This window comes from Rhizobium sp. RU36D (genome assembly GCF_900176345.1).
Lineage (GTDB): Bacteria > Pseudomonadota > Alphaproteobacteria > Rhizobiales > Rhizobiaceae > Allorhizobium.
Genome location: NZ_FWXU01000026.1, coordinates 1 through 56,282, shown reverse-complemented (window position 1 = coordinate 56,282; position 56,282 = coordinate 1). Strand labels below are relative to the sequence as shown.

54 protein-coding genes (1 of these 54 running past the window's edge) are annotated in these 56,282 nt (G+C 60.8%); 23 read left to right on the top strand and 31 right to left on the bottom strand.

Annotated features, from left to right (window positions below):
* The 3 genes from B9A97_RS24025 to B9A97_RS24015 form a co-directional block, all read right to left on the bottom strand.
* On the bottom strand, positions 1 to 435 hold the 5' portion of the coding sequence (locus B9A97_RS24025; RefSeq protein ID WP_084368357.1) for a histidine kinase. 60 nt of this gene lie to the left of the window's left edge; the window shows 435 of its 495 coding nt (coding positions 1-435); its start codon is at positions 433 to 435; its stop codon lies off the left edge, out of view.
* A gap of 112 nt (positions 436 to 547) precedes the next feature.
* Positions 548 to 979, bottom strand: a complete 432-nt coding sequence (locus B9A97_RS24020) for a hypothetical protein (RefSeq protein WP_143530687.1) — start codon at positions 977 to 979, stop codon at positions 548 to 550.
* A gap of 959 nt (positions 980 to 1,938) precedes the next feature.
* Positions 1,939 to 2,217 carry a hypothetical protein gene (locus tag B9A97_RS24015; RefSeq protein WP_244564345.1) on the bottom strand — a complete coding sequence of 93 codons (279 nt, stop codon included), beginning with the start codon at positions 2,215 to 2,217 and terminating at the stop codon, positions 1,939 to 1,941.
* Positions 2,218 to 2,748: 531 nt separating this feature from the next.
* Between B9A97_RS24015 and B9A97_RS24010 the strand changes: the two genes are divergently transcribed.
* A complete protein-coding gene (locus tag B9A97_RS24010) occupies positions 2,749 to 4,044 on the top strand; it encodes a helix-turn-helix domain-containing protein (protein ID WP_143530686.1) in 1,296 nt (431 codons plus the stop codon).
* 702 nt (positions 4,045 to 4,746) lie between these two features.
* On the opposite strand, the gene uvrB is transcribed toward B9A97_RS24010, so the two are convergent.
* Positions 4,747 to 8,013: an excinuclease ABC subunit UvrB gene (uvrB, locus tag B9A97_RS24005; protein ID WP_084368389.1), complete on the bottom strand. Its 3,267-nt coding sequence runs from the start codon at positions 8,011 to 8,013 to the stop codon at positions 4,747 to 4,749.
* Positions 8,014 to 8,192: 179 nt separating this feature from the next.
* On the opposite strand from uvrB, the gene B9A97_RS24000 reads away from it, so the two are divergent.
* Both B9A97_RS24000 and B9A97_RS23995 read left to right on the top strand, forming a co-directional pair.
* On the top strand, positions 8,193 to 9,110 hold the full coding sequence (locus B9A97_RS24000; protein WP_143530685.1) for a hypothetical protein: 918 nt from the start codon (positions 8,193 to 8,195) through the stop codon (positions 9,108 to 9,110).
* A 191-nt stretch (positions 9,111 to 9,301) separates the two neighbouring features.
* Complete coding sequence (locus B9A97_RS23995) at positions 9,302 to 10,345, top strand: hypothetical protein (protein ID WP_143530684.1); 1,044 nt, start codon at positions 9,302 to 9,304, stop codon at positions 10,343 to 10,345.
* 95 nt (positions 10,346 to 10,440) lie between these two features.
* On the opposite strand, the gene B9A97_RS23990 is transcribed toward B9A97_RS23995, so the two are convergent.
* Both B9A97_RS23990 and B9A97_RS23985 read right to left on the bottom strand, forming a co-directional pair.
* On the bottom strand, positions 10,441 to 11,370 hold the full coding sequence (locus tag B9A97_RS23990; protein WP_084368352.1) for a lysylphosphatidylglycerol synthase domain-containing protein: 930 nt from the start codon (positions 11,368 to 11,370) through the stop codon (positions 10,441 to 10,443).
* Between the two features lie 200 nt (positions 11,371 to 11,570).
* On the bottom strand, positions 11,571 to 13,526 hold the full coding sequence (locus tag B9A97_RS23985) for a putative bifunctional diguanylate cyclase/phosphodiesterase (protein ID WP_179145386.1): 1,956 nt from the start codon (positions 13,524 to 13,526) through the stop codon (positions 11,571 to 11,573).
* A 301-nt stretch (positions 13,527 to 13,827) separates the two neighbouring features.
* Between B9A97_RS23985 and B9A97_RS23980 the strand changes: the two genes are divergently transcribed.
* Positions 13,828 to 14,181, top strand: a complete 354-nt coding sequence (locus B9A97_RS23980; RefSeq protein ID WP_084368350.1) for a DMT family protein — start codon at positions 13,828 to 13,830, stop codon at positions 14,179 to 14,181.
* Positions 14,182 to 14,223: 42 nt separating this feature from the next.
* Here B9A97_RS23980 and B9A97_RS23975 read toward each other — a convergent pair whose 3' ends face one another.
* A complete protein-coding gene (locus tag B9A97_RS23975) occupies positions 14,224 to 14,661 on the bottom strand; it encodes a hypothetical protein (RefSeq protein ID WP_084368349.1) in 438 nt (145 codons plus the stop codon).
* Between the two features lie 122 nt (positions 14,662 to 14,783).
* On the opposite strand from B9A97_RS23975, the gene B9A97_RS23970 reads away from it, so the two are divergent.
* A complete protein-coding gene (locus B9A97_RS23970; protein ID WP_084368348.1) occupies positions 14,784 to 15,563 on the top strand; it encodes a helix-turn-helix transcriptional regulator in 780 nt (259 codons plus the stop codon).
* On the opposite strand, the gene B9A97_RS23965 is transcribed toward B9A97_RS23970, so the two are convergent.
* On the bottom strand, positions 15,558 to 15,944 hold the full coding sequence (locus tag B9A97_RS23965; protein WP_084368347.1) for an acyl-CoA thioesterase: 387 nt from the start codon (positions 15,942 to 15,944) through the stop codon (positions 15,558 to 15,560). The two genes, B9A97_RS23970 and B9A97_RS23965, sit on opposite strands and share 6 nt — an antisense overlap.
* 466 nt (positions 15,945 to 16,410) lie before the next feature.
* Here B9A97_RS23965 and B9A97_RS23960 point away from each other — a divergent pair, with 466 nt between their 5' ends.
* From B9A97_RS23960 to B9A97_RS23940, 5 genes are all read left to right on the top strand, one after another.
* Complete coding sequence (locus tag B9A97_RS23960; RefSeq protein ID WP_084368346.1) at positions 16,411 to 16,992, top strand: NAD(P)H-dependent oxidoreductase; 582 nt, start codon at positions 16,411 to 16,413, stop codon at positions 16,990 to 16,992.
* 119 nt (positions 16,993 to 17,111) lie between these two features.
* Positions 17,112 to 17,747, top strand: a complete 636-nt coding sequence (locus B9A97_RS23955) for a hypothetical protein (protein WP_084368345.1) — start codon at positions 17,112 to 17,114, stop codon at positions 17,745 to 17,747.
* Between the two features lie 265 nt (positions 17,748 to 18,012).
* Entirely contained in the window at positions 18,013 to 18,834 is an 822-nt protein-coding gene (locus B9A97_RS23950) for a sulfite exporter TauE/SafE family protein (RefSeq protein WP_084368344.1), read from the top strand.
* A 156-nt stretch (positions 18,835 to 18,990) separates the two neighbouring features.
* Entirely contained in the window at positions 18,991 to 19,647 is a 657-nt protein-coding gene (locus B9A97_RS23945; protein WP_084368343.1) for a hypothetical protein, read from the top strand.
* Between the two features lie 4 nt (positions 19,648 to 19,651).
* Positions 19,652 to 22,087, top strand: a complete 2,436-nt coding sequence (locus tag B9A97_RS23940; RefSeq protein WP_084368342.1) for a hypothetical protein — start codon at positions 19,652 to 19,654, stop codon at positions 22,085 to 22,087.
* Between the two features lie 82 nt (positions 22,088 to 22,169).
* Here the strand turns inward: B9A97_RS23940 and B9A97_RS23935 are convergent, their stop codons facing one another.
* The 3 genes from B9A97_RS23935 to B9A97_RS29925 form a co-directional block, all read right to left on the bottom strand.
* The gene (locus B9A97_RS23935) at positions 22,170 to 23,189 is read right to left on the bottom strand and encodes a GlxA family transcriptional regulator (protein ID WP_084368341.1); all 1,020 of its coding nucleotides are present in this window, start codon (positions 23,187 to 23,189) and stop codon (positions 22,170 to 22,172) included.
* 289 nt (positions 23,190 to 23,478) lie between these two features.
* Complete coding sequence (locus B9A97_RS23930) at positions 23,479 to 23,667, bottom strand: YjiS-like domain-containing protein (protein WP_084368340.1); 189 nt, start codon at positions 23,665 to 23,667, stop codon at positions 23,479 to 23,481.
* A 137-nt stretch (positions 23,668 to 23,804) separates the two neighbouring features.
* Positions 23,805 to 23,969, bottom strand: a complete 165-nt coding sequence (locus B9A97_RS29925) for a hypothetical protein (protein WP_179145385.1) — start codon at positions 23,967 to 23,969, stop codon at positions 23,805 to 23,807.
* Positions 23,970 to 24,077: 108 nt separating this feature from the next.
* On the opposite strand from B9A97_RS29925, the gene B9A97_RS23925 reads away from it, so the two are divergent.
* Positions 24,078 to 24,974, top strand: coding sequence for a LysR family transcriptional regulator (locus tag B9A97_RS23925; RefSeq protein ID WP_084368388.1), 897 nt, complete (start codon positions 24,078 to 24,080; stop codon positions 24,972 to 24,974).
* A gap of 70 nt (positions 24,975 to 25,044) precedes the next feature.
* Here the strand turns inward: B9A97_RS23925 and B9A97_RS23920 are convergent, their stop codons facing one another.
* The 10 genes from B9A97_RS23920 to B9A97_RS23875 all read right to left on the bottom strand — a co-directional run bounded on the left by B9A97_RS23920 (position 25,045) and on the right by B9A97_RS23875 (position 34,167).
* Positions 25,045 to 25,620 (bottom strand): YdeI/OmpD-associated family protein, encoded by a 576-nt coding sequence (locus B9A97_RS23920; protein ID WP_084368339.1) that lies wholly within the window; start codon positions 25,618 to 25,620, stop codon positions 25,045 to 25,047.
* A gap of 61 nt (positions 25,621 to 25,681) precedes the next feature.
* Positions 25,682 to 26,446, bottom strand: a complete 765-nt coding sequence (locus B9A97_RS23915; protein ID WP_244564344.1) for an IS5 family transposase — start codon at positions 26,444 to 26,446, stop codon at positions 25,682 to 25,684.
* A gap of 121 nt (positions 26,447 to 26,567) precedes the next feature.
* Complete coding sequence (locus B9A97_RS23910) at positions 26,568 to 28,598, bottom strand: ASKHA domain-containing protein (RefSeq protein ID WP_084368338.1); 2,031 nt, start codon at positions 28,596 to 28,598, stop codon at positions 26,568 to 26,570.
* 203 nt (positions 28,599 to 28,801) lie between these two features.
* Positions 28,802 to 29,761: a methyltetrahydrofolate cobalamin methyltransferase gene (locus tag B9A97_RS23905; RefSeq protein ID WP_084368337.1), complete on the bottom strand. Its 960-nt coding sequence runs from the start codon at positions 29,759 to 29,761 to the stop codon at positions 28,802 to 28,804.
* Positions 29,762 to 29,857: 96 nt separating this feature from the next.
* The gene (locus B9A97_RS23900; protein ID WP_084368336.1) at positions 29,858 to 30,952 is read right to left on the bottom strand and encodes a methylenetetrahydrofolate reductase; all 1,095 of its coding nucleotides are present in this window, start codon (positions 30,950 to 30,952) and stop codon (positions 29,858 to 29,860) included.
* Positions 30,953 to 30,954: 2 nt separating this feature from the next.
* Positions 30,955 to 31,551, bottom strand: coding sequence for a methylenetetrahydrofolate reductase C-terminal domain-containing protein (locus B9A97_RS23895; RefSeq protein WP_084368335.1), 597 nt, complete (start codon positions 31,549 to 31,551; stop codon positions 30,955 to 30,957).
* On the bottom strand, positions 31,544 to 31,846 hold the full coding sequence (locus B9A97_RS23890; protein WP_084368334.1) for a virulence factor: 303 nt from the start codon (positions 31,844 to 31,846) through the stop codon (positions 31,544 to 31,546). Before B9A97_RS23890 ends, B9A97_RS23895 begins: the two co-directional genes overlap by 8 nt.
* A 98-nt stretch (positions 31,847 to 31,944) precedes the next feature.
* Positions 31,945 to 32,733, bottom strand: a complete 789-nt coding sequence (locus B9A97_RS23885; protein ID WP_244564343.1) for a formyl transferase — start codon at positions 32,731 to 32,733, stop codon at positions 31,945 to 31,947.
* A 10-nt stretch (positions 32,734 to 32,743) separates the two neighbouring features.
* On the bottom strand, positions 32,744 to 33,391 hold the full coding sequence (locus tag B9A97_RS23880) for an exopolysaccharide biosynthesis protein (protein ID WP_244564342.1): 648 nt from the start codon (positions 33,389 to 33,391) through the stop codon (positions 32,744 to 32,746).
* Between the two features lie 152 nt (positions 33,392 to 33,543).
* Positions 33,544 to 34,167 carry a DUF1638 domain-containing protein gene (locus B9A97_RS23875; protein WP_084368332.1) on the bottom strand — a complete coding sequence of 208 codons (624 nt, stop codon included), beginning with the start codon at positions 34,165 to 34,167 and terminating at the stop codon, positions 33,544 to 33,546.
* Between the two features lie 17 nt (positions 34,168 to 34,184).
* Between B9A97_RS23875 and B9A97_RS23870 the strand changes: the two genes are divergently transcribed.
* Entirely contained in the window at positions 34,185 to 34,346 is a 162-nt protein-coding gene (locus B9A97_RS23870; RefSeq protein WP_084368386.1) for an entericidin domain-containing protein, read from the top strand.
* Between the two features lie 36 nt (positions 34,347 to 34,382).
* Positions 34,383 to 34,529 (top strand): hypothetical protein, encoded by a 147-nt coding sequence (locus B9A97_RS29920; protein ID WP_179145384.1) that lies wholly within the window; start codon positions 34,383 to 34,385, stop codon positions 34,527 to 34,529.
* Between the two features lie 54 nt (positions 34,530 to 34,583).
* Here the strand turns inward: B9A97_RS29920 and B9A97_RS23865 are convergent, their stop codons facing one another.
* Complete coding sequence (locus B9A97_RS23865) at positions 34,584 to 35,285, bottom strand: corrinoid protein (protein WP_084368331.1); 702 nt, start codon at positions 35,283 to 35,285, stop codon at positions 34,584 to 34,586.
* Positions 35,286 to 35,537: 252 nt separating this feature from the next.
* Between B9A97_RS23865 and B9A97_RS23860 the strand changes: the two genes are divergently transcribed.
* On the top strand, positions 35,538 to 37,100 hold the full coding sequence (locus B9A97_RS23860; protein ID WP_084368330.1) for a trimethylamine methyltransferase family protein: 1,563 nt from the start codon (positions 35,538 to 35,540) through the stop codon (positions 37,098 to 37,100).
* 101 nt (positions 37,101 to 37,201) lie between these two features.
* On the top strand, positions 37,202 to 37,903 hold the full coding sequence (locus B9A97_RS23855; RefSeq protein ID WP_084368329.1) for a ferredoxin: 702 nt from the start codon (positions 37,202 to 37,204) through the stop codon (positions 37,901 to 37,903).
* A 1-nt stretch (position 37,904) separates the two neighbouring features.
* On the opposite strand, the gene B9A97_RS23850 is transcribed toward B9A97_RS23855, so the two are convergent.
* Entirely contained in the window at positions 37,905 to 38,615 is a 711-nt protein-coding gene (locus B9A97_RS23850) for a ParA family protein (protein WP_084368328.1), read from the bottom strand.
* A 118-nt stretch (positions 38,616 to 38,733) separates the two neighbouring features.
* On the opposite strand from B9A97_RS23850, the gene B9A97_RS23845 reads away from it, so the two are divergent.
* Positions 38,734 to 39,579: a phosphodiester glycosidase family protein gene (locus B9A97_RS23845; protein ID WP_084368327.1), complete on the top strand. Its 846-nt coding sequence runs from the start codon at positions 38,734 to 38,736 to the stop codon at positions 39,577 to 39,579.
* Between the two features lie 7 nt (positions 39,580 to 39,586).
* Here B9A97_RS23845 and B9A97_RS23840 read toward each other — a convergent pair whose 3' ends face one another.
* Both B9A97_RS23840 and B9A97_RS23835 read right to left on the bottom strand, forming a co-directional pair.
* Positions 39,587 to 39,940, bottom strand: a complete 354-nt coding sequence (locus B9A97_RS23840) for a hypothetical protein (protein ID WP_084368326.1) — start codon at positions 39,938 to 39,940, stop codon at positions 39,587 to 39,589.
* A 54-nt stretch (positions 39,941 to 39,994) separates the two neighbouring features.
* The gene (locus B9A97_RS23835) at positions 39,995 to 41,707 is read right to left on the bottom strand and encodes an O-linked N-acetylglucosamine transferase, SPINDLY family protein (protein ID WP_084368325.1); all 1,713 of its coding nucleotides are present in this window, start codon (positions 41,705 to 41,707) and stop codon (positions 39,995 to 39,997) included.
* A gap of 246 nt (positions 41,708 to 41,953) precedes the next feature.
* On the opposite strand from B9A97_RS23835, the gene B9A97_RS23830 reads away from it, so the two are divergent.
* Positions 41,954 to 42,967, top strand: a complete 1,014-nt coding sequence (locus tag B9A97_RS23830) for a hypothetical protein (RefSeq protein WP_179145383.1) — start codon at positions 41,954 to 41,956, stop codon at positions 42,965 to 42,967.
* 73 nt (positions 42,968 to 43,040) lie between these two features.
* On the opposite strand, the gene bmt is transcribed toward B9A97_RS23830, so the two are convergent.
* The 5 genes from bmt to B9A97_RS29915 form a co-directional block, all read right to left on the bottom strand.
* The gene (bmt, locus tag B9A97_RS23825) at positions 43,041 to 44,057 is read right to left on the bottom strand and encodes a betaine--homocysteine S-methyltransferase (protein ID WP_084368323.1); all 1,017 of its coding nucleotides are present in this window, start codon (positions 44,055 to 44,057) and stop codon (positions 43,041 to 43,043) included.
* Positions 44,058 to 44,198: 141 nt separating this feature from the next.
* On the bottom strand, positions 44,199 to 45,251 hold the full coding sequence (locus tag B9A97_RS23820) for a quaternary amine ABC transporter ATP-binding protein (protein ID WP_084368322.1): 1,053 nt from the start codon (positions 45,249 to 45,251) through the stop codon (positions 44,199 to 44,201).
* Positions 45,244 to 46,155, bottom strand: a complete 912-nt coding sequence (locus B9A97_RS23815) for an ABC transporter permease (protein WP_084368321.1) — start codon at positions 46,153 to 46,155, stop codon at positions 45,244 to 45,246. Before B9A97_RS23815 ends, B9A97_RS23820 begins: the two co-directional genes overlap by 8 nt.
* A 241-nt stretch (positions 46,156 to 46,396) precedes the next feature.
* Entirely contained in the window at positions 46,397 to 47,395 is a 999-nt protein-coding gene (locus B9A97_RS23810; RefSeq protein WP_084368320.1) for an ABC transporter substrate-binding protein, read from the bottom strand.
* A 749-nt stretch (positions 47,396 to 48,144) separates the two neighbouring features.
* On the bottom strand, positions 48,145 to 48,288 hold the full coding sequence (locus B9A97_RS29915) for a hypothetical protein (protein ID WP_179145382.1): 144 nt from the start codon (positions 48,286 to 48,288) through the stop codon (positions 48,145 to 48,147).
* Positions 48,289 to 48,533: 245 nt separating this feature from the next.
* On the opposite strand from B9A97_RS29915, the gene B9A97_RS23800 reads away from it, so the two are divergent.
* The 6 genes from B9A97_RS23800 (at position 48,534) to B9A97_RS23775 (ending at position 55,830) form a co-directional block, all read left to right on the top strand.
* A complete protein-coding gene (locus B9A97_RS23800) occupies positions 48,534 to 49,988 on the top strand; it encodes a cobyric acid synthase (RefSeq protein ID WP_084368318.1) in 1,455 nt (484 codons plus the stop codon).
* A gap of 68 nt (positions 49,989 to 50,056) precedes the next feature.
* Entirely contained in the window at positions 50,057 to 51,439 is a 1,383-nt protein-coding gene (locus tag B9A97_RS23795) for a dihydroorotase (protein WP_084368317.1), read from the top strand.
* Positions 51,436 to 52,719, top strand: coding sequence for a Zn-dependent hydrolase (locus B9A97_RS23790; RefSeq protein WP_084368316.1), 1,284 nt, complete (start codon positions 51,436 to 51,438; stop codon positions 52,717 to 52,719). The genes B9A97_RS23795 and B9A97_RS23790 overlap by 4 nt, the downstream gene beginning before the upstream one ends.
* A complete protein-coding gene (locus B9A97_RS23785; protein ID WP_084368315.1) occupies positions 52,700 to 53,800 on the top strand; it encodes a DUF917 domain-containing protein in 1,101 nt (366 codons plus the stop codon). The genes B9A97_RS23790 and B9A97_RS23785 overlap by 20 nt, the downstream gene beginning before the upstream one ends.
* A gap of 12 nt (positions 53,801 to 53,812) precedes the next feature.
* Positions 53,813 to 54,142: a TfoX/Sxy family protein gene (locus tag B9A97_RS23780; protein ID WP_084368314.1), complete on the top strand. Its 330-nt coding sequence runs from the start codon at positions 53,813 to 53,815 to the stop codon at positions 54,140 to 54,142.
* 23 nt (positions 54,143 to 54,165) lie between these two features.
* Entirely contained in the window at positions 54,166 to 55,830 is a 1,665-nt protein-coding gene (locus B9A97_RS23775; RefSeq protein ID WP_084368313.1) for a urocanate hydratase, read from the top strand.
* A 31-nt stretch (positions 55,831 to 55,861) separates the two neighbouring features.
* Here the strand turns inward: B9A97_RS23775 and B9A97_RS23770 are convergent, their stop codons facing one another.
* Positions 55,862 to 56,203, bottom strand: a complete 342-nt coding sequence (locus B9A97_RS23770) for a hypothetical protein (protein WP_143530681.1) — start codon at positions 56,201 to 56,203, stop codon at positions 55,862 to 55,864.
* Positions 56,204 to 56,282 lie beyond the last annotated feature (79 nt).

Below are 56,282 nucleotides of genomic sequence, written 5' to 3'. Positions count from 1 at the left end.
GTCGCCCTTTGTGCCCCAATAGGTCAGGACCAGCAGGTTTTCGGCGCTAGCAGCGGCGATTGCCATGCCGATCGAGGCCGGACCGTCCTTGTCGGTGCCGTTCCATTCGAGGAAGGCGATGTCCATGCCGTTGAGCTTCTGGTCCTTGGATTCCTTGAGCGAGGCCGGATCGATGGTCACACCGTTATCGCTCAGGAACTTGATGGCATCGGTGATGACGGCGTCCGTGCTTTTCACGTCAGCGACGTCGATGAAGAAATAGATGGCGTCGTCCTCGGACGAAACCTCGATCCCGGTGTCGGTTTCCTTGCCGATCCAGCTTTCCGGCAGGGTGATCGAGGCGACGGGGGCGTCGCTCGGGAATTTCATCTCCCCGGCCTGAGCCGCGGTGAAAGACAGGATAGCGGCGGCGGCCGCGATGAGCAGGCGTTTCATTTGAACCTCCATGTGATGGTGTATTGCACCCGCGCAGACCATGGCAGAGTCCGTTAAATTTTGCTTGCTCATCGGCGATGCTACCAAAAATAATTCCATCTTCGACAAGGTGTTACGGGCGAGGGCGGAGGAGGGCGGGCGGCACGACCATGTCGCCCTCGAACTCAGGTGGCGGCGCCTTGGCGCGGGCGCGCAGGAAGGCATTGAAGGTCTTGCGACTCCAGTCCGGGCAGACGCAGCGCGCCACCTCCACGGCTGCATCCTCCAGGTCGCGCATGTCGGACCATTCGGAGGCATAGAGCTCGGTTTTCGCGCGGCCGAAATAGATGATCATGCTGGTCTTGTTGTGGATCGCCTCCACCAGGGCCCGCTGCTCGGCATTGAGGTTGCGCATGCAGCAGGGTTCGCCATTGCTTGGGAAATACCGCCGGCACCGTCCCATGCGGCGGCAGGACCGTCGGCGGCAGAGCATCTGCGGCACGGCGAGGAGCTCCAGAACCCGGGCGAGTGTCGTGGTGCAAAATTCATTTGTGTTTCTGGACATGATACCCCCTTGGCGATCTCTTGATGATTTCGAAGGTCGACCCAGGGTGATCCGGTGTCATCGACCTGACTTCGGACGGGGCGCTGAAAGCTGCCTCGTTTGATAGTAAAAAAGTGACACCTCTCAGCGCCCCGTTCGGCAGTTTCTGCCCGCGACTTCGGTCTCTCTGCGATGCGGTGGGAAAGGGTCGTGACCACCACCGGCATTGGCGCCGGCTTTGGTGTCACGCACGCCCTTGGATCTACGCTGCCGGCTTGCTTTCCGGTTCGGACGGTCAAGCCCTTACCGATCAGCGCGGCCATGACGGCCACCGGCAGCATCTTCCACCTGCGCCGCGCCTTTGGGTCATCAGACGCCTCGGTCGCGCGCGGCGCTTGCATCCTCCCATGCCGCACAGGCACACCCGGCGCGCTCTTGCGGGGTGGAGATGGCGGGCCGGTCCGATACCCCTCCATCACCCCCGCTGTCGCCGGAGGGAGACCATGTTCCGCGAACCCAGCCCGTGAGGTCTTGCGTCTTGCCCTCACGACCCGTGCCGGCCCCACCTCGCCGCAACGCCTTGCGGTGTATCCGAGAGCGGGACGGGAGAAGTGTGGCATGGGGGTTTGGGGGTGGGGATGATGGGGAGGGGGATTTTTGTCGCGATGGTGTTGAAGCTGAAGGGAAATCAGCGGCTTAGTGTGATTTAAGTTCGCGATATTTCCGGCGGCGGGACGACTTTGTGCCCGGCTTCCGACCCCCTCACCAACAAAATCTGAGGTTTAGCCTTTGGCTACGATAGTGCTTGCCTTCGCGCGACGACGCGCTCAGGCCTCCGTTCGCTGAAATCGATTCACTGGATCGATTTCTGGCCTTCGGCCACCGCTCCGAAGCCCCCATGTGGAAGAGGAAGAAAAATCAGCATTTAGCGCAAGCTAAGTGCTAGATTTTTCAGGTGAGGGGATCGACTCTGAATCAGCTCACGCCACCGCTTCGGCGGGCTGCGGCGCGGCAAGGGCCGTCAGGTGTTCGTCCCCCAGCGTGCGGGCGCGGTTGGGATAGGGCTGGCCGCTTTCGAGCCGCTGGCGGACGAATTCGAGATGGCCGCGGACATAGACGCAGTGCGGCTTGCCGCCGGCGCTGGTGATCGCCAGCGCGATGATCGACACCGCCTCCTCGAAGGCAACGATATAGAGCACCTGGGCCGGATTGATGAAAACATCCTGATTATGGGTGTTCTTGAAGCCGATCAGCGCCATCCATCCCTCTCGTCGTTCGGTCTCGTGCCGCGTGCTGGGACGCGGACAAGGCTTGGACGGATTTATGCACCGGAGATGGTGAAGGGAGGGTTACGGGGAGGAGGGGAATTTTTGGTGGGGGCTTAATGCGTCAACGCAACTGTTGTGGCGCCTGCTGATCCGTTTGTCGAGCCGGTGCACATCGTCCATAATGTGAGCCATAAGGATACGAAGACCCTACGTCCTTCTGAGTTTCCGCGGCGCGGCAGATGTCGCCATCACACTGTAACGAGATGTGAATACTGTGCCACTAACTCCCGGTACAATACACCCTAGAGTGGGGCGGCGCGCCCGTGTATGCGGATTGAAGCGGGCAGGATGTCACGTCCTCTTGCTTGCAGCCCACTTGTTCTCCAAGTCCCGCTACTGTCCAATTAGTCAGCGCCCCCTCAATTGTCCGAATATATTGTAACAATGGACGTCTAATTATGGTTGTGATCCGCAAAGTGTCACAATATTCTGGCCAAACGTTTTGCTGATGGGAGAGACTATATGCCTTATAGCGATTGGGGGTTTTCATCGTCCCCTTTCCAAACCAGTTCGCTGCCAGCATCGGAGCTCGGAGAAAAACTTCTTGTGGGAAGAGAGGGGGTACTCGCATCTTTAACCCGAAGAATAAAGGCGCCGAACAAAATGGCGACAGTGGAGGGGCTTAACGGAGTTGGCAAAACGAGCGTGGTCAACGTGGCCGCATACCAACTCTATCGGAAACATGCGGAAACTGGTGAAGGTCCTCTGTTCATACCGTGTAGAAAGATATTCCAACTGGATGCAAATAAGTCTGCTCAAGATTTTATTGACATGGTTCTTATGGAGGTTGCTCAGACGCTAATTGAGCGCCAAGAGGATGTCATGAGGCACGGTCAGTGGCTGAGAACAAATGAAATTGATCGTTGGCTGAATGCGCCTCAGCTAGTCTCAATGAGCGGTGGCATTTGGGTAATCAATGCGGGTTTGCAAAAGGAAACAAACACTGCTCTTGGCTTTGAAAAGAGCGGCTTTAGAAAGGCCGTCTCCACTTGGCTTGAAGCCGTATTTCCCGAGGAAGACGCTGGCGGCATTATCTGCGTTATCGATAATCTCGAACTTCTGCAATCTTCGGACGCGGCTAGGCAGGTTCTTGAGCAGCTACGAGACGAACTGTTTAACATACAGGGATTGCGGTGGGTTCTTTGCGGTGCGCTTGGAATCATATACGGCGTCGTTTCATCACCTCGTCTGGAGGGGTATCTCCAGCCACCGATTCAGATCGGCGAAATCGGCCCAGAGCATGCCCAAGAGCTTTTTGAAAGCCGCATATCAACCTATGCGAAGCCTGGACAAATTCCCTATGTTCCTATGGGTGAAACGGAATTTACAGAGCTTTATAGTGTACTAAAAGGCAACCTTCGAAGTATTCTGAATTACTGTGACAACTATTGCCAGTGGGTAGCTGACCGCGAAGCACCGATCACGCAAGATAAAAAGTCTGAACAATTTCGCATTTGGTTAAATGAGCAGGCGCTGGCTGCCTATGAGGCGGCTAAACAAGAACTTAGACCTCGCGCTATTGAAATATTCAAGCTCGGTTGTCAGAAAATCGTTTTTTCTCCGAGTGATCATCTAGAATTTGGTTGCAACAGTATTCCAGCGTTCCGTCCACATATCAAGGATCTTGAAAGTGTAGGTGTTTTGGTAAGCACACAAGATGACGGAGACAAAAGGCGAAAGACAATTCAAATCACTCCAAAAGGATGGCTAGTTAAGTATTATTTTGATAACGCCGCTTCTGAGTCCGCAGTCGTTTGAACCGAGCATTGCTGCCTTTCGGTCGCGGGGCAGTGCCTCGAGTAGTTGAAAGTGACTCTCGGGCACATCCCCGGTTGGCCAATCTTGCCTTTGGTGCGGCCTCTGCGCTTGGTGTCACCGATCGAACGGCGATCGATTAACTGGATTGATTGCTCCGGCTGACGCCGGACCTGTCTTCATCCTCGTAAGAAACGACGTCGGATTTGGCACGGACAATGAGTCTTGCGTCGTCGGCGAGTTTTGACCCTCTCACCAAGTTCGCCTCGCCAATCGGCTTCGCCTCTTGGGGCGCCATCACCCTCGCGCGGCGTCGCGCTCGGGCCTCCGTGGGCTGAAATCGACTTCTTCGATTTCTGGCCTTCGGCCAGCGCTTGGGAGCCCACAAGGGCAGAGGAGCTATAGCTGCAAGTGACCTGCCCCTCATCCCCGGCGCAACTTGTTGCGCCTGACATGCCGGCACCTTCTCCCCGCAGGCGGAGAGAAGGGACGCGTGGTTACCGCCCCGGTCTCCCCGTCTTGCCCTTTGTGCGGCCCTTGCGCTTGAGGTCGCTGGGGTCCTCGTAGGAGCCGGCGCCTGACTTGGCGCGGATGATGGGTCTGGGGTCGTCGGCGGGTTTTGACCCCCTCACCAAGTTCGCCTCGCCAATCGGCTTCGCCTCTTGGGGCGAACTATCCTCTCCCACAAGGGGAGAGGAGTGACCGTCACCGCCCCGGTCTGCCCGTCTTGCCCTTGGTGCGGCCCTTGCGCTTGACGTCGCTGGGGTCCTCGTAGGAGCCGGCGCCTGACTTGGCGCGGATGATGGGGCGGGGGTCGTCGGCGCCAGAGCGTGTGGTACCCCCCTCTGTCCTGCCGGCGTTCGTCGCTGCAATCGATTCACTGGATCGATTGCTCCGCTCTGCGGCACGCTCCTCACCCCCCTCAAGGGGGGAGATCGACTCGCGGTTGCCCGCATGCCGCGGCTTTTCCGGGAGTTTGCCGGGCACGGGTTTTTCCGTGCGGCCGACGGTCATTTCGTCCAGGTCGTTCTTGCGGAACAGGGATTTGCCTGACTTAGGCGACAGCGGGACTGCGCCTTCGGTGCCCGGGCCCATGTCGTCGAGGCTGGGTTTGGCGAAGAGGGAGGGAACACCCTCCCCTTGAGGGGGAGGGTCGGACCGAAGGGCCGGGGTGGGGTGAGCGGCGTCGGCAGTGTCACCCCCTCCCGCGCGTGCCGCGCGACCTCCCCCCTCAAGGGGGAGGTGGGTGGGTGCGGCGGCCTTGCCGGGTGGGTTACCCCCCTCTGGGCTGCCGCCGTTCGTCGCTGCAATCGATTCACTGGATCGATTGCTCCGCTCTGCGGAACGCTCCTCACCCCCCTCAAGGGGGGAGATCGACTCGCGGCCGCCGCTTCGTCTGCCATTGGCGCGGGTTGAGCCACCCTCGACATCCCGTGCTTCCTGCTTGGCGATCGGGTCGTCCATGGCGGCGAGTTCGACGGCCTTGAGGCGCTTGATTTCGTCGCGCAGGCGGGCGGCCTTTTCGAAATCGAGGTCGGCGGCGGCGTCGCGCATCGACTTTTCCAGCGCATTGAGATGGGCCTGGAGATTGTTGCCGACCAGGTGGCCGCCATCGGCAAAACCCTTGCCGCCGGCGCCCGAGATGTCGGCGCGGACATGGTCGCGCTCGTAGACGCTGTCGAGGATGTCGGAGATCCGGGCCTTGACCGATTCCGGCGTGATGCCGTGTTCGGTGTTGTAGGCCATCTGCTTTTCGCGGCGGCGCGAGGTCTCGTCCATGGCGCGCTGCATCGAGCCGGTGATCTGGTCGGCATAGAGGATGACCTTGCCGTCGACGTTTCGCGCGGCGCGGCCGATGGTCTGGATCAGGGACGTCTCCGAGCGCAAAAAACCTTCCTTGTCGGCATCGAGGATGGCGACGAAGCCGCATTCGGGAATGTCGAGGCCTTCGCGCAGAAGGTTGATGCCGACGAGCACGTCGAAGGCGCCGAGGCGCAGGTCGCGGATGATCTCGATGCGCTCCAGCGTGTCGATGTCACTGTGCATGTAGCGGACGCGCACGCCCTGTTCATGCAGGTATTCGGTGAGGTCCTCGGCCATGCGCTTGGTGAGCACGGTGACCAGCGTGCGGTAGCCCCGCTGCGCCGTATCGCGGATCTCGCCCAGCACGTCGTCCACCTGGGTTTTTGCCGAGCGCACTTCGACCGGCGGGTCGATGAGGCCGGTGGGACGGATGACCTGTTCGGCAAAGACGCCGCCGGCCTGCTCCATCTCCCAGTTGCCCGGGGTGGCCGAGACGGCGACGGTCTGGGGCCGCATGGCATCCCATTCCTCAAAACGCAGCGGCCGGTTGTCCATGCAGGACGGCAGGCGGAAGCCGTATTCGGCCAGCGTCGCCTTGCGGCGGAAGTCGCCGCGATACATGCCGCCGATCTGCGGGATCGTCACATGGCTTTCGTCGATGAAGATCAGGGCGTTGTCGGGGATGTATTCGAACAGCGTCGGCGGCGGCTCGCCGGGGCGGCGGCCGGTGAGATAGCGCGAATAGTTCTCGATGCCGGCGCAGGAACCGGTGGCCTCCAGCATTTCCACGTCGTAGCGGGTGCGCTGTTCCAGGCGCTGCGCCTCCAGCAGGCGGCCGGCGCGCTCCAGCTCGGCCAGGCGGCCCTTCAGCTCGTCCTTGATCGCCTTGATGGCGCCGTTCAGCGTCGGGCGTGGGGTGACATAGTGGCTGTTGGCATAGATCTTCACCGACTTCATGTCGCCGGTCTTCTTGCCGGTCAGCGGGTCGAACTCGGTGATGCTCTCGATCTCGTCGCCGAACATGGTGATGCGCCAGGCGGCATCCTCCAGGTGGGCGGGGAAGATCTCGATGGTATCGCCGCGCACGCGGAACGAGCCGCGGACGAAATTAATGTCCTGGCGCTTGTATTGCTGGGCCACGAGATCGGCCAGCAGCTGGCGCTGGTCGAGGCGGTCGCCGACTGTCATCTGGAAGGTCATGGCGGTATAGGTCTCGACCGAGCCGATACCGTAGATGCAGGAGACCGAGGCGACGATGATGCAGTCGTCGCGCTCCAGGATGGCGCGGGTGGCGGCATGGCGCATGCGGTCGATCTGCTCGTTGATCGACGATTCCTTCTCGATGAAGGTGTCGGACCGCGGCACATAGGCTTCCGGCTGGTAGTAGTCGTAGTAGGAGACGAAATATTCGACCGCGTTGTTCGGGAAGAAGTTCTTGAACTCGGAATAGAGCTGCGCCGCCAGCGTCTTGTTGGGCGCCAGGATCACGGCCGGGCGCTGGGTCGCCTCGATCACCTTGGCCATGGTGAAGGTCTTGCCCGAGCCGGTGACGCCGAGCAGGACCTGGCTGCGCTCGCCGGATTCCAGGCCCTCGACGAGGTCCTTGATCGCGGTGGGCTGATCGCCGGCGGGCTGGTAGTCGGAGACCATCTCGATCGCCACGCCGCCTTCGGATTTCTCCGGGCGGGCAGGACGGTGCGGCGTCCAGAGCTTGCCGTCCTTGAAAAGCGGATTGCCCGATTCGATCAGCGCCGAGAGCGCCTCGACCGTGGCCGTGACGCTGCCCGTCGCCATGGCCTGGGCTTCCTCCAGGCTGACATCCAGGCCAGCGACCGGGTTGAGACCGGCGGCGGCGCGGGTCTTGGGGTCGTTTGACGCACCGATCGACACGCCGCGCGAGGTTTTTTGGGAGGTGGTGTGTTTTGCGGTGGTTTTCTCCAGCGCCACCTTTTCGGCGTGGCGGCGGGCCTCGATCTCGATCTTCTTACGATGCTTGCCGGCCTTGGAGGCGATCTCGCGCTGGGTTTCGACCGTCGAGGCCTCCGCCTCGGCCTCCAACTGCTTCAGCCAGTCCGACACGGAGCCTTCATAGGGCGCCCCCTCCAGCGATGCCTGCGCGGCCTCTTCGAAACCTTGGGGAGCGGAGGATTTTTTCGGTGCTTTTGCCATGGCGGGAATATGGAGAAGGGTGCCGGGAAAGGGAAGGGGGTGGCCGGCAAAATCCGGAACAAAAACGCAACGACCTGGACTGAAGTCGCGATTTGCACCGCCCGTCCTACGGGCGGCCATTGCAAGCTTCGCGCGTGCTGCTACGCTTTACGCCGGCACGGGGCGTGCGGCAGGGGCGGATGGAAGCAAGTCTTGCGGGTATGGACGGAAGTACGGACGTCTCGGCCACCATGGCCGGCGTCCGCGCCGTTGAAGCGTATAACATCAGGCGCTTTGACCTGTTGCAACAGGCCAAACGATACCGATTGCCCATCCTCGCGATCTGGGGCGTTGCCGCGACGGCGGCCGTGGTCCTGATCTGGGACTATGACTGGCTTGTTTCTCTGGCGCTCGCTGTGGGCGGAACGCTTTTGGTGCGTCCCTTATTGGATTGGCCGCGACGGCAACTGCAGTGGCGTGTCCATTCGGCGCTGCTGCACGCAGTGCTCACCGGTATCGATGACGTCACCGTCGCTTACGGCCAGGAGCCGGAAAGCCTGTTTTGGATGCCTGGCAATTTGTTCGTAAAGCGCAACAGGATGACGTACCGTCTTGTCTTGACGGGTACATGCCAAGGCTTCTCCTTTACCATTGCGGAAGCCGATTTTGAAATCTGGGACGACGAGGCACTCATCACCGCCCTGTCCGCCATCATCGTGTGTTTTTCGCAGGTTTCGCCATTCCCGGGCGATTTTGCCGCCGTCGAGCCTCCGCCGGAGAAGCGTGTCTTCTGGTCGCGTCTACCGAAGGGCCTTTTCGAGTTGGAGAGCGCCGACGGACAGGGCATGCATAAGTTCCTGACTGATGTACCGGATGTCGCGACTGCCAGAATGCCGGGCATGATCTCTGCGTTGGAAACAATAAGGAAGGGATGGCCTGATGGCCTCGCACGGTTCGCGATTCGTCGGCAGCAAGGCTATCTGGTCTTGCCATCGGCCCCTGATCGGCTGAGGCTGCCCGATCTAGGCCAGGGGATCGACTACGACCTCGATGTCAAACCTCTCTTGGAGCACCTGCGCCATATCATCGCCCTCGCTAAGATCGCCAGCCGGGTATGACGGCGGCCTGCCAAAACCCGACGGTAGCAGGTCTCGATACCAGCGTCCGGGCCTGACACTGCCAATCTTTCACCCCGACGCCCATACCAAGAATTCTTCGAGGCAAAGCCTCGCATAGGTTCGCCTCCTAGGGCGGCGTGCGGGAAGGGGGTGGCCGGCAAAATCTGGAACAAAAACGCAACGACTTTGACTTGCTGCAACGGGTTTTGGTGGTATTCTCGGGTGTCGGCCGTGATGGGGAGATGCGGACCGGCGAGCCGGGAGGTGCTTTCGTGGCAGGCGGGGGGACGGAACGCGAGGAGCAGCGGGCAGAGCTTGCGATGCCCGGTCCAGAGGCGCTGGCGAAGATCCGGGCGGATATCGACCGCTACAATCTGGAACGGCCAGGCGTGGCGCGCGCGGCGATCCTGCGGACAGTGCTCTACATGGGCGGCTGGGCTGCGGTCTGTGTGCTTATCTTTTGGTTGGCTCAGCGCCAGGGAGCGGCGAGCAATGTGCTTGGCTATATCCTCGCTGGCGTTCTAATCTCTGGTTACTTCATCTACGATCTCTCACAATCCGCCCACAAGGCTTACCAGCAATCCCTGCGCGACCGGCTGTTGCCGGCGCTGTTCGGCTTCGTCGATGGCGTGATCTATCGGCACGGGCACAAGCCGCGGCAACTGGAACGCATGCCTGGCAACGACTTTGTCAGCCGAACCAAAACCACCCATGGCGACATGCTCGCCGGCACCTTCGACGGGCTTGATTTCACCCTGGGCGAGACGGAACTGGCCATCGGCTCTGGCAAGAACAGGACCGTGAGTTTCAAGGGGGTTATCGTCTATATCAACCAGGAAGAGGGTTTTCCCGGCCAGTTGCTGGCCGCCAAGCGACCGAACCGGTTTGCCAAAACCTTGCGCGACCTGTTCAGCAGCAGCCTGTTGCTGCCGGTGCAAAGCGGCGATCCGCAGATCGATGCCAGCCATGAATTCCGCACCGACAATCTCGAGGCCGCAAAGGCGCGGTTGCCGGATCTGGCGAAGGCACTCGACTATCTCGGGGATGTCTGGCGCGATGACGTGGTGCGGATCGCCATCCAGCACAAGGACAGCTTTCTCCTGGTGCCCTCGAACAAGGATTTCTTCGAGCTGCCGTCGATCCACACGCCGCTTGATTTCGACCGGCATGTGCAGCCGATGATCCGCGATCTCGTGGCCATGCTGGCGACGGCGCGGCTGGTCAGCAAGATTTGATCACGGCGGCCCTGCGGCGGTTCCGTTCGCCTGAGAGGAGCCGACCACGTTCGCAAACGAGAGAAATCGGGAGGACACGGTAGCCCCCTTTGGGTTCAGATCCGGGAATTTTTACTTTCGGCCGGACGTGCGCGTTTCTGAAGAAATGGCAGGTGGGCTAGTCCAATCAACAGCATGACAGGCGTAAACAAGCGTAGCGCGATTGCCGCTGTCTCCGCATGCAGATCGTCAATCCCTATCCCGATCAGGAGTGCGCGAATGGACACTTCCAGAACACCTATGCCACCGGGGACCATGGACATCAGCATGATCGCCGTTGAGGCTCCAACAAGGAAACAGCCTTGCCAGACGTTCAGGTTGACATCGACAAGATGAAAAATGAGCAGCCAGGACGCCAGTGTCGCGCCCCATTTGATAAAGGTGAGGAGGCCGAGAGTCAGCAAGTTCGCCAGCGGCAAGGCAGGCCCTGAAAACGGCTGGAGACGGCGCCCAAAAGACCTGTCGCCGAGCCATGCGACCAAGAGCTTCAACAACTGGGGTGTTGCAAGCCCCATCAAGGCAATGGCCAGCAGTGTCGCTGTTGAAAACCAGGCCAGCCCGGTCTGCAGGTAGACCAGCCCCGCCATTCCCATGGCGAGCATGGTGAACACATCAAGAAGCCGTTCCGAGGCGACGTTGATCGCCGAGCTGCCCATCTTCAAGCCGGCGGACTGAGCAAACTTGATCTTGACCAGTTCCCCCAGTTGAAACGGAGTCACGATCGAGATGCCCTGAGCGAAGGCCACATAGCAATAGACAGGCCCGACGACATCGAGGCGCCATGGCAATTGGCTGACGGCTATCCAGCGTAGCGCCCCGCAAACAAAGACCAGGATTGTGGTCACGGACATGACAAGCAACAACGATCCGATCGGAAGCAGAGGCAACCTTGGGAGAATATCGTTCCAATTAAACTGGTAGTAGGCAAGCCAGCAGCACGCCACTGCCAATAGGGCCGGCCAATAACGCCAAATCCAGGCTTTCATATTGCAGACCTTACAAAGCGCTGATGTCTTGATGTCACCGCTCGCCAAACGATTGACACAAGATCCAACCCGCCTGTTGCGGGATTGACGCCGACCAGTGGTGACGGGAGGTGACGACTAGCGATGAAGGCAGAGAAGTGCAAGGGCAAGTGTCTGGTGGCGCGCAAATAGCGTTTGAGGTGTCGATGGGGGCGACGGCCTCACGCCACTGCCTTGGCCTGCAGTTTTTCCTGCTGACGGCCGATCCAGGCGATCAGGGCTTCGAGCGGCATCGGGCGGGCGAAGAAATAGCCCTGGGCGATGCGGCAGCCGAGCATTTGCAGCACGGTGGCGTCGTTTTCCGTCTCGACACCCTCGACCACGATGTCGAGCGACAGGGCATAGCCAAGGCCGACCAGGGCGGCGATGAGGTCCTGGTTGTTGCGGCTTTCGGCGACATTGCGCACGAAGCTGCGGTCGATCTTCAGCCGGTCGATGCGCAGGTCGATGAGGTAGGCGAGGGAGGAATGGCCCATGCCGAAATCATCGACGGCCAGCTTGTAGCCGGCGTTTTCCAGCCGCTTCAACTGTTCGCCCGCGCCTTCGGTGTCGAGGATCGCCTCTTCGGTGATCTCCACTTCCAGCAGCGACCGGTTGATGGCGTGGCGGCTCGTGACCTGCTCCAGCATATCGGCAACGCTGTAGAGTGCGAATTCGCGCGGCGAGATATTGATGGCAACAGTGGTTTCCGCCAGGCCAAGCGACGGCAGGCGCTCCAGCAGCAGGCAGACATGGGTGGCGATATGGGTGGTCAAGGTCTCCGCCAGATGCAGCGCCTGGGAAGCCTGGACGATTTCAGGCGGGGAAATGGCGCCAAGCTGCGGGTGGAACCAGCGGATCAGCGCCTCGAAACCCGTGACCTTGCCGCTGGCCAGCTGGCATTGCGGCTGGAACCAGACTTCGATCTGACCGGTGGCGATGGCGTGCTCCAGGTCACGCTCGACGGAGCGCTGTCGGTCGATATGGGATTTCAGGCTTGGGTCGAATTCCTGCAGCCGGCGGCGGCCTTTCTCCTTGGCCTCGTACAGCGCCATGTCGGCGCTGGCCATCAATTCTTCTGAGGTCTGCGCCTGGCCGGGGAAGGTGGCCAGGCCGATGCTGGCGCCAACGACCGAGGCCGTTCCGCCGACGGCAATCGGCGTGCGGCTCAGTGTCAGGAATTGTTCGCCGCGGGCTCGGGCTCGTTCGGTGACGCCATGGCCTGATATGATGACGGCGAACTCATCGCCGCCCAGCCGGGCGATAAGGCCCTCGTGGCCGATGGCGGTGCGCAGGCGCTGGCCGATCTCCTGCAACACGAAGTCGCCGGCGCTGTGCCCGAGCGTGTCGTTGATCGCCTTGAAGCGGTCGAGGTCGATCAGCATCAGCGCCACTTCGCCGCCATTGTCGCGTGCGGCCGCGGTGTCGGCTAGTAGCCGGCTATTGAACAGCGAGCGGTTGGCAAGCCCGGTGACTGCATCGCAGCTTGCGAGGATTTCGAGCCGACCATTGGTCTGCAGAATATCCCGGTTCGCCTGGGCCAGGGACAAAGCGAGTTCGGTCGCCTCCAGCTTTGCCTTTTCGTTGCTGATGAAGACTTTTTCCGCACTCATCGAATGGCGAAGCATGGTGAGCGCGAACGCCAGGACGTTGACCAGCACGATGAGGGCGGTAACGCTGCCATTTCCGGCCAGAGACAGGATGATCGAAATCTGCACCGGCATGGCGAAGGCAAGGGCTACGCGCGAGCAGCCCATGCCCTTCAGGATCGCACCGGCGGAGATGCCGACCAGGATCACATAGATGCCGGCGTCGCGTCCTGTTCCCTCAAAATTCGCGATGCAGAAGGGAAGGGCGGCCCAGGAGAGGCCCGAGAACAGCGAGCCAAGCGCAAGCAAGGTCAGTGCCCGTTCCGGCGACTTTTCGATCCGGCGGTCAGCCTGGACATGGGAGGCGATGAGCATGCGTGCGAGTAGGGCGCACATCGTGACCGCTGCCCAGACGACCAGGGTCGTCGAAATGGGTCTGTCGACGGAGACGATGAGAAAGGCGGACGCGGTGACGATGCAGCTGATGATCAGTTGCTGGTTATGCTCCGCCATGACCATTTCGGCCTGGGCTTTTCTGATGGCTGGCAAGAACGACGACATCCCCAGTCGCTTCTCCTCAAGCAATGGCCAGGGCCAAAACAGTCCGCTGATCCCGTCGGCTTTCGTGATCGTCTTATTTTGGGGACCATGTCATGATTGTCATAAGATAGATTTAACGCGCAGGTGGTTTCCCGCGTGCCCTTTTCAGGCTGAATTGCGCCGCAATAGCCTGGCAATTGCCCTGATGACCGTGGTGAGGCAGTATCGCGGCACAACAACACTGCGATTCCGCTTTGCCCGCTCTTCTCTCCAGGAGGCACTAAGCGACGCCATCATTCCGGGAAATTCCATGGCATTTCTGACCAATCCGGCCGCGATCTGGCCCATCATCATGCTCTGCGCTTCCAATGTGTTCATGACCTTTGCCTGGTATGGACACCTGAAGTTCAAGCAATCGGCACTGGTGACTGTGATCCTGGTGAGCTGGGGCATCGCCTTCTTCGAATATTGCCTGGCGGTTCCCGCCAATCGACTGGGTTCGCAATATTATACGGCGGCGCAGTTGAAGACGATCCAGGAAGTGATCACGCTGCTGGTGTTCTCGGGTTTCTCCGTGTTCTTCCTGAAGGAAAGCCTGACGATCAACCATGCCATCGGCTTTGCCCTGATCGTGATCGGTGCGGCTTTCGTGTTTCGCGGTTGAGTGGCGCGGCAGAGGACCGCGCCCCTTGCGATGGGCTTGGCCTCATGCGGCGGCGATGCGGGGATGATCCGTCAGCTTCCATGCCGGCACGGCAATCGCCAGCATCAGGACGACATTCAACATCACGTTGAGCAAGGCACCTGACGCATAGGAACCTGTGCTATCGACCACGAACCACGCGAGCGTGCCTTCGATTAACAGGAGGCGTGCGAGCGCCGGATCGCGCGGGAGGAGCCGGCTTACCACCAGCCACATCATGGTGCCCCAGCCGACCATGACGCCGCCACTGATGGCGGCGAAGACCCGGGTTTCCGGGGCGGCCAGGCTCTGGCTGCCGTCGAAGGGCCAGAACACCAGATCCGCAAGCAGCGTTGCGGGCAGGGCCGTGGCGGGGTGTGCTCCGAGCGCGACGATAAGACCGAAGCCGATGAGGAAGGCGCTGGTCAGCTTCAGCCAGAAGGCGGGTAGAGCAGTGGACATCTGTGTCTCCTTTCGATGGGTTGCCGCCCGACGATCCGGCCAAACAGGTGGTGTTTCAATTACCTCCGAGGTCAGTGACGGCTCACCTTTGCCGTGGCATAAAACGGCATAAGGAGGCGCCAATGACACGGGATTTTGCACAGCAGTTGAAGACTTGGCGTGGGCGCAGGCGTCTCAGCCAATTGCAATTGGCGCTGGAAGCGGAAGTCTCCGCCCGGCATATCGCCTTCCTGGAGACCGGCCGGGCCCGTCCGAGCCGCGCCATGGTGCTGCGGCTGGGAGACGCGCTCGACATGCCCCGCGCCGAGCGCAATCTTCTGCTGGATGCCGCCGGTTTTCGGGCGGCCTATGGCCAGCGCAGCCTGGACGACGCGGCTCTGGAGCCGGTGCGCAAGGCGATCGCCCACATGATCCGCGGGCACATGCCCTATCCCGCCTTCGTCTTCGACCGGCACTGGACCATCCTCGACGCCAATGACAGCGGACTGACCATGCTCGGCGGCTTCGGGCTATCGCAGGGGCAGAGTTTTCTCGAATTCCTGCTGCAGCCGGACCGAGGTGCAGAGCTGGTGGAAAACTGGGAGGAGGTCGCAGCGCATCTGGCCTCGCGTTTTCGGCTGGAAAGCGCCCATCTGGGCGGCGATGCGCTGCTCGAGCGTGCGGCGGCCGCTCTGGCGCGACAGGGCGGCGAGACAGCCCATCTGCCTTCTGCCGACCTGCCGCCCGTTGTGCCCGTGCGGTTTCGCTTCGGCGGCGAAGTCTATCCGATGTTTTCGACCATCACCCAGTTTGGCACGGCGGAGGATATTGCCCTCGCGGATATCAAGATCGAGATGTTCTTTCCCGCCGATGTGGCGACGGAAACACTGTTCGCCCGGATGGCGGGCGTGGCTGACCTATGAAGACGGCACTGGCGTGGGCTTGCCATGCTGATCGAGCGCCACCATGACAAAGGTGGCCTGGGTGACCTTTTCCATGGTTGGGCTGAGATAGCGCTGCGCCCAGACTTCTACCGAGAGCGTGATCGAGGTCCGGCCGACCCGGGCGATATCGGTATAGACGCACAGCGTATCGCCGATCTTGACCGGCATGGCGAAAGCCATTTCCTGCACGGCGGCGGTGACGACACGCCCGCCGGCGCGCTCGGCGGCACGGATGCCGCAGGCCAGGTCCATCTGGGCCATGACCCAGCCGCCGAAGATATCGCCCGCGGCATTGGCATCCCCCGGCATGGCCAGCGTGCGCAGCGTCATCTCTCCCTTAACGGCGGCATTTGGCGTCATGCTTGTCTCCCGAATCTGGCTCTGGCACGATGTGTGATGCCCAAACCTATGCAGAAAATGCAGGCCGGACAACGTCATTCCCGCTGAATTCGCCGGCACCTTATGTGAATTCTTACGAACGAAAATTTTTATATTAGAATGTAAGAAATCGACAACGATTTGGGCTATTATGCCATGAAGAGTTGCCCGCCACCCGACATCTCTGAAGGCGGAAGGGCACCATGTATCGAGGCGAGCCATGATCGGCGCGCCAAGCGTCACATACCATCGCGCGTGGCTCCTCCTCCGCGCTTGGGCCGCCGGCGTCCTCCTCCCAGCCCGCGGTCCTCAGACCGCCGGTGGCATGATGCCACTGGCGGTTTCTTCTTTCCTACCCGTGGCATCCCATGACCTGGATCAAGGCCAAGCCTTACCCGGATGCCATATTCTTCTCCCAGGGTTAGGTTAAACGAGCTGCGGGATATCAATGTCAAACATCCTGATCATCCAGGGCCATCCGGATGGTAGCGTGCGGCATTTCTGTCATGCGCTCGCCGATGCCTATGCCGAGGGGGCAACGGAGGGCGGACATGAGGTGTCTCGTCTCGACCTGTCGCAGATCGAATTTCCGCTGCTGCAGTCCCAGGCGGAGCAGGAGGGTGGTGCTGTGCCCCCTGCGATTGCTGAGGCGCAGACGCTGATCGCCGCAGCCCAGCACGTTGTGGTCGTCTTCCCCTTGTGGCTGGGAGATATGCCGGCGCTGGTCAAAGGCTTTTTCGAGCAGGCACTGCGGCCGGGCTTTGCCTATTCGCAAAAGGGCAATCCGATGTCGCCGGGGCTGCTGAAGGGACGGTCGATGCGGATTGTCATCACCATGGGCATGCCGGGCTGGTATTACCGGCTGGTTTATGGCGCCCATAGTCTCAAGGCGATGCGGATCGGCATGTTCGGCTATGTCGGGTTCCGGCCGGTTCGAGCCAGCATCGTGGGCAATGTCGCGGGCAAGGATGCGGCCCCGCACGATGCCTGGCTGGCGGAGATGCGAAAGCTCGGGCGGCTGGCGCGGTAGGGTGAGGGCGCGGCCCGGCCGTGGCCGTTAACCTTGCCGCTCAATGAAGTTTTTACATCAAAGGCGTAGGGTTTTGGCAGTGGCTGCCGCTGGCGGCCAATGACGGAATTGTAGCTCGTATGTCGTCCCATTCGGAACTGCCGCGTTTTCTGGTGCTGGCCCTCGCCCTTGGTGGTGCTGCCAGCTGTTCCAGCAGTGGCCGGATGCCGCCGGAGCCGATCGGTTATGCCGGCCCGGCCCGGCCGCCACGGCATGAAATGGTGCGCGAGGGCCGCGTCGAGGACCCGCCATCCAATCAATATGCCGAGGACCTGCTGCAGGTCCCGGAAAGCAGCGCCAGCTATGGCTATGCAGATACCGGCATGGCGCCTCCCATCCAGAACGCCTATGGCGCCGAACCGCAATCGGCGCCGCTGGATGCCATTGCTGAGGCCAGCGCCGAACCGCTCTATACACCGGAGGCCAGCCAGACCACGGTTTCCGGCGATGTCTCCGACATCAATTCCGAGGGCATCAACATCGATGCCGAACTCGGCGTGGCGGGGGCTGCGGCAGCGGATCCGCTGCTTGTGCCGCCACAGGCAGATGGTCCTCCTCCGATCGACGGCATACCGCTGAAGCGCCGCCAGCCACCGCAGCAGCAGGTGCTGACCCCGCCACCGCCCGGCAGCCACCTGACGATTGCCGAGGACAATCCGAGCCAGGTCGTGGTCGATGGCATCGGCACCGATGCCCCTGTGGTGGTGCAGAACTGACAGGGCGGCACGGAAAAGCAGCCGGCGCGGAGGCCGGCTGCTGACACGGAGCGGCTGTGTGGGGGACGTCGCCGCCGGGTGGCTGAAAATCGCTTGCTGAAACTCGCTGGGCAGAAAATGGCTTGGGCAGGCGATCATCGATGCGCGGCCGCAATAGCGTACCGCAAAGCCGATATCGTTCCTTGCTTGCACTGCAGCATGGCCTAAGAAGATCACGGTTTGATGACTGATCCGACCGGATCGTCGCCGCCTGAAGGATCTGTCCATGCCGCCGATTGCCGATATCCTGTTGTTTGCCGTGATGCTGGCCGCCGCAGGTGCTGTTTCCGGCCTGCTGGCGGGGGTGTTCGGGATTGGCGGCGGCGCGGTGCTGGTGCCGGTCTTCTACCAGGTGTTCGGCTATGCCGGCATACCCGAGGATGTGATCATGCATCTGGCCGTCGGCACATCGACGGCGCTGATCGTGCCGACCTCGCTGCGCTCTTTCCGGGCGCATCTGACACGCGGGGCTGTCGATATGGGGCTATTGAAGGGCTGGCTAATCGCGGTTCCGGCCGGCGCGTTGCTGGCGACCGTCGTCGTCGCCTTCGTCTCCAGCGAGGGATTGCGGCTGTTCTTCGCGGTCATGGGCCTGGTGCTGGCGGCGCGCATGCTGTTTCTCTCCAACCGCCTGCATATGGGCACCGAGCTGCCGGGCCAGCCCTGGCGGTTCCTTGTCGGCGTCGGGATCGGATTGTTTTCCGGACTGATGGGGGTCGGCGGCGGGGTGTTCAACAACACCTTCATGACGCTTTATGGCCGACCGATCCATCAGGCGGTGGCGACCTCCTCCGGCGTGGGCGTGCTGATCTCGATCCCCGCCTTTTTCGGCTTCATCTATGCCGGCTGGGGCGAGCCGGGGCTTCCGCCCTTTTCAACTGGCTATGTCAACTGGATCGCCTTTGCCGTGATCTTCCCGATCGCCATGGTGGTCACGCCCTATGGCGCGCAGATCGCCCATAGCCTCAACAAACGGCAGCTGGAACTGGGCTTTGCGCTGTTCCTGCTGTTTGTGTCGGCGCGGTTTTTCTGGAGCCTGGTGGGCTGAGAGGGCGGGGCTCGCCCGCGACGGGCGATCGGAATACCGAATGGATATCGGCCCCACCTTCTCAGAGTTTGTAGCCTCAGTTAGCGTCGGCGCGGTTCAATTTTCTGGTTGCGCTCCAATCAAGGTTCGCGTTATGCAGTCAGGGGAGACAGATTGATGATTAAAAACACTTTGGAAGGTGCTTCTAACGCTTGGGTTGCTTTCGTTGATGTTTATGGTTTCACTCAACTCCTTAGAGATTCTAAGGGAAATCTTGTAGATCTTCATCGGCGTATCGAGCAGGCTCAAAAAGCTTCCCAAGTTCGGTTCGAGAAAAAGGGGGTAAAATATTTTCCCTTTTCGGACAATCTGTTCATCGCCGTTCCGACTACTGGGTCTAATAACGCAGACGCCCTTGAGTTGCTTCTCAGTGCGGTACGGGAAGCTATAGACAAACATATTGTTCAGGATTTACCTTTGCGCGGTGGAATCGCATTTGGCCCAGTCAGTTTTTCTTCTGGCCTGCTGGTCGGCGAACCAGTAATTCGTGCCGTTGAGTATGAAAAGAGCGTTGGCCTGCCAATGGTCATTCTACCCGAATACGAGACGAGCGTGTGTGCCGACATACACGGATTGATAAAGAAATTTATTAAGATACCATACCCGGCGTCAAGCTCTCGACCGGGCATACTCTCAGTTTGCACAATCATTCCAAAACGTCCTCATGGGTATGTTGAATACGCCAACCGCCGGATGGAGCAATTCAGCATAAATGGACCACCCCATGTGGCTTTCGCATGGCAAGAGGTAGTCAAGTTGATCGGACAGAATTAACAAAATGAGCGCAGATAGTGACGACCTTCAGGCCAACATAGAAAAAAAGATCTTTGAAGCTCTAAGCTCCAGTTTCTCGGCAAAGGCGGAGGAACTCATAGATTTTTCGACTGATGAAGATGCTGAACCCATTGATATCATTCAATATCATGTAGAGTTGCCGACCGGCAATTCCAGTAAGCAGTATTCGGACTCCGCTTCATTTGGGGATGGTCGCGATAGTCCTGAGGTGAAGAAGCTCTCGCAGACAGACAAGTTGGAATCGCATATCCATCGACGACTTGGTCACATCGCCGTAAACCCGCGTGACCAGTATAACACCAGCGCCCTTATCAATGCATACTGCTACACCGGCACCGACCGGGTCCAAGATCCGACAGCCAAAGATTATGGAGAGATAACTGTAGCAAATGGGTCGCGAGAAAATGCGAAATACTTCGTAGACCGGCTAGTTGAAATTGCAAAGGAACAGGCCAAGATATTGGCCACGACGGTCGATTCTCAAGGCAAGGCAATGAATGCTGCGAGAGCTACTTTGCTTTTTGGCCCGAAAGGCGCGGGTAAGACATTCTTTCTCAATCACTTGCTCTCGACGTACAATACGTATTTCGATGAGAGGAAGGTTATATGGGTGCGCGTAAGTGTCGTAAACGACTTAGGTTATGATGATCGGCTTCAGGACTGGATAAACGCCCAGGCAGCTAAGATCATATTGCGTTACTATAACGAGCAATCTTGGCATTTCACAAAGCCGGTCAGGAACGCGATCGATATCGAGCGATATTTTCGCGAGACAGTTCTATCGCAAAAATCAAAAGCGGATAGAGCGAAGATCATCCAAGAACTCCAAAGAGCCCGGCAGATATTCGAGGATGGCGGTGCCCCCGAGACAGGCGTCCAAGACGCGGTATTGTCCGACAAGGTGATATCGCCCCGTATCGCGAACTGGGTTATAGCAGCCGCACGCAAGAGCGGATATAGTTTTATCTGTGCGATCGACGGCTTAGACCTGATGGAGATAACCAGAAGCTATCGGCAGCGCTTCAACAAAATCGTCGCACAGTCGATGGAATTGGTTAACAGTAAAAAGCGCACGGGCATGGGAATGCTCATCGTAACACGCACTGGCACTTTAAAAAACATTCTGAAACCAGATTTCAAGGACACATTCGACAATGCTCAAGTCGGTGAGTTCGCCCTTGATACGATTCCTCTAAGGAAAGTCCTGACACAGCGGCTTGAATACGTCGCCGAGGAGATCCCAATCTTGGAGGCTGCGGGTCAACTCCGCTTGAATGCAATAGATTTTAAACAGCACCTCAGTGATTTCAGTGATTTTCTTCACGCCTCGGACGGCGAGCATAACGAAGAACCCGGTGCCTTTCTTGACTCACTTGAGCGTATACAAGGAGGAAATCTTCGCGCCAAAATGCACATGCTCCAATACAAATATTTCGAATTCGTCTCTATGTTGCCGCGCAAAGCTGTATCCTATAGGGCCGTAGAGGCATTGATGAAGGCTGGCCGACGCCTTCCTCCTGTCGCCTATCGTTATGTGCTGACCGAAAAAGGTGTGTTGCGGGTACTGGGGAGTCAACAGAAATATGATTCACGTTTCCTGCCTTCGCTATTTCGGTTTCCTTACCCCCAGAAGAGGGTTGCAACCAGACGAAGGTCGCCGTTTATAGTCGCAGAAGTAGGATGGCGGGTCGATACGTCTTACATTCTGATAATGCTGCGATTGATCCAGTTGCTCGATCTCAATCAAAAATACCTAAGGCAAATGCAACCCAGAAATCGCGGAATTCCGCAAACGAGCTTGAACGTTGGCGACGTCATGACTCAGATGAGCTATTTGTTCGGTTACGATCGAGGCGCAGTGCTCGCATCTCTGGAGGAGTTGTATGAGCATCAGATCATAGAATTTGAAAATACAAATTTGAACTTTGAGAACTCTCAAGACATGGAAGACAACGAGGTTGTCTGTCTCCCAAAACTAGAGTTGTTGCTCAATCGCCTGACTTCAGACGTTGCCTATCTCAACATGTCGGCTATGCGTTTGCCTTTGCCGCAAAGAGCGTTCAAAGATATGGAGGTGCCTTTCGTTGATGCGGCAAGTCTTGATACTGACGCCGACACGTTCGAGCGATGGATCGTTGTAAAAATCACAAACGTCATTAGTGTGGTTCGACTGTTCGGTTTCGTGAACCGCAGGCAGGAAATCAAAGTCCAACGTCTAAGTGCAGATGGCTGGAAGCAGGAGCCTGAGCACAGCAGGTTCTATGACTTTTGCCTCGCTGAAGATGTATTTTCTCTCCATTCGAAGGTCTCTCAAGCGGCCGAGGATCAACTTCGGAGAATAATCGCAAGTATAAAAGGTAATCATGATCTAGCGGCGGTCTCCGCACGACTAGATAGCTACATCTCGCAGTGGTGCTAATTATCTAGCGGCAAAAAGTCTGAATTGTCTCAGCAGATCTTGAAGCGGATAGCCGCCGGCAGGCCCGGCCGCTACTGCGTCCTCACACCACAACCCCGGTCCGATTGCTCGACATCGTCAGCTTTCGTTCCGCGCGTTCCTGCTGCGGCGAGCGATTGTAGAGTTCGCGATAACACTTGGAGAAGTGTGAGGCGGAGACGAAGCCGCAGGCGACGGCGACTTCGACGACGGGCATGGACGACTGGACGAGCAGGTGGCGGGCGCGGTCGAGCCGGATTTCGAGATAGTAGCGGGCAGGCGAGCGACCCATTTCCTGCCTGAAGAGGCGTTCGATCTGGCGGCGGGACAGGCCAGCATCGTCGGCGATCTCCAGGAGCGACAGCGGCTCGGCAAGATTGCTTTCCATCAGCTCGATGATCGAGAGAACCTTGGAGTTCTGGACGCCGAGACGCGCCCTAAGCGGCAGGCGCTGGCGATCGTGGGGGCTGCGAACGCGGTCCGTCAAGTGCTGTTCGCAAACCCGGTTGACCAAGCCTTCGCCGAAATCCTGGCCGATGATATTCAGCATCATGTCCAGCGATGCGGTACCGCCGGCGCAGGTGTAGAGATTGCCGTCGACTTCATAGAGGTCGGCATAGACTTCTGCCTGGGGAAAGGCCTCGGCAAAGCCCGGCAGGTTTTCCCAGTGGATGGCGCAGCGTTTGCCATTGAGCAGGCCCGCCTGGGCCAGCACATGGGCGCCCGTACAGAGGCTGCCGACGATGGCGCCGCGATTATAGGCTTCACGCAACCAGGCATTGACCGATTTGTTCGAGAATTCCTCGACATAGATGCCGGAACAGACCATTACCATGTTCGGCCGATTCTCGCCGCTCAGGTAGCGGCGCTCGTCGGCCAGTCCGCCATTGACCTCGATGCCGATGCCCGAGGAGGAATAGACTTTTTGGCCATCGACCGAGGCCAGACGCCATTCATATGCCTGGTAGCCTAGCATGCGATTTGCGATGCGCAGCGTCTCGATGGCGCCGGCAAAGGGCAGCATGGTGAAATGCGGCACGAGGAAAAAAACCAGGGAACGCTTCTTGGTCTGCGATTTGCTCATGTGAGGGCCCGTGCGCGGCGAAAGATGCTCATTCCTTGCTTGGAATTCGTCATCTCGATAGCTCAAAAGCGACACTAGCATGGAAATGCGCGGCGTGGCCCACCCGCCGCACAAAATACGCAGATTTTTCTTCCGAGTTTTCCGATTGCGACTTGAGGGGCGGCCCCTATGGCGGCCTCAGGCCATAAGTGACTGTATCGCTTGCGCTTCCGCGGAGGGTGGTTCAACCACCTCCACCAGGGGCTATTGGCCTCTTCGCGACTCCGGCACGGGCCCGCGCGCGGGGTCGTTAGCGGCGCGACGGGTTCAGGCGGTCGGCGCCGGGCCAGCCGATATCCTTGCGCAGGTCCGCCGGCATGGACTCCAGGGCGCGGAGCTGTCTGCGCTGCTGCCACCATCTGCCCAAGCGTTCGGCGGCACTGACGGATGTCTGCAGGAAGGCGGCGGTATGGGATGACCGGCGCGGTTGCCGGGTCATCCGAGCATCATAACTTACCAAGGTCATCATCTTATCCTCACGGTTGTGCGCCCGTTTGGCGCGTGATCACTCTTTTCATTGCAGGCTTCATCAATCAAACGAATGTTTATGATGTTATCGATCATCAAAATTGATGATTAGTCGACCCGATCGTTTCCAGGCCAGTTGAGGTCGTGCCGCACATTGTGGGGCAGGGCCTGCATTTCCCGCGACAGGTTGCGTTCGAGGTGTCGTCTTTTGCGGCGCTGCTGCCAGCGTCCATACATATCGCTGATCAGTCTCAGGGCGGATGCCAGGATCATCTGCGCTCTCCCATCTTGATTGCCGATGGACTGATCCTTCGCCTGCATTGACAATCAATCAAATGCAATGATATGTCTTTTATGTTCAATATAATTGAAGGTGCCGTGATGGGATCACTGGAACAGCAAGTCCTTCCGCTGCTGGAAATCGATGTGCTCAGAACCTTCGTGGCGATTGCGGATTCCGGCAGTTTCTCGGCCGCCGCCGAGCGGGTGTTCCGGACGCCATCGGCCGTGTCCATGCAGATCAAGAAGCTCGAGGATCAACTCGGGGCGCCGCTTTTCCTCAGGGATGCGCGCTCGGTATCGCTCACCCACGGCGGCGAAACCCTGCTGACCTATGCGCGGCGCATCCTCGCGCTGTCAAACGAGGCCGTCAGCCGCTTCCGGATGCCGGAAATGCGCGGCGTCGTGCGGCTCGGTGCGCCCGACGATATCGGCGAACGTTTCATGCCGACCATCCTCCGGCGCTTTGCGGAGGTTTATCCGGCGATCATGGTCGACCTGACGGTGGATACCAGCAACCAGTTGCGCCGGCGGCTGCAGGAGCAGCGGCTGGATCTGACGCTGGTCAATACATCGCCGGGCGTGACCTCGATCGAGGGCGAAATCATTCATACGGAGCAGCTTGTCTGGGCCGGCGCCCGCTGCGGCACGGCGCATCTGCGCGAGCCATTGCCCGTGTCGATCTGGGAAGACGGCTGCTGCTGGCGGGCCGACGCTCTGTCTCGGCTGGAAAAGGAAAAGCGGCCCTATCGCATCGCCTATCTCAGCGCCCATACAATGGCACAGCGGGCCGCCGTGGTGGCGGACCTTGCGGTGGCGCCACTGCCACGCAGCTACCTGACCTCTGACATGGTGGCCCTCGGTGCCAAGAACGGCCTGCCGGAACTCGGAAGCTTCCAGGTGCGCCTGCTGACATCAGGCGATGCATCGGAACCGGTCAAGGCCGTCGCCGACAGTGTGCGATTTGCCTTCGCGGAACTGCTCAGCCTCGCGGCGTGACAAGCCCTATCCGGGGGAGAAAACGCAGACATGGCCATTGGCAGCAGATGTCGCCGAAGACGATGATTCCTCAGTGGAATTTCTCGCCGCGCTCCAGTTGATCGAGGATCTGCTGCATGCGCTTGTTGCGGGTTTCGGTGCCCTTGGCAGTCTGGAGGCGATAATAGATCGGATAGAGGTTTTTTCGATCAAGGGTTTGAAAAAAGGCCTTGGCCGCTGGCCTTGTTTCCAGTGAGGTCAGAAAATCTTCGGGAATAGTCATGGTGGCAGAGCCTGCATAGGCGCTGTCCCAACGACCATCCTGTCGCGCGGCCTGGACGTGGGCCAGCCCTGCAGGCATCATGCGGCCTTCGGCGATCAAACGTTCAGCATGTTCGCAGTTCTTCCTGGACCAGTTGGACTTTGCTTTTCGGGGCGTGATGCGCTGGACATAGGAATTGGCATCCAGCGACTGTTTCTGGCTGTCGATCCAGCCATAGGTTATGGCCTCGATCACGCAATCGGCCCAGGTGACAGAGGGCGTGCCAGAGCCCGCCTTATAGATCCGTATCCAGAGCTCCGTGGCGCTGTCATGATTCTCGGCCAGCCACAAAGCGAGCTCGCCTGAGGTTGCGAAAGAGCGGGTGATTTGCGGGGTCGGGCTCATGACCGCTGTCTAGAATAATGTGAGCAGTCTTGGAAGGCTTTAGGCTGTAGTGACAAATTAATCATTTGAGCCATAACATTATGCTGGCGATTTTGATGAAGCCCATGAAGTTGGCAGCGATTTTGTCGTAGCGAGTGGCGATGCGCCGCCACTGCTTGAGCTTTGCGAAGAAGCTCTCGATACCCCATCGTGCCTTGTAAGCGATGCGGTCATAATCATGCTGATACTTGTGATGCCGGCGCGGCGGTATCACCGGTTCGCCGCCCTGTTCGAGGATAATGTCATGAAGGCTGTCGGCGTCATAGGCGCGGTCTGCCAGCACCTGTTTGGCCGACATGCCCCTAACGAGATCGCCAGCCGGAGCCATGTCATTTTGCTGGCCTGGTCCGAGGTGGAAGCGCACCGGAAGGCCGAGCGTATCGACTACTGCATGGATTTTTGCTGCCAAATCCGCTGCGGGAGCGACCGAGAGCCTGGGCTTGCGGTCCCCCCTTTTTCGTCGGCCACCGCCGGCTTGAGCCTGAGCGCGGATGACTGTCGCATCGATCGAAAACCACTCCAGGTCAGGATCGACGGCTACCGCCTCGAAAATCCGATCGAACACACCTTGTTCAATCCAAGGATAGTAGCGGCGCTTCAGCGTCTGATAAGGGCCGAACCGATCCTCGGGCAGATCTCGCCAGCGCGCACCTGATCGCGCCAGCCATAGCACCGCGTCAAAGAACTGACGCCCGTCACTGCGCGGACCCCGCTTGCCTTTGCGACCGCCGGGAACGAACGATTTCACTCGATCCCACTGATCATCGCGAAGAACTTCCCCATCCATCACCGACCTCCAAAAGTCAGTGTTGAATCTGATTTGCTGCCAAAGCGGAATCCCTCCCCCCTAAATTGTCACCACAGCCTAGATGTTTAAGGCCCAGTCTGCGATCTGCCGATTATCAACATCACTCGCGGCTTCTGCGTCTCCGACGTCCACCGCCTTCGCCATCGCCGTCCGACAAGATCTTCCGCTCGGGCAGCGTGACGGCAGCCGAGAGTTTCGGGAAGGGGTCGACCTTGTTGGGCAGGGCCATGGCGTCGATGAAGAGTTGCTGGAAATGCGGCTCCAGCGCCGTCTCGATCTTCTCGATGCGGGTGACGGTTTCCTCGATCTCGCGGCGGTGGCCCCGGTTGAGCAGCGCCATCAGCGCGCCGGTGCCGGCGGCATTGCCGACCGCCTTGACCTCGGACAGGTCGCAGTCCGGGATCAGGCCCAGCACCATGGCATATTTCGGATCGATGAAAGAGCCGAAAGCGCCGGCGAAGCGGATGGTATCGACCGTATCGACGCCGAGCTTTTCCATGAGCAGCTTGATCCCCGCATAGAGCGCGGCCTTGGCCAGCTGAATGGCGCGCACGTCGTTCTGGGTGACAGTGATCTTCTGCGCACCCTCATGCAGCAGGTAGGAGAAGGTGCGGCCGTTTTCCAGGATGCGCGAGCTTTTTGCCGCCATCGCACCATCGACGACGCCATCAGCGGAGATGACCCCGGAGAGATACATCTCGGCCACGACCTCAATGATGGCGGAGCCGCAGATACCGGTGATGCCGGTCTTTTCCGCGGCTTCGGCAAAGCCCTCCTCGTCCGACCATTGCTCGACGCCGATGACCTTAAAACGCGGTTCGAGCGTCTGCGGGTCGATCCGGACGCGTTCGATGGCGCCAGGCGCCGCGCGCTGGCCGCAGGAGATTTCCGCACCCTCGAAGGCCGGACCTGTTGGCGACGAAGCGGCCACGGTCCGCTCGCGATTGCCGAGCACAATCTCGGCATTGGTGCCGACATCGACCATCAGCATCATCCGGTCCTGGCGATGCGGGCCTTCGGCCAATGTCGCTCCGGCGGCATCTGCGCCGACATGGCCGGCGATGCAGGGCAGGAGATAGGTGCGGGCGCCGGGATTAAGCGCGAGCTCGATGTCCCTGGCCTGGCAGGAGACGGCACCCGATACGGCCAGCGCGAACGGCGCCTGGCCGAGTTCGGTCGGATCGATGCCGAGGAACAGGTGGTGCATGATGGGGTTGGCGACGAAGACCGAGTCGAGGATGTCAGTTCGGCTGACACCTCCTTCGGCGCAGACCTTGTCGGTGAGTTCGGATACCGCCTGACGCACGGCCTTTGTCATGGCCTCGCGTCCGTCAGGGTTCATCATCACGTAGGAAACGCGGCTCATCAGATCCTCGCCGAAGCGGATCTGCGGGTTTGACGTGCCGGAGGAGGCGACCACGCGGCCCGACAGCAGCGAGACCAAATGCATGGCAATGGTGGTGGAGCCGATATCACAAGCAAGGCCATAGGCCTCGTTGTGCAGGCCGGGCCACAGCGCCGTGATGGTGGGCCTAGAGGTTTCGAGATCGCGGTGGATGGCGGCGGTGACCGTCCAATTGCCCTTTCGCAGGATCTTCTGCACGAGCGGATAGAGATAGGGCTCGACCTGCAGGTCTCTCAGGCCCCAGTCTTTCTCCAGCATCACCTTAAGACGATCCAGGTCGCCCAGCGGTTTGTGCATGTCGGGCTCGTCGACTTCGACATAGCAGAGATGGATGGCGGGGTTGCGCTCGATCACCCGGTCGCTGGCGGCCTTGCGCACCACCTGGGCGTTGACGACCGTATCCTGCGGCACGTCGACGACCAGGTCTCCAAGGATCGTGGCCGAGCACGAGAGGCGCCGGCCCTCCGGAAGGCCCCGAACGCGGTCATAGCGCTCTTCCTTCGGACCGACGGGCGAGATGTGGTCATTGGACGAGGTGATGCCGTGCTTGGCGAAATTGCCTTCCTGGACCTCGATCTGGCAGCGCCCGCAGGTGGCACGACCGCCGCAGACGCTCTCGACATAGACGCCAAGCTGGCGCGCGGCCTCCAGCACCGGCGTGCCGACCGGGAAGCGGCCACGCTTGCCCGAGGGCATGAAGAGAACGAGGGGATCGATGTCGGTCATGAGCGATGCATTTCCTGAGAGGCATGGAAGCAAGGGGCGTGACTAAGCGGGATTCCTGCCGATGTCGAGAGGACCGCCTCGCCCCTCACCCTAACCCTCTCCCCGTAAACGGGGCGAGGGGACTGGCCGCGTTCCCGCTTGTGTCTTCTCCCCGCCCGCGGGGAGAAGGTGCCGGCAGGCGGATGAGGGGTTGGTGCACAAACCTATTCCGTCGCCGCTCCCGCACCGGCCCGTGCCGCGCGGCCACCACGACGACCTGACGCGGCAGCCGGTGGCGTGGTGGAGGCGGCGCCAGCTTCCGCGGGCTTGTGGTCGCGATAGGTCATGATCCAGTTGCCGCAATTGGGATCGGTGCCGTTCAGGACGTTTGCGGCGCGGACGGCTTCCATTTCCTGCGGGCGGCAGGGGTTCATGATGGCGGACGTCATGCCGGCGCCAATGACCATGGGGATGAAGCCGGCATTGATGCCGTGGCGGTGCGGCAGGCCGAAGGAAATGTTGGACAGGCCGCAGGTAGTGTTGACCTTCAATTCGTTGCGCAGGCGGTGGAGCAGGGCGAAGACCTGCCGGCCGGCGTCACCCAGCGCGCCGATCGGCATGACGAGCGGATCGACGACCACGTCTTCCGGCTTGATGCCGTAGTCCATGGCGCGCTCGACGATCTTCTTGGCGACGGCGAAGCGCACGTCGGGATCCATGGAAATGCCGGTCTCGTCATTGGAAATGGCGACGACGGGCACGTTGTACTTGGCGCAGAGCGGCAGGATGGCCTCGAGCTTTTCTTCCTCGCCGGTGACCGAATTGACCAGCGGACGACCCTTGGCGACCTTGAGCGCGGCCTCGATGGCGGCGGTGACGGAACTGTCGATCGACAGCGGCACGTCGACCAGGCCCTGGACGATTTCGAGCGTCTTGACCAGGAGAGCCGGCTCGGTTTCGTTGGGGTTGACGGAGGTGACGCCGGCATTGACGTCCAGCATGGTGGCGCCGGCCGCGACCTGTTCCAGCGCGTCCTTGATCACGGTGTCGAAATTGCCCTCGATCATCTCGGCGGCCAGCTTCTTGCGGCCGGTCGGATTGATCCGCTCGCCGATGACGCAGAAGGGCTGGTCGAAGCCGATGATGATTTCCTTGGTGGCGGACGCGACGATGGTACGGGTCATGTGGATCTCCGATAGGGCCTGAGGACACTGTTTGCCAACGGGCCGGTGGATGCAAGGTGTCGGTCGCGGGCGCGGCTGCGGCGCCCACAGGGTTCATCAGTGCGGCTGTTGTGCCGCCTTATTCGCCAGCGCCTGCTGGTCCTGGGGCGGTTCGGAGGCGATGTCGGCCATGCGATCGGCGACTAGGCTATCACCACGGCCAGCCTCGCGCTTCCAGGGTTGCCGGCCTTTCAGCACGCCCGACTCGGCGACGATCTCGGCCACATATTCCTCCTGGCGATAAGCCATGACATGCACGCCGGAAACGCCCTCGATCTCCTTCACCTCGTTGATGATGTCGATACAGAGTTGCTTGCCTTCCTTCTTCTGGTCCTGCGCACCCTCAAGGCGGGCAATGACGGAATCGGGAATATGGATGCCCGGCACGTTGGAGCGGATCCACTTGGCTGTCTTGGCTGAGGCGAGCGGTCCGACACCGACGAGGATGTAGCATTTTTCATGGAAGCCGAGGTCGCGGACCTTCTTCATGTAGTCACGGAACATCGGCACGTCGAAGCAATACTGGCTCTGGACGAACTGGGCGCCGGCCTCGATCTTTTTGCCGAGACGATAGGGGCGGAAATCATAGGGTGGGGCAAAGGGATTGATGGCGGCTCCCAGGAAGACCTTGGGCGGCGTGGTCAGCTTGCGGCCGGACAGGAATTTCGAATTGTCGCGCATCGTGCGCACGGTTTCCAGGAGCGACATGCAGTCGAGGTCGAAGACCGGCTTGGCGCCGGGCTGGTCGCCGGCCTGGACCCCATCGCCGGTGAGGCAGAGGATGTTCTGCACGCCCATGGCGGCCGCCCCCAGCACATCGCCCTGGATGGCGATCCGGTTCTTGTCGCGGCAGGCAATCTGCATGATCGGCGCATAACCCATGCGGGTCAGAAGGGCGCAGATGCCGACGGAGGACATGTGGCAATTGGCGCCCGAAGCATCCACGGCGTTGATGCCGTCAACCCAGCCGTCGAAGACCTTGGCACGCTCGTAGACGTCTTCCGGGTCGGCGCTGTCGGGCGGATTGAGTTCGGCGGTGACGGCGAATTCGCCGCGGCGCAGAACGCGCTCCAGACGGCCAAGCGAGGAATGGCCGGGAAGGGGATCGAGCGGCAGATGCGCGCCACGGGGGTTTTCATCAATCTGGGCCATCGTCATGCATCCTTGCCCGCGGTTTCCCGCAGCGCCGCCGCCTGTGCCGTGACCCGCAGCCAGGACGAGGTTTCCCGCAGTGACTGATTGACCGGCTTCTGCACGTTCAGGATAGCATCACCACCCGCCATGTTGCGCGATCCGTTCCAGGCTTGCACCCAGACGCAGGGCATATCCGGTTCCACTTCGCAATTGCCATTGGCGCGCACGCCGCCGCAAGGGCCGTTGCGCAGTTGTTTGGGACAGTTCATCGGGCAGGACATGCCGGTGGAGGAGAGCACGCACTGGCCGCACATGCGACAGTCGAACAACACGCCCTTGACGTTGCGCTCGACGAAGGTCACCGGCCGCTCCACCGTGTTGTAGCCGAGCGCCTTCCACAAGGGATGCAAGAGCAGGAAGGCATGGGCGAAGCGGTTGTAAAACCATTCGAGGAAGCGAGAATTGCGCACCGACCACAGCCGGATCGTATAGCTGCGGCGGCCGCGGCGGTTGGGCGAGACGCCTGAAGGTGTAAAGGCGCCGGTCGCGGCCTTGGCGGCCGGCGCGGCATTTCCCTTCTTTGGGGGACCGGGATCAACGAGTTTGGGCTCAGCCATCGTCGCGTCCTCCGGCATGGACCAGCGCGACCAGGCGGGGCTTGTCATAGGCGTCTTCGATTTCCGACACGGCCTTGTCGGCCTCGGCCTCCAGATCATCGCCGACGGGTGTCGGATCGCCCTTGCGCCACTCCGCCAGATAATCGCCGGACTCGGCGGCACCGCTGCGCATGGCGGCCATGTCGATCGCCTCGGTGAAGCGCAGGGACAGTTCGCGCTTGGCGCTGCGGCGACCCTGCTTGACGATGACCTGGGCGGGAATGTCGCGCCAGTAAACGATGATCTTGTCCGCCATGAAATCCTTCTCCCTTTAACGGGAGAATGCACCTCAGGAGGAGGTTTGACTACGCTTGTCACGACGTCGCAGTGAGCAAAAAGCGACGTCGCACAGAATTACCAGATGCCTTTGGTGAGGCCGTGCCAGACCCAGGTCCAGATGGCGGGCGGGAAACGCAGATGCGACGGCCCGGATGGCGATCGCGGCGCAAGCCGGCCTTCCAGGGTCTCCTCAACGGATTGACAGACAATCTCAACCGACGCGGCGGTCAGCAGCATGGGATAGGTGGAGATGAAGTCTTGCTTCGCCGGCTGCGGGCGGACTTCGTGAAGCGTTTCGCCGGTATCGATGCCCGCGTCGACGAGATGAACGGTCGCGCCGAAATTGGCTCTGTCGTTCTCCACCAGCGACCAATATCCGCCCATCTGTCCGCGATAGGCGGGATTGATCCCGGCATGAAGATTGATCACCGGGCAGGGCATGGCGGCGAGCGTCGCACGCTTCATCAGCCGCGTGGAAACCAGAACGACCACGGAGGGCGAAATCGTCCGGACAAGATCCAGCGCCTTGCCATCGTTGATCGAGCCGACGTGATGCACCGGAATGGCCGGATTGAGCACCGGCTGGGCGCCGTATTGGTGGCAGATTTCCGCCATGCGTTTGTTCGCCGCCTTCTTCAAAAGTCGGGACGCGATCATGGTGGCCAGTTGTCCGGTGGCCTGTAGCGGACCGAGCCGTCGCGCCCGCCGGCGCCAGATCTCAAGTTTGGATTCCGGATGCTCCTGGATCACGTGGACATCAGGCCAGCGGGCGCTGAGCGCGTTGATGACGATCGCGGGATTGGCGCCGCCGGCCGTCATCACGAGGATCGTCGCTTTCGCGTGGGAGGTCGGATCGGTCGACATCGAAGGCCTCTCAGAAAATCAGAGCCAGCAGCGCTCCAGCGGTGCATACGACGAAGGCGGCCAGCGCGATGGAGGCCAAGCCCAGGACACATCCGACGATGACGCCGATGCCGTCCCGCTGCGAATGGGTGAAGCCGATGATGGCGAGCGCAAAGGCCGGCGGCCAGTTACCGAGCGGGATGGGCAAGAAGACCACGACGGCAAGTATCAGGGCGAGAATGCCGATCAGGCGCTCGGCAAACCGGCTTTCGAGGAACCAGAAGCGCGGAACGACCAGCTTTTCCGCCCGCCGCAGCCAGGGTACCAGCCGCGCGACGATCAATTCGAATGTCTGGGGCTCCAGCCCGTAGTCGCCGACCCTGCGGGGAAAATAGACGCGACCCTGGGCAGAGGCGAACATCTGCCAGGAAATGAAAATCAGCGGCAACCCGAGGATGAAGGTTGCCCCCGGAGGCAGCGGAACGAGGTTGGGAAGCGTAAAGACCAGCAGAAAGGCTCCGAAGGAGCGATCCTGCAAGGCGATTGCGACATCGCGGATGGTGACCTTGCGATCGGTGGTTCGGGCCAGCCGTACCAGGAGGTCCGAGAGATGCTCCGGCTGGTGTTTTTCGCCGGCATGGGTGAAGTCCGATGCTGATGCTGCCGCCCTGTTGGTCACTGTTTTTGCCTTTTGTTGCATGCTTGACCTGAGCCGAGAGTGCAACAAAGCGGTTGTAAAGGCCTTAAAGCGAGAGGAAGCATCAGGCGTATTTTAACGGCAGCGTCAACAGGCGATTAATCAGGGAAAAGGGCAGCGAAGAGTACTAGACCTTACAGTGCGACAAGCTCCGTCTGGAGGTCGCCATAGCCGGTGAAGCGGTATTCGAAGGCAAGCCCCAGATAATCCGCCGCCGCCCGGGCTTTCTGCATGAGGTCGGGATCCTCTTGCTGACAGAGATAGACGACCTTCTGATAATTGCCGAAATACATGTCACGCAGTTGCGGATGCCGATCCAGCCCGAGCGGTTCGATGACAAAGGCTTCGAACTGGCGGGCGAGAAAATCCGTGAGGAAAAACGAGGTCACGTCATCATCGGCATTGGACGCGAAGGCGTCGTTTCCAGAGAAAAACGAGTAGCAATGCGGGCCAGCGAGGCGCTGCACGCCGAGGCGGTCACAGACCTGGTCCAGCAGGCCGCCGGTGCCGCAATCGGCATAGCCGACAAAGATCCGGGTTGCGCCGTTTGCGCGCGCCTCGGTGACGGCCTGCTCAACGCCGGGAGCGATTTTCTGCGGGTAGGCGTGCCAGATTGCCGGCAGGCATTGCAGCTCGATATGGGGCAATTGCTCGAGGCGGGTTACCGCCAGCACTTCGCGCGCAATCGCGCCGCAAGCGATGACGTGAACCTTTTCCGAATTGGTGCGTTGTGGGGCAGACAGATCAAACTGTTCCATTTCAACCGGGGAAGATCATCATGAGCACCGCCAAAGTTACGCTTGCCATTGCCCTTTTTGCATCCGTTGTCAGCCTCAGCGGCTGCGGCAACACCATCCGCGGCGTCGGTGCCGACACGGCCAATGCGGTCGACGCGACCCAGGATGCCGGCCGCAAGGTCGAGCGGGCCGCCCGCTAAACGCTCCGCAATGTGTCGGTAGAGGACGATCACGCCATGACCATGACCTCAGTCGCAAAATTCTCGGCGATCTACATGCTGGTAGCGGTTCTTGCCGGGACAGCATCCGCTTTCTGGCCTGCCGAAAACGGCGTTTCAGGCCGACAAGCTGGAGTCGATACGGCTCAGATCGTCCTGCGATGATTTAAGGGGAAACGCACGGCGCCCAAAAAACGCCGTGCGTTTCGTGTTCCTGCCTCAGGCGCGGGCGCCAAGCCGGTTGTGCTTGCGGCTGATAAACTCCTTGGCGGTCTCAACCGCCACTGCCGCATCGCGGCAATAGGCATCAGCGCCGACAGCCTTGCCGAACTCCTCGTTCAGCGGCGCGCCGCCGACCAGCACGATATAGTCGTCGCGCATGCCCTTTTCCTTCAGCGTGTCGATCACGACCTTCATATAGGGCATGGTCGTGGTCAGAAGCGCCGACATGCCGATAATATCAGGCTGCTCGCGCTCGATCGCTTCCAGATAGTTCTCGACCGGATTGTTGATGCCGAGATCGACGACGTCGAAGCCTGCGCCTTCCATCATCATGCCGACCAGGTTCTTGCCGATGTCGTGGATGTCGCCCTTGACGGTGCCGATGACCATCTTGCCCTGCTTGGGCGCGCCGGTGGAGGCGAGCAGCGGGCGCAGGATCGTCATGCCCGCCTTCATCGCATTGGCCGAGAGAAGAACTTCCGGAACGAATAGAATGCCATCGCGGAAGTCGATGCCGACGATGCGCATGCCTTCCACCAGGGCCTGGGTCAGGACATCATAGGGCGTCCAGCCGCGCGCCAGGAGGATCTTCGTTCCCTCCTCGATTTCCTCTTTCAGGCCGTCATAGAGGTCATCGTGCATCTGCTGCACAAGCTCTTCGTCGGAAAGGTCCTCAAGAATGATTTCGTCGTCTGACATGTCTGGCTTCCCGATTCGGTTGGCGATTTACTCGTACAGTCGATGCAGACTGCCTGAAGCGTAGTTAAACCTCAAGTTCGTGAAAATCCCTTTTCGAAAGCGACGCGCCCACCCTGAAAAGCGACGGTATCGGATCACCGATGTCTGTCCCATGCAAGTGGTTGGCGCTTTAAGGAATGTTTCGCTGCGGAATTGGAATAGCATGGGCTATATCAGCGAGCACGACTTGCGCATCAGTGAGGAAACAACGAGATGGACGACACTTCACAAACATCAGGCGGGCGCCGGGCACGCGGCGAGGGGCGCGGGGCGGCTGCGCGGCGTGCGTCGCGCACGGGCGGCGGGGCAGGGCCGTCGCTGCCTTACATCCAGCGCAAGATCGGCGTCTATGAAGTGCTGGACGAGGAAGGCCTTGAGCTGATCGAGCGCAATGCCGATACGGTGCTGGAGGAGATCGGTATCGAGTTTCGAGACGACGCCGAGGCGCTGGCGCTTTGGAAGGAAGCCGGCGCCGACGTCAAGGGCGAGCGCGTGCACTTCCCGAAGGGGCTCTGCCGCGAATTGCTGAAGACCGCGCCGAGCGAGTTCACCTGGCATGCGCGTAATCCCGAGCGCAACGTGCGCATCGGCGGCAATGCGACTGTGTTTGCCCCGGTCTATGGCCCGCCCTTTGTTCGCGACCTGGAAGGCAACAGACGCTACGCGACCATCGAAGACTTCCGCAATTTCGTGAAGCTCGCCTATATGGCGCCCTCGATCCATTCTTCGGGTGGCACGGTGTGCGAACCGGTCGACGTGCCGGTCAACAAGCGCCACCTCGATATGATCTACAGCCATATCAAGTATTCCGACAAGCCGTTCATGGGATCCGTCACCGCGCCTGAGCGCGCCGAGGATACGGTCGCCATGGCCAAGATGGTCTTCGGCGACGATTTCGTCGAAAACAACTGCGTGACGCTGAACCTGATCAACGCCAACTCGCCGATGGTGTTCGACGAGACCATGCTAGGCGCGCTCAAGGTCTATGCCCGGCACAACCAGGCGAGCGTCGTTTCGCCCTTCATCCTCTCGGGCGCGATGAGCCCCGTGACCGTGGTCGGCACCTTGACGCAGATCCTGGCCGAAGTGCTGGCGGGTGCGTCCTTCACCCAGCTGATCCGAAAGGGCTCGCCGGTCCTGTTCGGCACCTTTGCGGCGTCGATCTCGATGCAGTCGGGTGCACCGACCTTCGGCACGCCGGAGCCGTCGCTGGTGTCCTATGGTGCCGCGCAGCTCGCCCGCCGTCTGAAACTGCCGTTCCGTACCGGTGGCTCGCTCTGTGGCTCGAAGGTGCCGGACGCGCAGGCCGCGCATGAATCGGCCAATACGCTGAACACGACGCTGCTCGCCGGCACAAACTTCGTGCTGCATGCGGCCGGCTGGCTGGAAGGCGGGCTCGTATCGTCCTACGAAAAATTCATGATCGACCAGGACCAACTCGGCATGATGCAGAAGATGGCGATGGGCGTCGACCTATCCGAGGACGGCCAGGCCATGGATGCCATCCGCGAAGTTGGCCCCGGCAGCCACTATCTCGGCTGCGCCCACACCCAGGCCAATTTCCAGACGGCCTTCTATCGCTCGGCGCTGATGGACAACAACTCGTTCGAACAGTGGGAGATCGAGGGGCAGAAGCGCATCGAAGACCGGGCCAACGCGTTGTGCCGCTCGTGGCTCGATTCGTATGAGGCGCCGCCGCTCGATCCCGCGATCGACGAGGCATTGCTTGCCTATATCAAGAGCCGCAAGGACTCCATGCCCGACGCCTTCACTTGAAGGGGTCCCGGGACCGCCAGGGAGCAAGGCGGAGCGGCCCACGTCGCCGACCTGATCCAGGCGGAAGTCTGGCGACCGCATTACAAATACGAGGGGCCGCAATGAGCGGCCCTTCTGTCATTCTGACCCAGATTAAAGACACGCTTCGTCCCCATGGGTTGACAACGCGGGGTGTCGTGGCGTTTTCCGGCGATGGTCCTAAGCTTGCAGGCGGCGGTCGCGCGGCCTGCGTCGTGCTGGTCGGTCATGCCGGATCATCCTTCTGGTCCGCATTTCGCGCCTGGCAGCGCAGCCAGGACCATGGCGGAGGCAAAGATCCGCTCGATACATGGTCGAAGGCGGTGATCGAACCGCTCGCTCAAATTCTCGACGCTACGGCCTATTATCCATCCGATGCGCCCTATCAGCCATTCCAGCACTGGGCGATGCAGGCGGAGGGTATCAAGGCGTCACCGCTCGGCATCCTGATCCATCCGGACTATGGGCTTTGGCACGGCTATCGCGGTGCGATCGGTCTTGCGACGCCCTTGCCGCAATCGGACGTGCAGGTGCCCCCAGTTCATCCCTGCGATACCTGCGAAGGCAAGCCCTGCATCGCCGGCTGTCCGGCAGCCGCGCTGGAGGGGGAGATTTTTGACGTGGGGCGCTGTCGCAGCTATCTCGCGGGCCCCGCCGGACAAGGCGGCTGCATGGCGCATGGATGCGCCGCGCGTGCCGCCTGTCCCGTGGGTAGTTCGTACCGCTATGAGCCTGACCAGCTGCGTTTCCACATGCAGGCTCTCAGCATTATTGTCAGGCAGTGACTCAGGCTGCGGCCTTGAGAGCCGGCTTGCGTGTCGCAGAACGCGTCGCCCGTTCGGGCAAGAGCGCCATGATCTCGTCTACCAGGCGAACAGAGTTCTCGATGGCCTTGTCGAGGTTGCTGACCTCCGCCGCGTTCAGGGCCTGGATGGTGCCGCCCTTGCCGAAGACGTCGCGATAGGCTGCGCGCTCGGCGATTGCATGCTTCAGCGTCCGGATATTGCGCTCTTCGAGGAACTGCTTTGCCGCCTGCAGAGCGCGGGTGGTGACGGCGGCGTTGACGCGGGTCAGGACCACGGAATGGGGGATCTGGATGCCGCAACGCTCGTCAAGCTCGCGAAGCAGTTCCAGCACCTCGGCGCCGCCGGCGGCATCCATGGCGCAGCCCTGTACGGGGATCAGCACGTGATCGGCAAGACCGATCGCCTTGGCGAGCAGGGCATCCTGGCTGCTGGGCAGGTCGATCAGAATGGTTCCGCCCCGCTTGCGTGCCTTACTTACGGCGGCTTCGATGCTATCTTCCGAAATGCCCGACATGACCGAGAGCTGGGCGGTGCGCCCGGAGAGATCATGCCAGCGGCTGATCCAGCCTCTGGGGTCGGCATCGATGATGGTGACGCGCTGGCCACGGCGCAGCAATTCGGAGGCTACAATCAACGTCGCAGTCGTCTTGCCCGCGCCGCCCTTGGTATTCGCAAAAGTAATTACTGGCATATCGGTTCCCCTTAAATAAATCGGGTCGAGCCAAGTCATCGCTCCGGTAACGCAGCGCTCGTTGCATGCTGCTGGAGAATAATTTTGGCACTTATGGTTAAGGATCGGTAAACGGCAGATGAAATTCGTTAATTTCCGGGGCTTGCCGCGCCGACCTCAAAATGGCTGGCGCGAAATAAGGCAATCGCACGCGCTCAAGGCAGTGTTGTCGGCGGCCGGAGGGATCGTTGGCGTAGTTTTTGCCGCGATTGCAGGAGAATCAGCCGTTGCAGCCGATGCCGGCACGGGTGCCTGCCGAATCATGGAGGAGGCCGGGACACGCTACACGGTGTGTTCGTTCGACCCCTCAGCGGATACGATTCGCGTTTACGATTTCGGCCCTGACGGCCAAGCCTATGGCGGATTTTCGAGCCTCGCCGCGCAGCTCTGGAAGGAGCGGCGGACCCTGCGGTTTGCGACGAATGGCGGGATGTATCATGACGATCTGTCGCCCGTCGGACTGTTCGTTGAATACGGCATCGAGCGCAAGGCGATCAGCACGCGCTCAGGCTACGGCAATTTCCACCTCAAGCCCAACGGTGTTTTCTACATCAAGGGGAAGACGGCGGGGGTGATGGAGACGGCTCGCTATCAGGCGTCGCAGATCACTCCCGACTTTGCCACCCAGTCCGGACCGATGCTGGTCATGTCAGGCAAGCTGCATCCGAAATTCCTGGCCGACAGCGACAGTTTCAAGCGGCGCAACGGCGTCGGCGTGGATGCCGAGGGCAAGGTGCACTTCGTGATCTCCGAGGGCACTGTGCGCTTTCACGACTTCGCGACATTCTTCCGCGACCGGCTGGGCTGCGCGGATGCGCTCTATCTCGACGGTACGATATCAAGCCTTTACGCGCCAGAGATGGGCCGCAATGACCGGCTTTTTCCGATGGGGCCGATCATCGCCGTCAGCGATCTCATCAGATGAGCAAGTCTCAGATCTTTGCCTTGGGATAGGCGCGCTCCATGCCGCCGGAGCGGGTTAGGCCGTCCTTGAAGGCGATGAAGGCGGCGTGCTGGCTGGAGCGGGCGACTTCCGCCAGGCGGATCTGCAGGCGGGCAGGGGCGTTGTTGCCGATCCACTCGCCCGTCTTGCCAAGCTTCAGAGAATTGAGGAAGCGGGCTTCGGCGGCGCGCTCCAGATAGGCGAAGAGCCCCTCCAGCAGCGCATCGTCCTGGGCCGGGTTTTCAAACAGCAGCTTCAGGAAGGACTGATCGCTCTCGGCAAAGCTGCCGAGCTTGTCTGCAACGCTGTCGCGGTCTGGAAACGTGGTCTGGGCAGGCGTCATTCTATCTCTCACGAATCTAATATAGTGTCGGGATAGGGCAAAGCGTCCACGGCATCAAGCCTGACGAAACGGAACCGCGCGCAGCGGCAAGCGCGGCACGTCGAAGGCAGCAGGCGGAAGCCCCTTGATCCTGCGATCCACCATGATCTCGTAGGCCTGCTCCAAGTGCCGGGTAAAGCGCTCGGTATCGAACAGGGGCGAGCGAAAGCGATTGTCGGCGATCCGCGCCTTGATCTCGGCCAAGCGCACGGGATCGCGCGCCAGGGCGATGCTGAGCTCGACGAAGCCGCGATCATCCTCCGCCACGAGCTCTGGGACACCGAGCGCCGTCAGCAGGCTTTCCGATACGCGCGAGGTGAAATTGCGTCCGCGGCGCGTGACCACGGGAAGGCCGGCCCAGAGTTTATCCGATGTGGTTGTGTGGCCGTTGGTCGGGAAACTGTCCACCGCGAAGTCCGCCGCCTGCAGGCGTGCGACATGCTCCGGATATCCGGCCCTGCTGGTGAAGATGATCTGTTCGGGGGACACACCGTGGTCGCCCATGTAGGCGGTGAAATTGGATCGCGCATCGAGATCGTCGCACATCATCCAGAGAACAGCATTTGGAACGGCTCGCAGCACCTCGGCCCAGAGCTTGGCGGTAAGCGGGGTGATCTTCTTGGTGGCATTGAACGAGGCGATGACAACGGCATCCCCAGGCAATCCAAGGTCTGCGCGACGGGCCGGCGGCGGCAGCACCCTGTTATCGCTGTCATTGGCCTGGTAGCATTCCGGCATCCGGCAGAACCGCTCGTGATAGAAGGGCTGGGAGGCTTCCGGCGTGACGATGGAATCACCGATGACATAATCGCAGTCGATACCTGTGCCGCAGCCGGGAAAACCGAGATAGGCGACCTGGATCGGCGCCAGGCCGCTGTTGACGAGGCTCACGCGCGCGTCCTTGGTGTGGCCTTTCAGATCGACAAGAATATCGATCCCCGCCGCGCGAATGACCTCGCGCGCCTTGGCGTCGTCGAGATCGCCGATCCGGGTGATGCGGCCGTAGCGGGGTCGCAGTCCCTGATCGGTCGCGATCACCGCATCACTGGTATAGCAGAACAGGGTGACGTCGAATTTCTTGGGGTCGTGATGCAGCAACACGCCCTGGAACAGCCGCATGGTGGCATGCTGGTCGGAAAGATCGTTGGAGAGGTAGCCGACACGAATCCGGTCACCAAAGGTGTGGGGCAAGGCGCGTCGGTTGGCCTGGGACTGGGGCGTAAAGGCGGTGCCGCCATGCATCCTGTTGATGCGGGCATTCAGCGCCTCGTCGTCGCACCACATGATGTGGTCATGGGGATCGTCGACAGCGAAGGCGGAAGCTTCGCCTGCCTTCATCAGGGCCAGCAGATGGGCGTCCTGCGCTTCGAGTTCGCCAAGGCACAGTTGGGAGCGAAGCAACTGCCTATAGGTGTTCTCCGCCTCGATATCGAAAGCACCGTCTCGAACGGCTTCACGGGCGAGCCGCAAGGCCTGGGCCTGGCGGCCGGCGCGCTGATAGGTACGGGCAGCGAGCAGGGTCAGCATGCGCCGGCTCTTCGGATCGACCGCTGCCGCGCGGGCATACAGTTCGGCGGCCTTTTCCATGTTGTTGAGCTTGACATTGCTCTGGGCGGCCATTAGCAGCAGCTTCGGATCCACCTTGGCTCCGGCAAGCGTCGGCGCCAGCAGTTTCAGGCACTGGCGATAGTCACCCTTCTGATAGGCGGCGATGGCGTTTTTCAGCATGGGCTCTTCCGGCAATCTCTAGGGGTGGCGGCGGTTGGGCTCTGGGTTTGCCGGAGGGATAAACCGCGAGGCTTTTGCAAAACTTTCGGGTCCTTCATGCCAGCGGCTGTCATGCGGGCTATCCAGTTGACTTCATGGATGCGAATGGAAAGTCTGGCATCATATTCTATCGATTCGCATAGGCGGTGCCGCGCATTTCCGAGCCAGGGTTCCATCGCCAACAAACGGAGCCGGATGATGCCCGAATTGACCATCTGTATGCCCAGCCATCGCAACCTTGCCGGTTCGCGCCTCGCCATCGAAAGCGCGCTGGCCTATTGCCGGGCGAGAGACGCGCTCCTGGTGGTCTCGGACAATTCGGGTGATCCCGAGAAGCGTGCCTGGCTCGAAAGCATTGGTGCGCCGCTGATCTATCTTGCCCAGGATAACGACGATGCGCGCCTGAATATTGAAGCAGCAATCGCTGCAGCGCCGACACTTCTCGTGATGCCGATGGGCGATGACGACCAGATCCTAATCGATCCGGCACAGCCTGCCTTCGACCTCTCGGACCTGCCCTTCGATTATGTCGGCGTCACGCCCGTGACGATCAGTTTCTCCGAAGCGCTGGGCATGGAGCGGCACAAGGCCTTCGAGATCACGGCCGACGAGGCCGGAGGGCGGATGATTGGCTATCTAGAGCAGGCCCATGGCGACAATGGGTCCTTCCACTCCATCTACCGGCGCGACGTATTTGCATCTGTGTTGAAGCTTTATGCAGAGGCTCATCCGACCAAGGGCAATTACGGCGATTGGGCCATTCTGCTGGCACTTGCGGCCTATGGCAAATTCGCCCACGATCCCAGCACCGTCTATCGCTACAACATGGCGAAATGGGACAGTGCGGAGAAGATCAGCGCGTTGACTGAGGCGGCCTATACGAGCGTAGGCCTGCCGCCCCATCCGGAAACCTATGAGAAGCTGCTGCAGTTCCTCGATATCTTCATTTTCGCGACGCGGGGCGGCACGCCGCTATCCCAGGACGAGCGGCAGCGGTTGAGCAAGGATATCGTCAATATCTTCCTTGGCAGCTTCGTGCAGCAGATCGCGGAAAACCCAGAAAACTACGACGGCGCGATGCGGCATCTCGCCAGCATGGTGCTGGAGGAGCGCGATAGCTTCACCCAATTCCAGATCGCGCTGATGATGGTTGACCGGATCCAGCCGGGCCTGAAAGACCGCTATGTCGCTTTCGTCAAACATGCGTTCCAAGGCATGTGAGGCTATCTTCTGACCAACAAAAAACCGGCCGCGCGTGACGGCCGGTTTTTTTATGCCTGGATTTATGCGCCTGTCAGCGACGACGGCCCCGGCGTTCGCGGGAGCCTTCAGCCGGGCCTTCCGATGCCGTCTTGTTGCGCATCGGTCCAATACGTTCAACAATCGTTTCGATGGTCGGGCGAGGGCCCGGCGTATAGCTGTCGAGAGCCTGGCGCATGGCAGCGAGATGGTTGCAGGAGGTGCCGCAGCAGCCGCCAATGATGCGGGCGCCAGCGTCGCGGGCGAGGCGGGCATAATCCGCCATCAGCGGCGGCGTGCCGGAATAGTAGATCTCCGCGCCGCGATATTCCGGAATACCGCAATTGCCCTTGACGATCACGGTGGCGTTGGGATCGGCCTCGGTCATGTCGAGCAGGCTCGACAGGATGTCGGAGGCACCGACGCCGCAATTGGCGCCGACGGCGACCGGACCATCGCCGATATCGCCGGCAACGCCGTGAATCTCCTTGGGCGGGAGGCCCATCATGGTCTTGCCCGCGGTGTCGAACGAGCCGGTATAGGTATAGGGCAGGCCGACCTTGACGGCCGCTTCCGCCGCAGCGCGGATCTCTTCCGCCGATGACATGGTCTCGATCCAGGCGACGTCGGCGCCGCCAGCCTTCAGGCCTTCCATCTGCGCGACGAAGGCAGCCACGGCCGCATCATGGGTCAGCGAGCCCATCGGCTCGAACAGTTCCCCCGTCGGGCCAACCGAGCCGGCAACGATGACCTTGCGCGGTGCCTTCTCGGCAACGGCGCGGGCGATTTCGGCGGCCTTCTTGTTCAGTTCAAACACGCGGTCCTGGGCGTGATGCAGCTTCAGCCGGTGGCTGGTGCCGCCGAAGGAATTGGTGAGAATGATATCGGCGCCGGCATCGACAAAATCCTGGTGCAGCTTGGTGATCTTCTCCGGCTGTGTCTCGTTCCACAGTTCCGGCGCGTCACCCGCTTCCAGACCCACGGCGAACAGATTGGTGCCGGTTGCCCCATCGGCCAGCAGCACGCCCTTCTCGGCCAGCAGATCGGACAGGGGATTGGTGCTTGCTGTCATGACGGTATCCTCGGTTGGAAAGCGTCAATCATATAAAGAATTCTTTATGTCGCATCAACGCTGAAATGCGCCCTGCAGCATTGCGAATGCGGCAGGGCGAGGTTCCGGAGCGACATCAACCGCTCCGGTTAGCCTTAAGCGCTATTCCGCGGCGATCGGCCTGTCCGCATGGCTTGTGGGCGTCACCATCGCTGAAATGATGCCTTGCAGGTCTATCAGGCCAACGGGATGCCCCTTCGGATCAACGACGGTTGCTGTCGAGTGACCCGATGTCGTCATGACCTTGGCCGCGGCCTCCAGCACGGTGTCCGCCGGAAGGGTGAGCGCCTCCGGCTGACCGTCCAGCGGCCGCATGATGGTGCGCAGCTGGATGACGCGGCCGCGATTGACCTCCTTGACGAAGGCTGTGATGTAGTCGTCCGCCGGACGCAGCACGATATCCTGGCCCGACCCCTGCTGGACCACCTTGCCATCGCGCAGGATTGCGATCTTGTCGCCAAGCCTCAGCGCCTCGTCGAGATCGTGGGTGATGAAGACGACTGTCTTCTTTAACTCCTGCTGCAGGTCGAGCAGAACGGTCTGCATGTCGACGCGGATCAGCGGATCGAGCGCTGAATAGGCCTCGTCCATCAACAGGATGTCGGCGTCGTTGGTCAGTGCCCGCGCCAGGCCAACGCGCTGCTGCATGCCACCCGAAAGCTGGTTGGGATAGTGATTTTCGAAGCCGGCAAGGCCGACACGCTCGATCCAGTACTGGCCCTTCCTAGTGCTTTCGGCCCGGTCGATGCCCTGGATATCAAGCCCGTAGACGGTGTTTTCCATGACGGTTCGATGGGGCAGCAGGGCGAATTTCTGGAACACCATGGCCGTCTTGTGGCGCCGGAATTCGCGTAGCTGCGCCTGGTCCATCTTGCAGATGTCAGCCCCGTCATAGAGCACTTCGCCCGAGGTCGGTTCGATCAGCCGGTTGATGTGCCGGATCAAGGTCGATTTGCCGGAGCCGGACAGGCCCATCACGACGGTAATGCCACCCGCCGGCATGGAGATGTTGATGTCCTTCAACCCGAGCACATGGCCGTGCTTCTCGTTGAGCTCGGCCTTGCTCATGCCCTGCTTGACAAGATCGACGAAGGCGCCGCCATCAGGTCCGAAAATCTTGTAGAGATTGCGAATTTCGATGCCATGACTAGCCATGGATGACCTCCGTGTGCTTCTGCAGACGCCGACCATAGGCCTGGCTGGCGCGGTCGAAGATGATGGCGATGGCAACAAGGGCGAAGCCGTTGAGGAAACCGACGGTGAAGAACTGGTTGGCAATCGCCTGCAGCACGTTCTTGCCGAGACCGCCGACGCCGATCATCGAGGCCACGACGACCATGGCAAGCGACATCATGATGGTCTGGTTGATGCCGGCCATGATGGTCGGAAGCGCCAAGGGTATCTGCACGTTGAACAGTTTCTGTCGATTGGAGGAACCGAAGGCGTCGGCGGCCTCCAGCACTTCGCGGTCAACGAGCCGGATACCGAGATTGGTCAGGCGGATCATCGGCGGCACGGCATAGATGACGACTGCGATCAGGCCCGGAACCTTGCCGATGCCGAAGATCATGACGACGGGGATCAGGTAGACGAAGCTAGGCATGGTCTGCATCACGTCGAGTATCGGATTGACCACGCCCTGGACCCGGTCGGAGCGCGCCATGAGGATGCCGACGGGTATGCCGAGCAGGATGGAGATGAGGGTACAGACCGTGACCATCGAGAGGGTGACCATCGTGTCTTCCCAGAGGCCGACAGCACCAATCAGAACCATGGAAATGGCCGCACCGAGGGTGATCTTGATGTTGCGGCTCACGAACCAGATCACTGCGACCATCAGCAGCAGAATGATGATCCAGGGCGTTTCGACGAAGAAGTTTTCGAGTGCGTTCAGGAACAGCTGAAGTGGCTGCTTGACAATGTCGATGATGTCGCCCGACGCGCGGACAAAAGCCTTGAATTCGTTATCGATCGTGCGCTTGACGACGCGCATCAGGTCTTCGTCTATCTCCGGAAATTCGCATAGGATATCGGGCAGATAGCTGCAGGTGGTGGCCATTACGTTCCCCTTTTCTCGCCACTTTTTTCAGCGGGCCGGACCACTTGGGCCACGGATGCCGAAGCGGATCTTTGCCACGCCACGCGTGCCGCCCGCCAGGCTATCCTAGGGAAGGTGCCGAAGGCAGCTTTTCTGTCTGCGACGTTGCAGGCCGTACTTGCTGCATTTGCCCTAAAAGAGGGCAAACAATCAAGAATGAGTGACGGACAGGCAAGCCTGTCCGTCACCTGGCATTGGGGGTTCAGAGCGCGGCCTTGACCTTTGCAGCCACGTCGGGGCTGACCCAGGTGGTCCACATCGCCTCATATTCCTTGAGGAAGTGCTCTGCTGCATCCTCGTTGGAACCCTGGTTTGCGTCCATCCAGGCGAGAACCTTGCCGACCGTCTGGTTGTCCCACTTGCGGGTCTTGAAGTAGTCCATGGCAACGCCGGCCTTCTCTGAGAAGCCCTTGGTCACGATGGTGTAGACGTCGGAGACCGGATAGGAGTTGACCTTCGGATCCGGGCAGTCCGGAACGGCGGTGCACTTGTCCCAATCGGCCTTGTCGTGTTCCACGCCAAAGCCAAGGCGCACCATCTCGTACTTGCCGAGAATGGCGGTCGGTGCCCAGTAGTAGCCGAGCCAGCCGGTCTTCTTTTCGAAGGCGTTCGCGATCGATCCGTCGAGGCCGGCAGCCGAGCCGGTATCGACCAGGGTGAAGCCCTTGTCGTCGGCCTTCAGTGCCCGATAGAGGTTGGCGGTCGAGATCTGGCAGTTCCAGCCCGACGGGCAGTTGTGTACGGCGGCCTTGGACTTGTCTTCCGGAGCCGGGAACAGCTCGGGATGCTCAAGCGCCTGCTGGACCGTCTTGATATCAGGATGCGCATCCGCCAGGAACTTGGGTATCCACCAGCCTTCAACGCCGCCGTCGCTCAGGAGCGGAGCCAGCTGCATCAGGCGACCTTCGGAAATTGCGGTATCAAGCGGCGTGCGAACGGCGTTGACCCACATTTCAGGCGCGACGTCAGGCTCGCCCTTTTCGTTCATGGACGCAAAGGTCGGCATGGTATCGCCCGTGACGACCGTGACCTTACAGCCATAGCCGCTTTCCAGGATGATCTTATCGACATAGGCCGCAACGCCGGCCGATGCCCAGTTCATTTCCGCGATGGAGACGTCACCGCAATCTGCGGCCTGTGCGGAGCCGGCCATTGCATAGAGGCCGGAGGCGAGGATGGTGGAAGCGATAAGCTTCTTCATGAGCTAAGACCTCCCAGTCTTAATCTGCAGCTTCTCGATACGGTTGATGCCGGGCACTGCGTTCCCTGGCACTCCAAAGGCTGGTCGACATCAGCGCGCCTGACGCAGAGGTTCTATGGCGCACATTGCCTCGATTGGCTGGACCTTGTTTTTAGCCTGCGGAACCCCGTCGCAGATGCGATGATCCTTACCAACATGCGGCAAGCCTACGGTTTCCGCGGAAGAAATCAACCGCCCGACGCGGCCCCACATGCACCTGTGAAGGCGATAAGCCCTTGCTATGGCACGTTTCGCGCCCGAATCCGGAGGCAAATGCCAAATCGTTTGGCGCCTCGGCATGCCTAACAGACGAAGGATCACAGCGAGCCTAAAAGTCACGCCCGAAACGAGACTTTTCCTATTCCAGCAACGCCATGGCGGGCAGAAAATCACGGCCGGGAAAAAATGCTCAAGTCGCAAAAAATATTTTTTAGCCTCCCGCTAACGATCCGGTAACCATGAGCGGCTAAAGCTCTTTTCACTGCAGTTGATCGCCGTCAGTGCCTCCGGCTCAGGTAGTGCGTGCCGGACGGCCCTCGTTTCGAGGAACAGCAATTCCGTCAAGGGATGTCAGCTGATTGCCTCATGTGCGTTCCATGATGGTCACACGAAAATGCCGCGCATGATGCGCGGCACGTCAAATTCTCAATCTATTCCAGTAACCGCATCTCGGCAGCTATTTCGCCTGCCTGAGCGTGTTGCCGCCCCGATCAGCCGGCGTTGCGGGTGCGCACAAAGCCGAGGCGGGCAATCGTCGTATCGAGCTGGGCATTGCGGCTCTCGACCGACTTGCGCGGTGCCTGCGAACCCCAGGCGATCTGCAGGCTATTGTTCCGAGCGAAGATATAGAGCATTGGGTGACCTCCGGGCCGGAACCGCGTCCGGGCGATTTGCTTGATTTCAGCTGTCAGATAATTGTCTGCGGACAGTTTCGCAAGGGAGGGAATCGCCATGAAATGTCGCAAAACGACAATCGAACGCCATTCCGTTTCCGATGCCTAGATTTGACGCATTTTGACCCTCGGGGATGGCCAGAAAATGGCGAAAACGCGGCGAAGCAACGAAGTCTGCGTGAACAAATTTTGAGCGGGGTTAATACATGGCAAAAGCCATCATGCTGCAGGGGACGGGCTCGGATGTCGGAAAGACGATACTGGTCGCGGGTCTGTGCCGGCTCGCGGCCAATCGCGGCCTTGCCGTGCGCCCCTTCAAGCCGCAGAACATGTCCAACAATGCTGCCGTATCCGATGATGGCGGGGAGATCGGACGGGCGCAGTGGCTACAGGCATTGGCCTGCCGCACGCCTTCATCCGTGCATATGAATCCGGTGCTGTTGAAGCCACAGTCGGAGATCGGCAGCCAAGTCATCGTCCAGGGCAAGGTGTTCGGTTCTGCCAAGGGCCGCGACTATCAGCGGCTGAAGCCGCAACTGCTCGATGCCGTTCTGCAGAGTTACGAAGCGACCGCCGAGGGCGCCGATCTTGTCATCGTCGAGGGGGCAGGGTCGCCCGCCGAGATCAATCTGCGGGCAGGCGACATCGCCAATATGGGGTTTGCGACCCGTGCCGATGTGCCGGTGGTGCTGGTTGGCGACATCGATCGTGGCGGGGTCATTGCGTCGCTTGTGGGTACCCATGCCATCCTGTCTGATGAGGATCGGCGGATGATCACGGGCTATATCATCAACAAGTTCCGCGGCGACATATCGCTGTTTTCGGAGGGCGTGGACGCGATCGGCGGCTTTACCGGCTGGCCGTGCTTCGGCATCGTCCCATGGCTTTCGAGCGCTCGGAAGCTACCGGCGGAGGATTCCGTCGTGCTGGAGCGGCTGACGCGCTCGGCCAAGGGGGCACTGAAAGTGGCTGTGCCCGTGCTGCCGCGCATCGCCAATTTCGATGACCTCGATCCGTTGATGGCGGAGCCGGCGATCGAACTTTGTTTCGTGCGATCGGGTGAAGCGCTGCCGGCGGATGCGGGGCTCGTGATCCTGCCCGGCTCGAAATCGACCATCGCTGATCTGCGTGATCTGAAGGCCGAGGGCTGGGACCGGCAGATCATCGCCCATCATCGTCGCGGCGGACGCGTGATCGGCATTTGCGGCGGATATCAGATGCTCGGCCGGAAGGTGCTCGATCCCCTGCGGATCGAAGGCGACACGGCGGAAATCGATGGCTTGGGCCTGCTTGATGTCGAGACCGAGATGGCTCCGGAAAAGACAGTTCGCAACAGTACGGCCATCTCGGGCGAATATGCGGTGGCTCTTTCGGGTTATGAGATCCATCTCGGGTTGACTCAAGGTTCAGATTGCCAACGGCCTGCCGTGATCATCGACGGACGACCTGACGGGGCGATCTCCGGCGATGGGTTGACCATGGGCACCTATCTGCACGGCCTGTTCACCAGCGACACCTATCGCGCCAAGCTTCTGGAGAGCTTCGGGATCAGCGGCGGCGGGACGAACTATCGGCAAAGCGTCGATGCAGCACTCGACGAATTGTCGGTGGAACTGGAAAAGTCGCTTTCGGCGGATTGGCTGGCGCGATTGTTCGGATAGACTGCGGCCGACCGGCATTCCTGCGCAACGCAGAGAGGCATCAAGTGCCGGCGGGCGAGGGAAGCGAGATGGCCGATTTCGATCTGGTACTTCAGGGACATGTCGTGCTGCCGGACCGCATGGTCGAGAAGGGATATGTGGCCGTCGCCGAAGGCGTGATCAAGGAGGTTGGGCAGGGCACACCCCCGCAGGCGCGGGAACGGCATTTGCTCGGCGAGGCCCTGATTTTTCCCGGTGCGATCGACGCCCAGGTGCACTCGCTGTCGCAGAAGAACCAGGAGGATTTCATCTGGTCGACCCGCACCGCCGCAGCCGGTGGCGTGACGACGATCGTCGACATGCCCTATGACGAGGGGGACCTGATTTGCTCTGCCGATGCGGTGAAGCGCAAGATCGCCCATGCCGGCGCCCAGGCGCGGGTCGATTTCGCGCTATATGGCACGGTTGATCCGCTCGAGGGCGCGGTTCGCATTGCCGAGCAGGCCGAAGCGGGCGTGGCTGCTTTCAAGTTCTCCACCTTCGGTACCGATCCCAAGCGTTTTCCGCGAATATCTGCCCCCTTGATGGCTGAGTGTTTTGCCGAGGTGGCACGCACGGGTCTGACGGCGGGCGTGCACAACGAGAACGACGAATATGTGCGCGCCGCCATGGAGAGGGTGAAGGCGTCGGGCATTACTGACTGGCGCGCGCATGGACTGTCACGACCGCCGCTCACCGAGCTGCTGGCGATGACCGAGATCTACGAGATCGGCGTCGCGACTGGCTGCCCGGCGCATGTCGTGCATTGTTCGCTCGGTCGTGGCTACGAGATCGCCGCGGGATATCGAGCGCAGGGTTATCAGGCGACGGTGGAGTGCCTGATCCACTATCTGATGCTGGACGAGGAAAACGATGCCCGGCGGCTTGGCGGCCGCTCCAAGTGCAATCCACCGATCCGGCCGCGGGCGGAGGTGGAAAAGCTGTGGCGACAGCTCGCCAATGGCAATGTCACGCTGCTCTCGACAGACCATGTCAGCTGGTCGATCGATCGCAAGACCAATCCGGACATGCTGGCCAATGCCTCAGGCCTTCCGGGGCTGGAGACGATGATCCCGCTGTTCGTCAAAGGTGCGCTCGAACGCGGCGTGCCGCTGACCTGGGGGGCGAAGCTGATGGCGGAAAATCCGGCGCGGCATTTCAGCCTTGACCATATCAAGGGCGCGCTGACGCCGGGTCGCGACGCTGATATCACCGTGCTGACGCCTGAACCTTACGTCTATGAGGCGGCAAAAACCGGCAACAATGTCGCGGGCTGGTCGCCCTTCGATGGCGTTGAACTGCCCTACAGGGTGGCCGGCACCTATCTGCGGGGTAAGCTGGTCTATGACGGCACCACGGTGCTTGCCGAGCCGGGCTCGGCGCGGTTCGTGCGGCCTCCGGAGCGGCGCGTGATCGCGGGAGCTCAGGCGTGAGCGGCAATCTGCCTGTCGACGCGGCTCGGATATCAGAGGATATCGACGCGCTCGCCGCCATCACGGAGCCTGGTCGGCCGTGGACTCGGCGGGTGTTTTCGCCGTTATTTCTCGAAGGCCGGGCCTATCTGAAGCGCCGCATGGAAGAAGCGGAGCTCGAGACGCGGATAGATTCGGCTGGCAATCTCATTGGTAAGCGCAAGGGCACGGAAGACCGTCCAGGCGTGATCATGCTGGGATCGCACTCGGATACCGTGCCTGACGGCGGGCGATTCGATGGGATTGCCGGCGTGGTGGCGGCGCTGGAACTGGCGCGGGCGCTGAAGGATCGGGGCGTGACGCTGGCGCACGACCTGGAGATCGTCGATTTCCTGGCGGAGGAGGTGAGCCCGTTCGGTGTGTCCTGCATCGGCAGCCGCGGCATGACCGGACAGTTGCCTGGCGCGTGGCTCGACCGGGTGAATGACGGTGAGGTGCTGAGCGCCGCACTGGACGGCGTGGGCGGCGATGCGACGCGTGTCATGGACCAGAAGCGGCGCGACATATCCGCGTTTCTGGAACTGCATATCGAGCAAGGCCCGGTGCTGGAAAACGAAAAGCTTGCGGTCGGCCTCGTGACGGCGATTTCGGGCGTCACGCGATTCGAAGTTGTGATTGAAGGTCGGGCAGATCACGCCGGCACGACGCCGATGACGGGCCGCGCCGATGCGCTGGTGGCCGCCGCACGGCTGGTCCAGGATATCCGTGAGGTGGGGTTGCAACTATCGGCGACGCCAGGCCACTTCGCCGCGACGGTGGGCGAGTTCCGGATGCTGCCGAATGCCGCCAATGTCGTGCCATCGCATGTGCGGCTGCTGATCGATGCCAGAGCCGAACTTCGTCCTGACATAGAAACCTTTGCCACCTGGCTTTCGGAAGCCGTGGCGAAGCTCAATGACGGCAGCGGGATCTCCGCGGCACCGCCGGTCAGGGTTTCGGACAATCCGCCCTTTCCCTGCGACAAGGGGCTGCTCGATGTGCTTGAGGGGGCCGCAAACAAGATCGGCGCCAGGCATCGCTTCATGGCATCCGGCGCCGGGCACGATGCGGCCTGGATCGCGCGGGTTGCACCTGCGGCCATGGTTTTCGTGCCCAGCCGGGGCGGGCGCAGCCATTGCGCTGATGAATATACGGAGATCGCGGAAATCGCTTTGGGGACGGCAGTCCTTTACGAGGCGGTGATCGAGATCGACAACAGGCTTTTGGATCAGGAGATCGCCGATGGGACGCATACTGGTTGAGAAGGATGTAGAGGCAGCCGTCAAGGGCGGCGCGGTGTATGCATCGGGCGGCGGGGGCTGGGCGCATCATGGCCGCATGCTGGGCCTGGCGGCGGTCAATGCCGGCAAGCCGGAACTGGTATCCATCGATGAGCTCAACGATGACGACTGGGTGGCAACAGCCGCCGCCATCGGCGCGCCGGCCTCCACCACTCCCTGGGAAATGCAGGGCGTGGACTATGTGAAGGCCGTGCAATTGTTGCAGCGGGAGCTTGGCTCGCCCCTGTCAGGGCTGATCATTGGCCAGAATGGCAAGTCCTCGACGCTGAACGGCTGGCTGCCCTCAGCCATCCTCGGCACCAAGGTGGTGGATGCAGTGGGCGACATCAGGGCCCATCCCACCGGGGACATGGGATCGATCGGCATGGCCGGTAATCCCGCGCCGATGATCCAGACCGCAGTCGGCGGCAACCGGGCCGACAATCGCTATATCGAGCTGGTCGTGCGTGGCGCCACCGCCAAGATCTCGCCGATCCTCAGGACCGCCGCCGACCAGTCCGGCGGCTTCATCGCCTCCTGCCGCAATCCCCTGCCGGCTGCCTATGTGCGTGCCAACGCAGCGCTCGGCGGCATCTCCATGGCGCTTGATCTGGGCGAGGCGATTATCGCCGCTGAGAAGATCGGCGGCCATGCGGTGATCGACGCGATCTGCAAGACGACAGGCGGGCATATCCTGGCCGAGGGCGAGATCACCGCGAAAAACGTGGTCTACACCAACGAGGCCTTCGACATCGGCACCATGGTGATCGGGTCCGGCGACAAGGCCATGACGCTGCATGTGATGAACGAATACATGGCGGTCGAGGATGCCGGAGGCGCACGCAAGGCGACATTCCCCTCGGTTATCACGACGCTTTCGCCCGAGGGTGTGCCGATGAGCGTCGGCGAGCTTTCGGTCGGCATGACGGTCTTCGTGCTTCACGTTCCCATGGATATCATACCGCTGTCGTCGAGTGTGCTCGATCCGAGCGTCTACCCGATCTGCGAGAAGGCCCTGGGCATCGAGATTGCCCGATATGCCCTGGCGGGAAAGAAGAGCTGAGGGGCGGCGGACATGGCAAGGGATCGGGATCTGGAGGAGATCGTACGGCAGAGGCTTTCCGGCCTGCCGCGGCTTGAGGAAAAGCCGATGTTCGGCGGCCTCGCTTTCATGATGAACGGCAATCTGCTGTGTTGCACCGGCACCGAGGGGCTGCTGGTTAGGCTTGGCAAGGGAAACGATGGCTGGGCGCTTGCCGTGCCCGGGATCGAGCCGCTCTATTCCGGCGTCCGGCCTATGGTGGGCTGGGTGCGGGCTGGTGCCAGCGTGCATCCCGACCCGGACATGCGCGAAAGGCTGATCGCCGCCGCCATTCAATTCGTTGACGGCCTGCCGGCCAAGTAACGCCATCCTCCAGAGGATCATCCATGCCGAAAGACAATCCGCGCCATCCGAAGTTTCCCATCCCCGGCGGCCCCGAGCTCCGGGCGAAGGGTTGGCGGCAGGAGGCTATTCTCCGATTGCTGGAAAACGTCCTGTCCGTCGGCGAGGACCCGGATAACCTCATCGTCTATGCCGCGCTCGGCAAGGCGGCGCGCAGCTGGCCGGCCCATGCGGCCATCGTCAAGACGCTTCTGGAGATGGACGAGAACCAGACGCTGCTGATCCAGTCCGGCAAGCCAGTCGGGTTGATGAAAACCCATGCCAAGGCGCCGCTGGTCATCATGGCCAATTGCAACATCGTCGGGCAGTGGGCCAAGGCTGAGTATTTCTACGAGCTGCAGCGCAAGGGCCTGATCTGCTGGGGCGGGCTGACGGCCGGCGCCTGGCAGTATATCGGCAGCCAGGGTGTGATCCAGGGCACCTACGAGATCTTCATGCGCATTGCAGAGAAGCGATTCGGCGGCGATCTTGCCGGGCGTTTCGTGTTGACCGCCGGGCTTGGCGGCATGGGTGGGGCGCAGCCGCTCGCCGGCCGCATGGCCGGTGCTGCGATCCTGTGCATCGATGTCGATGCGGATCGAGCGATCAAGCGCAAGGCGATCGGCTACCTGCAGGAGATCGCGCCTGATCTCGATGCGGCGCTTGAGATGATTGACGCTGCCGTGCGGGAAAAGCGGGCGCTGTCGGTCGGTCTCGTCGGCAATGCCGCCGATATCTATCCGGAGATCGTACGGCGCGGCATCACGCCTGATATCGTCACCGACCAGACCTCTGCCCATGACCTCGTCTATGGCTATGTGCCGCGCGGCATGAGCCTTGATGAGGTGAAGCGCCTGCGCGAGGACGGGCAGGGCCAGTTGATGGCGGCGAGCCGGGCCTCGATCGTCGAGCACGTCAAGGCGATGCTGACATTCCAGGACAGGGGAGCGGAAGTGTTCGACAACGGCAACCTGATCCGCACCCAGGCCCGCGAAGGCGGGGTCGACAATGCCTTCGACATCCCGATCTTCACCCAGGCCTATCTGCGCCCGCTGTTTGCCCGCGCCATCGGCCCGTTCCGCTGGATGGCGACCTCTGGGGAAGAAAGCGATATCGCCCGGATCGACGATCTCCTTCTGGATATGTTTCCGGACAACAGGATCATCACCAACTGGATAAGGTTGGCGCGGGACAATATTCCGTTCGAGGGCCTGCCGGCCCGCATTGCCTGGCTTGGCCATCTGGAGCGCACGGCGCTGGCTCTGCGGGTCAACGAACTCGTCGCCTCAGGCGAGCTGAAAGGGCCGATCGCCTTTTCGCGCGACCATCTCGATGCCGGCGCCATGTCCCATCCGAACATCATGACGGAGGGCATGAAGGACGGATCAGACGCGATTGCCGACTGGCCGCTGCTCGATGCGATGATGCTGTGCTCCTCCATGGCCGATCTGGTCGTGGTCCATTCCGGCGGCGGCGGCTATGCCGGCTACATGACCAGCGCCGGCGTGACCGTCATCGCCGACGGCACGCAGGCGGCGCGCGAACGGCTGGACCACGCGCTGACCAATGACACGGCAATCGGGGTCATTCGCTATGCCGATGCGGGGTATGAGGAATCGCTGGAGGAGATCGAGTCGAAGGACGTGCCGTATATCCGGTTGCATCGATAGTGTTAAATTGTCACTGCCGCGTCCTTATGTCTCAATCATTTGGACAATGCTTTGAGAGAAGTGATTTTTGAATGTCGCCGTAGATATTCGCACTAGACTGGAACTGAAGTGTGAAAGCCGCCAGATTTTCGCGCTTTTGACTATCTAGTTCGCGAAAACCAGCCTTTACGAAATCGCAACCGCGCCCCTGGAACGCTGCCTGCAGTTCGTTGATATCAAGCCAGATCAGGCTGCTGACATTGGTCAACCCTTGGGAAAGGCGGCTTCGTTTCTTGCTGTCTGAAGAAAGAACGATGTCAATTTTTTGCTGCAACCCTAAGGGTATCTCAAGCCAAGGCGCAGCCACGCTAATGCGGGTAATACCAACGTGCACGGATCATGACCGATGCGCCCAATCGCGCGTTCCGATGGACATGATCTTCCACGGCTGATCGACGAGCCTGTTCCAAGCG

Bases quoted from the DNA above. Each gene is read 5' to 3' on its own strand.
- B9A97_RS23855 (WP_084368329.1), top strand. From the start codon at position 37,202: ATGAGCGGCCCTTCTGTCATTCTGACCCAGATTAAAGACACGCTTCGT.
- B9A97_RS23905 (WP_084368337.1), bottom strand. From the start codon at position 29,761: ATGACCCGTACCATCGTCGCGTCCGCCACCAAGGAAATCATCATCGGC.
- B9A97_RS23975 (WP_084368349.1), bottom strand. From the start codon at position 14,661: ATGTCCACTGCTCTACCCGCCTTCTGGCTGAAGCTGACCAGCGCCTTC.
- B9A97_RS23945 (WP_084368343.1), top strand. From the start codon at position 18,991: ATGATTAAAAACACTTTGGAAGGTGCTTCTAACGCTTGGGTTGCTTTC.
- B9A97_RS23955 (WP_084368345.1), top strand. From the start codon at position 17,112: ATGTCGTCCCATTCGGAACTGCCGCGTTTTCTGGTGCTGGCCCTCGCC.
- B9A97_RS24020 (WP_143530687.1), bottom strand. From the start codon at position 979: ATGTCCAGAAACACAAATGAATTTTGCACCACGACACTCGCCCGGGTT.
- uvrB (WP_084368389.1), bottom strand. From the start codon at position 8,013: ATGGCAAAAGCACCGAAAAAATCCTCCGCTCCCCAAGGTTTCGAAGAG.
- B9A97_RS23795 (WP_084368317.1), top strand. From the start codon at position 50,057: ATGGCCGATTTCGATCTGGTACTTCAGGGACATGTCGTGCTGCCGGAC.
- B9A97_RS23835 (WP_084368325.1), bottom strand. From the start codon at position 41,707: ATGCTGAAAAACGCCATCGCCGCCTATCAGAAGGGTGACTATCGCCAG.
- B9A97_RS23930 (WP_084368340.1), bottom strand. From the start codon at position 23,667: ATGACCCGGCAACCGCGCCGGTCATCCCATACCGCCGCCTTCCTGCAG.
- B9A97_RS23810 (WP_084368320.1), bottom strand. From the start codon at position 47,395: ATGAAGAAGCTTATCGCTTCCACCATCCTCGCCTCCGGCCTCTATGCA.
- B9A97_RS23845 (WP_084368327.1), top strand. From the start codon at position 38,734: ATGAAATTCGTTAATTTCCGGGGCTTGCCGCGCCGACCTCAAAATGGC.
- B9A97_RS23900 (WP_084368336.1), bottom strand. From the start codon at position 30,952: ATGGCCCAGATTGATGAAAACCCCCGTGGCGCGCATCTGCCGCTCGAT.
- B9A97_RS23920 (WP_084368339.1), bottom strand. From the start codon at position 25,620: ATGAGCCCGACCCCGCAAATCACCCGCTCTTTCGCAACCTCAGGCGAG.
- B9A97_RS23970 (WP_084368348.1), top strand. From the start codon at position 14,784: ATGACACGGGATTTTGCACAGCAGTTGAAGACTTGGCGTGGGCGCAGG.
- B9A97_RS23940 (WP_084368342.1), top strand. From the start codon at position 19,652: ATGAGCGCAGATAGTGACGACCTTCAGGCCAACATAGAAAAAAAGATC.
- B9A97_RS23865 (WP_084368331.1), bottom strand. From the start codon at position 35,285: ATGTCAGACGACGAAATCATTCTTGAGGACCTTTCCGACGAAGAGCTT.
- B9A97_RS23815 (WP_084368321.1), bottom strand. From the start codon at position 46,155: ATGGCCACCACCTGCAGCTATCTGCCCGATATCCTATGCGAATTTCCG.
- bmt (WP_084368323.1), bottom strand. From the start codon at position 44,057: ATGACAGCAAGCACCAATCCCCTGTCCGATCTGCTGGCCGAGAAGGGC.
- B9A97_RS23990 (WP_084368352.1), bottom strand. From the start codon at position 11,370: ATGAAAGCCTGGATTTGGCGTTATTGGCCGGCCCTATTGGCAGTGGCG.
- B9A97_RS23895 (WP_084368335.1), bottom strand. From the start codon at position 31,551: ATGGCTGAGCCCAAACTCGTTGATCCCGGTCCCCCAAAGAAGGGAAAT.
- B9A97_RS24000 (WP_143530685.1), top strand. From the start codon at position 8,193: ATGGAAGCAAGTCTTGCGGGTATGGACGGAAGTACGGACGTCTCGGCC.
- B9A97_RS23840 (WP_084368326.1), bottom strand. From the start codon at position 39,940: ATGACGCCTGCCCAGACCACGTTTCCAGACCGCGACAGCGTTGCAGAC.
- B9A97_RS23780 (WP_084368314.1), top strand. From the start codon at position 53,813: ATGGCAAGGGATCGGGATCTGGAGGAGATCGTACGGCAGAGGCTTTCC.
- B9A97_RS23860 (WP_084368330.1), top strand. From the start codon at position 35,538: ATGGACGACACTTCACAAACATCAGGCGGGCGCCGGGCACGCGGCGAG.
- B9A97_RS23785 (WP_084368315.1), top strand. From the start codon at position 52,700: ATGGGACGCATACTGGTTGAGAAGGATGTAGAGGCAGCCGTCAAGGGC.
- B9A97_RS23915 (WP_244564344.1), bottom strand. From the start codon at position 26,446: ATGGATGGGGAAGTTCTTCGCGATGATCAGTGGGATCGAGTGAAATCG.
- B9A97_RS29920 (WP_179145384.1), top strand. From the start codon at position 34,383: ATGACCATGACCTCAGTCGCAAAATTCTCGGCGATCTACATGCTGGTA.
- B9A97_RS23935 (WP_084368341.1), bottom strand. From the start codon at position 23,189: ATGAGCAAATCGCAGACCAAGAAGCGTTCCCTGGTTTTTTTCCTCGTG.
- B9A97_RS29915 (WP_179145382.1), bottom strand. From the start codon at position 48,288: ATGCTCTATATCTTCGCTCGGAACAATAGCCTGCAGATCGCCTGGGGT.
- B9A97_RS23960 (WP_084368346.1), top strand. From the start codon at position 16,411: ATGTCAAACATCCTGATCATCCAGGGCCATCCGGATGGTAGCGTGCGG.
- B9A97_RS23820 (WP_084368322.1), bottom strand. From the start codon at position 45,251: ATGGCTAGTCATGGCATCGAAATTCGCAATCTCTACAAGATTTTCGGA.
- B9A97_RS23890 (WP_084368334.1), bottom strand. From the start codon at position 31,846: ATGGCGGACAAGATCATCGTTTACTGGCGCGACATTCCCGCCCAGGTC.
- B9A97_RS29925 (WP_179145385.1), bottom strand. From the start codon at position 23,969: ATGATCCTGGCATCCGCCCTGAGACTGATCAGCGATATGTATGGACGC.
- B9A97_RS23980 (WP_084368350.1), top strand. From the start codon at position 13,828: ATGGCATTTCTGACCAATCCGGCCGCGATCTGGCCCATCATCATGCTC.
- B9A97_RS23910 (WP_084368338.1), bottom strand. From the start codon at position 28,598: ATGACCGACATCGATCCCCTCGTTCTCTTCATGCCCTCGGGCAAGCGT.
- B9A97_RS24015 (WP_244564345.1), bottom strand. From the start codon at position 2,217: ATGGCGCTGATCGGCTTCAAGAACACCCATAATCAGGATGTTTTCATC.
- B9A97_RS23775 (WP_084368313.1), top strand. From the start codon at position 54,166: ATGCCGAAAGACAATCCGCGCCATCCGAAGTTTCCCATCCCCGGCGGC.
- B9A97_RS24010 (WP_143530686.1), top strand. From the start codon at position 2,749: ATGCCTTATAGCGATTGGGGGTTTTCATCGTCCCCTTTCCAAACCAGT.
- B9A97_RS23800 (WP_084368318.1), top strand. From the start codon at position 48,534: ATGGCAAAAGCCATCATGCTGCAGGGGACGGGCTCGGATGTCGGAAAG.
- B9A97_RS23885 (WP_244564343.1), bottom strand. From the start codon at position 32,733: ATGTCGACCGATCCGACCTCCCACGCGAAAGCGACGATCCTCGTGATG.
- B9A97_RS23925 (WP_084368388.1), top strand. From the start codon at position 24,078: ATGGGATCACTGGAACAGCAAGTCCTTCCGCTGCTGGAAATCGATGTG.
- B9A97_RS23950 (WP_084368344.1), top strand. From the start codon at position 18,013: ATGCCGCCGATTGCCGATATCCTGTTGTTTGCCGTGATGCTGGCCGCC.
- B9A97_RS23875 (WP_084368332.1), bottom strand. From the start codon at position 34,167: ATGGAACAGTTTGATCTGTCTGCCCCACAACGCACCAATTCGGAAAAG.
- B9A97_RS23965 (WP_084368347.1), bottom strand. From the start codon at position 15,944: ATGACGCCAAATGCCGCCGTTAAGGGAGAGATGACGCTGCGCACGCTG.
- B9A97_RS23850 (WP_084368328.1), bottom strand. From the start codon at position 38,615: ATGCCAGTAATTACTTTTGCGAATACCAAGGGCGGCGCGGGCAAGACG.